At 39.9% G+C, this 57,671-nt stretch carries 36 protein-coding genes (1 of these 36 running past the window's edge); 10 read left to right on the forward strand and 26 right to left on the reverse strand.

Features of this window, described 5'->3' with window-relative positions:
* Nucleotides 1-849: 849 nt before the first annotated feature.
* From BLS33_RS07945 to BLS33_RS07965, 5 genes are all read right to left on the reverse strand, one after another.
* Nucleotides 850-2,247, reverse strand: a complete 1,398-nt coding sequence (locus tag BLS33_RS07945; RefSeq protein ID WP_089887193.1) for a short-chain fatty acid transporter — start codon at nt 2,245-2,247, stop codon at nt 850-852.
* A gap of 149 nt (nt 2,248-2,396) precedes the next feature.
* Nucleotides 2,397-2,987: a hypothetical protein gene (locus tag BLS33_RS07950; protein WP_143017586.1), complete on the reverse strand. Its 591-nt coding sequence runs from the start codon at nt 2,985-2,987 to the stop codon at nt 2,397-2,399.
* Between the two features lie 864 nt (nt 2,988-3,851).
* On the reverse strand, nt 3,852-4,502 hold the full coding sequence (locus tag BLS33_RS07955) for an HAD family hydrolase (RefSeq protein WP_089887197.1): 651 nt from the start codon (nt 4,500-4,502) through the stop codon (nt 3,852-3,854).
* Nucleotides 4,503-4,538: 36 nt separating this feature from the next.
* Nucleotides 4,539-5,462: a dihydrodipicolinate synthase family protein gene (locus BLS33_RS07960; protein WP_089887199.1), complete on the reverse strand. Its 924-nt coding sequence runs from the start codon at nt 5,460-5,462 to the stop codon at nt 4,539-4,541.
* A 45-nt stretch (nt 5,463-5,507) separates the two neighbouring features.
* A complete protein-coding gene (locus tag BLS33_RS07965) occupies nt 5,508-6,641 on the reverse strand; it encodes a metallophosphoesterase family protein (RefSeq protein ID WP_176801354.1) in 1,134 nt (377 codons plus the stop codon).
* A gap of 339 nt (nt 6,642-6,980) precedes the next feature.
* Here BLS33_RS07965 and BLS33_RS07970 point away from each other — a divergent pair, with 339 nt between their 5' ends.
* The 3 genes from BLS33_RS07970 (at nt 6,981) to BLS33_RS07980 (ending at nt 12,067) form a co-directional block, all read left to right on the forward strand.
* Nucleotides 6,981-8,768, forward strand: coding sequence for an L-fucose isomerase (locus BLS33_RS07970; protein WP_089887204.1), 1,788 nt, complete (start codon nt 6,981-6,983; stop codon nt 8,766-8,768).
* 451 nt (nt 8,769-9,219) lie between these two features.
* On the forward strand, nt 9,220-10,335 hold the full coding sequence (locus tag BLS33_RS07975) for an acyltransferase family protein (RefSeq protein WP_176801355.1): 1,116 nt from the start codon (nt 9,220-9,222) through the stop codon (nt 10,333-10,335).
* Between the two features lie 154 nt (nt 10,336-10,489).
* The gene (locus tag BLS33_RS07980) at nt 10,490-12,067 is read left to right on the forward strand and encodes an FG-GAP repeat domain-containing protein (protein ID WP_089887209.1); all 1,578 of its coding nucleotides are present in this window, start codon (nt 10,490-10,492) and stop codon (nt 12,065-12,067) included.
* Between the two features lie 110 nt (nt 12,068-12,177).
* Here the strand turns inward: BLS33_RS07980 and BLS33_RS07985 are convergent, their stop codons facing one another.
* Nucleotides 12,178-13,251 (reverse strand): DUF6807 domain-containing protein, encoded by a 1,074-nt coding sequence (locus tag BLS33_RS07985; protein WP_089888127.1) that lies wholly within the window; start codon nt 13,249-13,251, stop codon nt 12,178-12,180.
* 147 nt (nt 13,252-13,398) lie between these two features.
* The gene (locus tag BLS33_RS07990) at nt 13,399-14,883 is read right to left on the reverse strand and encodes a Gfo/Idh/MocA family protein (RefSeq protein WP_089887212.1); all 1,485 of its coding nucleotides are present in this window, start codon (nt 14,881-14,883) and stop codon (nt 13,399-13,401) included.
* Nucleotides 14,884-15,524: 641 nt separating this feature from the next.
* Between BLS33_RS07990 and BLS33_RS07995 the strand changes: the two genes are divergently transcribed.
* Genes BLS33_RS07995 through BLS33_RS08005 form a run of 3 tightly spaced genes read left to right on the forward strand, consistent with a single transcriptional unit; the run spans nt 15,525 to nt 19,057 of the window.
* Nucleotides 15,525-16,679, forward strand: a complete 1,155-nt coding sequence (locus tag BLS33_RS07995; protein WP_089887214.1) for an alpha/beta hydrolase — start codon at nt 15,525-15,527, stop codon at nt 16,677-16,679.
* Nucleotides 16,680-16,722: 43 nt separating this feature from the next.
* On the forward strand, nt 16,723-17,994 hold the full coding sequence (locus tag BLS33_RS08000) for an AGE family epimerase/isomerase (protein WP_089887216.1): 1,272 nt from the start codon (nt 16,723-16,725) through the stop codon (nt 17,992-17,994).
* Nucleotides 17,995-18,010: 16 nt separating this feature from the next.
* Nucleotides 18,011-19,057 carry a sialidase family protein gene (locus BLS33_RS08005; RefSeq protein ID WP_089887218.1) on the forward strand — a complete coding sequence of 349 codons (1,047 nt, stop codon included), beginning with the start codon at nt 18,011-18,013 and terminating at the stop codon, nt 19,055-19,057.
* Between the two features lie 70 nt (nt 19,058-19,127).
* On the opposite strand, the gene BLS33_RS08010 is transcribed toward BLS33_RS08005, so the two are convergent.
* From BLS33_RS08010 to BLS33_RS08045, 8 genes are all read right to left on the reverse strand, one after another.
* Complete coding sequence (locus tag BLS33_RS08010) at nt 19,128-20,069, reverse strand: alpha/beta fold hydrolase (RefSeq protein ID WP_089887220.1); 942 nt, start codon at nt 20,067-20,069, stop codon at nt 19,128-19,130.
* A 63-nt stretch (nt 20,070-20,132) separates the two neighbouring features.
* The gene (locus tag BLS33_RS08015) at nt 20,133-20,966 is read right to left on the reverse strand and encodes an alpha/beta fold hydrolase (protein WP_089887223.1); all 834 of its coding nucleotides are present in this window, start codon (nt 20,964-20,966) and stop codon (nt 20,133-20,135) included.
* Nucleotides 20,967-21,161: 195 nt separating this feature from the next.
* On the reverse strand, nt 21,162-22,238 hold the full coding sequence (locus tag BLS33_RS08020) for a nickel-binding protein (protein WP_089887226.1): 1,077 nt from the start codon (nt 22,236-22,238) through the stop codon (nt 21,162-21,164).
* A gap of 500 nt (nt 22,239-22,738) precedes the next feature.
* Nucleotides 22,739-23,815: a metallophosphoesterase family protein gene (locus BLS33_RS08025; protein ID WP_089887228.1), complete on the reverse strand. Its 1,077-nt coding sequence runs from the start codon at nt 23,813-23,815 to the stop codon at nt 22,739-22,741.
* A gap of 30 nt (nt 23,816-23,845) precedes the next feature.
* Entirely contained in the window at nt 23,846-24,811 is a 966-nt protein-coding gene (locus tag BLS33_RS08030; RefSeq protein WP_089887230.1) for a metallophosphoesterase family protein, read from the reverse strand.
* Between the two features lie 3 nt (nt 24,812-24,814).
* A complete protein-coding gene (locus tag BLS33_RS08035; protein WP_089887232.1) occupies nt 24,815-27,271 on the reverse strand; it encodes an alpha-glucuronidase family glycosyl hydrolase in 2,457 nt (818 codons plus the stop codon).
* Nucleotides 27,272-27,314: 43 nt separating this feature from the next.
* The gene (locus BLS33_RS08040) at nt 27,315-28,127 is read right to left on the reverse strand and encodes an HpcH/HpaI aldolase family protein (RefSeq protein ID WP_089887234.1); all 813 of its coding nucleotides are present in this window, start codon (nt 28,125-28,127) and stop codon (nt 27,315-27,317) included.
* 42 nt (nt 28,128-28,169) lie between these two features.
* Nucleotides 28,170-29,135 (reverse strand): D-2-hydroxyacid dehydrogenase, encoded by a 966-nt coding sequence (locus BLS33_RS08045; RefSeq protein WP_089887236.1) that lies wholly within the window; start codon nt 29,133-29,135, stop codon nt 28,170-28,172.
* 249 nt (nt 29,136-29,384) lie between these two features.
* Here BLS33_RS08045 and BLS33_RS08050 point away from each other — a divergent pair, with 249 nt between their 5' ends.
* The 3 genes from BLS33_RS08050 to BLS33_RS08060 all read left to right on the forward strand — a co-directional run bounded on the left by BLS33_RS08050 (nt 29,385) and on the right by BLS33_RS08060 (nt 36,368).
* On the forward strand, nt 29,385-31,757 hold the full coding sequence (locus tag BLS33_RS08050) for a GH92 family glycosyl hydrolase (protein ID WP_089887239.1): 2,373 nt from the start codon (nt 29,385-29,387) through the stop codon (nt 31,755-31,757).
* Between the two features lie 199 nt (nt 31,758-31,956).
* Nucleotides 31,957-34,191, forward strand: a complete 2,235-nt coding sequence (locus BLS33_RS08055) for a hypothetical protein (RefSeq protein WP_089887241.1) — start codon at nt 31,957-31,959, stop codon at nt 34,189-34,191.
* 47 nt (nt 34,192-34,238) lie between these two features.
* Nucleotides 34,239-36,368, forward strand: a complete 2,130-nt coding sequence (locus tag BLS33_RS08060; protein WP_089887243.1) for a two-component regulator propeller domain-containing protein — start codon at nt 34,239-34,241, stop codon at nt 36,366-36,368.
* A gap of 90 nt (nt 36,369-36,458) precedes the next feature.
* On the opposite strand, the gene BLS33_RS08065 is transcribed toward BLS33_RS08060, so the two are convergent.
* The 11 genes from BLS33_RS08065 to BLS33_RS08115 form a co-directional block, all read right to left on the reverse strand.
* Nucleotides 36,459-37,691 (reverse strand): sugar MFS transporter, encoded by a 1,233-nt coding sequence (locus BLS33_RS08065; protein ID WP_218129545.1) that lies wholly within the window; start codon nt 37,689-37,691, stop codon nt 36,459-36,461.
* 47 nt (nt 37,692-37,738) lie between these two features.
* Entirely contained in the window at nt 37,739-39,025 is a 1,287-nt protein-coding gene (locus BLS33_RS08070) for a DUF3748 domain-containing protein (protein WP_176801356.1), read from the reverse strand.
* A gap of 147 nt (nt 39,026-39,172) precedes the next feature.
* Nucleotides 39,173-39,808 (reverse strand): D-sedoheptulose-7-phosphate isomerase, encoded by a 636-nt coding sequence (locus BLS33_RS08075; RefSeq protein ID WP_089888131.1) that lies wholly within the window; start codon nt 39,806-39,808, stop codon nt 39,173-39,175.
* Between the two features lie 66 nt (nt 39,809-39,874).
* A complete protein-coding gene (locus tag BLS33_RS08080; protein ID WP_089888134.1) occupies nt 39,875-40,858 on the reverse strand; it encodes an ROK family protein in 984 nt (327 codons plus the stop codon).
* Nucleotides 40,859-40,928: 70 nt separating this feature from the next.
* The gene (locus tag BLS33_RS08085; RefSeq protein WP_089888136.1) at nt 40,929-43,259 is read right to left on the reverse strand and encodes a hypothetical protein; all 2,331 of its coding nucleotides are present in this window, start codon (nt 43,257-43,259) and stop codon (nt 40,929-40,931) included.
* A 31-nt stretch (nt 43,260-43,290) separates the two neighbouring features.
* Nucleotides 43,291-43,992 carry a formylglycine-generating enzyme family protein gene (locus BLS33_RS08090; protein ID WP_089887247.1) on the reverse strand — a complete coding sequence of 234 codons (702 nt, stop codon included), beginning with the start codon at nt 43,990-43,992 and terminating at the stop codon, nt 43,291-43,293.
* Between the two features lie 15 nt (nt 43,993-44,007).
* A complete protein-coding gene (locus BLS33_RS08095; RefSeq protein WP_143017587.1) occupies nt 44,008-45,156 on the reverse strand; it encodes a hypothetical protein in 1,149 nt (382 codons plus the stop codon).
* Between the two features lie 260 nt (nt 45,157-45,416).
* On the reverse strand, nt 45,417-47,105 hold the full coding sequence (locus BLS33_RS08100; RefSeq protein WP_089887252.1) for a SusD/RagB family nutrient-binding outer membrane lipoprotein: 1,689 nt from the start codon (nt 47,103-47,105) through the stop codon (nt 45,417-45,419).
* Between the two features lie 21 nt (nt 47,106-47,126).
* Nucleotides 47,127-50,486, reverse strand: coding sequence for a SusC/RagA family TonB-linked outer membrane protein (locus BLS33_RS08105; RefSeq protein ID WP_218129546.1), 3,360 nt, complete (start codon nt 50,484-50,486; stop codon nt 47,127-47,129).
* A 489-nt stretch (nt 50,487-50,975) separates the two neighbouring features.
* On the reverse strand, nt 50,976-52,709 hold the full coding sequence (locus tag BLS33_RS08110; RefSeq protein ID WP_089887254.1) for a SusD/RagB family nutrient-binding outer membrane lipoprotein: 1,734 nt from the start codon (nt 52,707-52,709) through the stop codon (nt 50,976-50,978).
* A 10-nt stretch (nt 52,710-52,719) separates the two neighbouring features.
* Complete coding sequence (locus tag BLS33_RS08115) at nt 52,720-55,962, reverse strand: SusC/RagA family TonB-linked outer membrane protein (RefSeq protein ID WP_089887257.1); 3,243 nt, start codon at nt 55,960-55,962, stop codon at nt 52,720-52,722.
* Nucleotides 55,963-56,515: 553 nt separating this feature from the next.
* On the opposite strand from BLS33_RS08115, the gene BLS33_RS08120 reads away from it, so the two are divergent.
* A protein-coding gene (locus tag BLS33_RS08120; RefSeq protein ID WP_089887260.1) for a sodium:solute symporter family protein crosses the window boundary here: on the forward strand, nt 56,516-57,671 show its 5' portion. Its footprint extends 350 nt past the window's final position; the window shows 1,156 of its 1,506 coding nt (coding positions 1-1,156); it begins with the start codon at nt 56,516-56,518; its stop codon lies beyond the right edge, outside the window.

Raw genomic sequence — 57,671 nt, forward strand, 5'->3', positions numbered from 1 at the left:
GATCTTGATTTTGAGCAATAGAATCATGATGATAGCTAAAGAAAACTAGCAGCGTGAAATAGTAGATAACATTCTTTTTCATCATAAATTATATTACTTACAACAAGCGTATATGATTATTGATTATATACTCACTGTACAACTAAGATAGCAAATGCTCGTAAATAAGTCGCTTCTATTTAAGAGCGCAGATTTATACCGCTGTTATTTAGTCTTTTAGTTTCATTTTTGTGAAAGTGTTGAAAACAACCATTTGATTAATTTTAAAATAAGCAGAAGAATAGGATGAAATAGTATAATCAAGAAAACCATGGCAGACTCATTAGAACCTGGAATCTGCTTGACCTGAATTGTTATTTGAATTAAAATGCCGGTAAAAATGAGATATAATATAGAATACCCTAAAATTGAAAAAAAGTAACCCCACCCCGAATCCTTAAATAAAATAAGTATAGAACTGAAGATTATATAGCAACCAAAAACAATACCTCCAATGTTCCACAAACTTTCAGCTTGGTCTTTACCAAAAATCAAAAGCGACAAAACTGTCAAAAGAAAAAATGCAAATGTCAGGTATAGTGGTTTAGAAAGGTATGAGAACATCTATATCTTGAATTATGTTTTAATCAAATAAGTGTAATCGTGTGAAACACATTTTTCATTGTACCTAAGTGTTTGTATATGGTTAGTTACGTGGTTCAGCATCTAATTTAGCAAATACAAACCAAATAGAACTCCGAAGCTCCGAGGTTCTTAAGTAGGCTTACATTAGCAATAAATTTATACAGTGTTGGGCAATCGTTTTTTGTTTTTGTAAAAATACTATCGTCCTTTTTTAATAAGATTATATTAAAGCGGACAGAAAGAAACTAAAACAGATTGAATGATGAAAAGGATGATGAAAGGTAAAACCAAATAGCCCATAATATCACGTGCTTGTATTTTAATACCTTTTGCCATTATTGGCAATACAAGTAACAAGAAAAAAGGTTGTAACATATTACTTGAGCTTTCTCCATACGCCACAGATAGAGAGGCTCTTGCAATCATTGCAGTAATTTCTTCTGCAGGTAATCCTACACCTATTTCTTTTACGGCATTAATTATACTTGGACCAACCACGGCAAATTCACCTCCGGCAGATGGAATTGCAAAATTGGCAATGGCCCCGGTTAAATAAGCGAAAAAAGGATAAGAACTCACACTCGCTTGCGATGCTAATACTTGTCCAAGTTTTTCACCTAACCCTGTATATAACATAATACCCATAATACCTGCATAAAAAGGGTACTGAAATAATATTCCAGAAATATTACTACTTGCTCGTTTCATTGAAATAACATAACGCATTGGTGTTTTATGCAGCAATAAACCGAGAATAAGGAAAATGAAAATCATGATATTAAGATTCAAATCAAATCCTTTAGTCATAAAATGATAAAATATATAAACGAAGCCCATTACAACCACGATCATCTGAAGGATCACACTATTATTCAAGTTGTCAGAATACGATTTAAATGGCAATCTTAAACTTAAAGCCTCTTCTTTTATAGTTTGAGTATTTGAGGTTTCTTTACCGATCATTAAATTTGTTATTTCTTTATTATCTGCATTCCTAGGTCGAAGAAAAAGTAAAATTAATGGCGTTACAATAAGCAGGGTAACAAGCATTGTAATATTTAAGATTGACCCCAAAGTATAAGAGGTTGGGATAACTTCGGCCAATACACCAGATTTGATCAAAAAATTATTTTCTGTATTTAAAAGTAAAGGAATCGAACTTGATAACCCTGAAACCCAGCCACCACCTGAAATATAAACACACGCAGTCAAAAAAGGATAGTTAACCTTTTTAACTCGTAATGCCAACTCCCTTGCTAAAACACAGGTAATCACTATCCATCCAAAACTTACAAGGGTTAATAATAAACCGATTAAAACAACTAAAAAATATACCTGTTTTGGAGAATTAATATGTCGAGCAACGGAATCGATTCCTCTTTTAATTATAGGCGACAATGCGATGCTGAATCCAGTAATAATAATTAAAACCATTTGCATCGCAAACCCTAATAAATCAAAAAATCCATCATACCATGAGATAATGATTTTTATTGGTGAGGTGCCTAACCAAAGAAAAGCTCCAAGAGCGGTTATAAAAGTTAAGAGTATTGCAAAAACAAATGCATTTGGCATATATTTTAAAAATAGATGCGTTAGGTTTTTACCTAGTTTTTCAATCATGTTTAACTTTTAAATGTTGCCCTACGGCTAAGCAATGATTTCGGCTTGGAAAACCGGCAAGATTTTTCAAGTTTGAAATCAAGCTAGCTTAAAGTTAGTATTTTGTAAAATAGCAAAGAGGTAAAGCTGAATCATGAGCGTTTTTACCCTTAGTTTTTATTAATCATATTTTTAAAGCCTTCCATCAAATCCACTAGCCTTTGCATTTCCTCAAAACCTTGAGACTTTAGGGAAATATATATTTTAGGAGCGAAACTGCTATAAATTGTATATTTTTTATTTTGATGTAGTCTGAAGTGGTAAGTTTGACCCGCAGAAATAGCTAGCGGCAAGGTTGTATTTTCTTTATTCTCCAAATTTAGTTTGGCCTTATCGATTTTAAATTTTTCTTTGCTTATACAAGTATTTAAAAATTTCCAATACCGAGAATATTCATTTTTTTTTAATCTCCCTCTTTTTATTTTAGGCTTTAATTCGGATCCAACAGATTCAGAAACTTTATATAATTTTACCTGTCCATTATTCAGATAAACAATAAGATCAGAATCCAGTCCTTTTATCGGATAACTAGAATAACCAATTTGAATAATTAATGCATTTCGGTCTTTCAATTTCAGTATTTCAATATACTTGTTTTCCTCGGTGCTTTTTCCTTCAAATTTAATTTCCTTTATTTGAGAATTTTGAGAACAAATAATCATGGGACTGAAAATAAAGAAATATAATAAAAGTTTTTTCATATAATTGGAAACTCCCGAGCTATGTGTAGTGCGGAGCAGAGAACCGCTAACAGTTCTGTCATTTCCAGTAGCAAAGGCTTTTTGTTTTTTCTTTTTCTGTCCAAATCGAACCCAAACGCTTCGGGACCTAAAATTTTATGTCTCTATAAATATACATAGACCTTGCCGGATAAGGCGCAAGTCTGGATTAATTATAGCCATCTTTGTTGCCATTTCGTTGTTTTTTTACTCAATTTAGATTCAATTTATTCTTTTACAGATATCGATTGAGTTAGGCTGGTTCATTCTTCCATAAGGTTTTCAATTCCAATAGAGTAAGAGCTTGTATTTTATAATAAATCAATAAATTGCCTTTTAATTTGACAAAATCTTCAGTATATTCATTGTATGGATTTACAAGAATTTATAAAAAATACAAATGGTTTAAATATTGCTATGGCTTCAGTTATTGCAGTTGCTTTACTTTGGACTATTGTAGCTCACTTTAACAATAGAGGTAGGAACTTTCGAAGTAGTAGGAATAGAAGAGCAAGAAAACAGTTCTAGAAGGTTATACCTTGTCCTCTTGCGTACCGTTTTTTTCTATTCTGTGTGATAGAAAAGTCCCTATGGATGTTTTTGCACATATCAAAAAAAAAATCGACTGTTGTGTTGTCAGTATTTAATTCCGTCCAAGTGGGAAGTTATGCGTTTTGCTCTTCAAAATCCCTTTCCCCATTCTCATAGCCTCCATTTGTCCATCGGCTGATTCTGAAGGAAAGGTTTCCTTACAATGAATGGCAATAATTGTATATAATCATTGATCATATACACACTATACAACTAAGGTAATATATCTTAATAAATAAGAACCCTAACCATAGTTTACCCCAAGTTTTGTAGAAAAGTATCGGTAATTTCCGAATAGTCGTTAATGATGCAATGGGCATCCGTTAATTTATTGCGGTTTTCGGTATTGGGTATGGCAATACATAGCATTCCGGCAGCGACTGCCGACCGTACCCCGTTTTCCGAATCTTCAATCACCACGCAGGCCTCGCATTTTACGCCCAGCTTTTCAGCGGTCAGTACATAAGGTTCCGGGTCTGGTTTGCCCCGCTTGACATCTTCAGAGCTCACTACCACCTGAAAACGATTTTCTAGTTGCAATTGGTCCACCACCGTTTGTACTTCTTTAATTGTAGAACTGGTCGTCAACGCCAAGGTATATTTTTGATACAGCCGTTCGATCAATGCAACCACCCCGGGATACACCTTTAAATTATCGGCGATAAGGGCTTGGTACAATACAGATTTATCGGCAATGAGCGAAGTTACGCTCTGATTTTTGAGCTGAAAGTCACGAATCAAATCAACAAAGGCGGCCGCATCTGTTCGGCCAAGACAATACTGGCGATAGATTTCGGGAGTAATTTTCAACCCGACTTTTTTAAACGCTTTTTGGGTAGCCAGCTCATGCAGGTCTTCATCATCGGTGATGACGCCATTCATATCAAAAATTACGGTAGTTATCATGCTGGTAATTTAAAAAATCAATTCCACAAAGGCTTTTTAAGCTTTTGAATTATCATGTGCCAGTCTTTTTTCCAGTTGCAGCACATGCGCAATGTGCTTATCCGCTATTGCTTGGTGCAGTGTATCAAAGGGCAACGCGGGACTCCGCACATTCGGTGTCGGGTAAATACCTTGCCGGTACAACAACCGTTTAAAAAAATGCACTGAAATGTCTAAATGTTGATTCGAAAATGCCAAAACGGGTAGTATTTGCAAAAACAAGTGTTCGGCCTCCTTCTGTTTCCCGGTCTCGAAAAGACGGTAAATGGAAGTGTATATCAAATGCATTCCGGTCGGCATAAAGGCATGCACTCCCCTTTGAAGCCCTTCCATCATTTGTGAAACCGCCCACCCCCCACTGATATGTAAGTTACCTTGGGTCAATTCCAAAATCCGGGAATATTTCACCCCCGCAGGAACGGTTTCAATTTTTAAGCAACGAAAAGCTTCAATGTTTTCAAAGAGGTCACAGATCAATTCGTCTTTGAGTCCATAACCCGAAGCATCCCAATCTTGCAGCATAATCATTTTGGGGTCGAGATCGGCCAATTCCATAAAGTGCTTCCGAAACTGAGCTTCGTTTTCAAAGGGAATTTGAAACAGCACATTGGTGCACCCCATATTCAGATACGCCTTTAACAACTTTTTACTCTTGTGCAGGTCCGTTTCCCCGGCACCTGCGATAACGGGTACGCGGCCACCCACCGTTTCCAAAACGGCTTCGACCATTTTTAAGCGCTCCTGCTCCGATAATTTATAGACTTCCGCGGCCATTGCAGGCACCAAGAAACCGGCAACGCCAGCTTTTAAGGCTTCGGCTACATTGCCGTTCAAGGCCTTTAAATCAATAGTATCCCCTTCTGTGAAAGGCGTATTCAATACCGTCACGATACCTTTAAGGGGATATAATTGTTTCTTCATGTTATATTCTAAAATTGGCGGTTAAATCGGCAATTCTGTAGGAACTTATTTGGTCTTTCTTCGTTTGACTTTTATAGTATCGAATTCGTTTCCATCAATATCGATGACATGCAACACCGCATCTTTTTCGTTGACCTCAATATTCATAAAATGCTCGATTTTCTTATAGCTTACCGTTTCGGGTTGTACGGCGTCGATATCGTACAACGGCGCCCCGGCTCCGGCAGAAGTAATAAAGTGAACGCCATTGTCCTTCGCATGGTGGTAATGATGGTCATGCCCATTTATAAAGGCTTGCACCCCGTGCCTTTTAAAAATATCGCCCCAAAATTCACGTACCATTTTTGATTCCGCTACGCGGCTTTTCTTTACACTATACAGTGGCAAATGCTGAAAAATAAAAATAAACCCTGCCTGTCTGTTCAATTTCAACACCTCTTCAAGCCATTTTTTTTGGGTCTTCATATAATCAATTCCCGATTCGTGCCAATAGGCATCTTTCATTTCATCGGAGGTAAAAGCGGGAATGGTGGTGCGCAACCCTTCACTATCCAACACTACAAATAAAGCGTCCCCTACGGTAAAATAGTAATAGCGCTCGTTATTCGGCAAATCAAAAAAGTCATAATAATAGGGAGAATCCTTCTCATGGTTTCCCAACACGGGATAGTACGGTGTATTCCGCATAAAATCTTCATTGATTTCAAAAAAGGACTCCCAGTCCTTCATAGAAAGTCCATTGGCAACCAAATCACCGGAATTCACAATAAACCTCGGATTGACCTTCTGTACTTGTTCTATAATTTTTTTATGGACATTATTTCTGCTACGGGTATCCCCAATCGCCACAAAATTAAAAGGAACACTCTTTTCCGGGTAGGTCGTTAGGGTGCCTTTGCCTTCATCCGTGCCATCATTGAGCACATCATAAGAATAGGTCGTATTGGGTTCCAAATTTGCCATATAAACCTTATGCTGCTTATAATCGCGAATGGTATCATTTTTTCCATTGCCATCGGTAACGATGACCTCGCCCTCAAGCGTAGACCAAGTGACCGCTGCATCTTCCATGCTCATCTGCTGGATATATGGGCCAAAGGCGATTTTTTGCTGTTCTTGTGCGCTCAATTTGAAAATGGATACCTGCACAAGAAAAATAATTACAATTAGTTGCTTCATTGGCTTACATTGTGACATATAAAAAAATTTAAGGGATGATTGAAAAAAGAAATAGAATGAAAAAAACAGTGTATTTCGATGGTTAAAAAGCGGTACTTGTCTGCGTAGATTACTTGGCTACGCCTGTATAAACAAATATATCTCTTTTTAAAAAAAACCGATTATAATATTTTGTTCAAAACCCATGGTATTTTGTCACACGATTTATTTATTTAGCTATATTTTCGTTATTTAAGTTAAAATTCCAATATATATTTCCTTTTAAAATGGGGAATTTATTAATGGAACAAAACGGAATCAACGCATAAAAACAATTCATAAAATTTAAACAGGAACAAAATGGCAAACCGATTAATAGGTAGACTACCAAAAGTGGGAATTAGACCCGTAATTGACGGGCGTGAAAGAGGGGTTCGCGAATCGCTGGAATCACAATGCATGGAAATGGCTAAAAATGCCGCCAAGCTGATTGAAGAAAATTTAAGGTTTCCCAGTGGCGAAAAAGTGGAATGTGTTATCGCCGATACCAATATCGGAGGTGTTGCCGAAGCAGCATTATGTGCCGATAAGTTTGAGCGCGAAGGCGTTACCGTCTCTTTGACCGTTACCCCCGCCTGGTGCTATGGCACTGAAGTGATGGATGCCGACCCTAATACGGTAAAGGCAATTTGGGGATTTAACGGTACCGAACGCCCTGGGGCCGTTTATCTTGCAGCAGCCTTGGCAGGATACGCCCAAAAAGGATTACCCGCATTCAGTATTTACGGTCGTGAAGTACAAGATACTGGAGATACCGAAATTCATGACGATGTCAAAGAAAAAATTCTACGCTTTGTAAAGGCCGGTTTGGCGGTTGCCCAAATGAAAGGCAAATCATACCTGTCACTTGGTTATTCTTCCATGGGCATCGTAGGATCGATGGTCGATCAAAATTTCTTTCACGATTATTTGGGCATGCGTACCGAATTTGTAGATCAAACCGAGGTTACACGGAGAATCGAAGAGGAAATCTATGACAAAGAGGAGTACGAAAAAGCGTTGCAGTGGACGTATGAAAATTGTAAAGAAGGAAAAGATTACAATATTGAAGCGCTAAAAGGAGACAAGAAACGGAAGGAATGGGAATGGGAAATTGTCGTTAAAATGACCTTGATCATCCGTGACCTTATGATCGGAAATCCAAAATTAAAGGAAATGGGGCATGGTGAAGAAGCTTTTGGAAGAAATGCCATAGCGGCAGGTTTTCAAGGCCAACGGCAATGGACCGATCATATGCCGAACGGAGATTTTCCCGAAGCCATATTAAATTCCTCTTTCGATTGGAACGGAATACGTCAGGCCTTTATGGTCGCCACCGAAAATGATAGTCTGAACGGCGTCTCCATGCTTTTCGGACATTTGTTGACCAATACGGCCCAAATTTTCTCCGATGTGAGAACATACTGGAGTCCTGAATCAGTAAAACGAGTCACCGGAAAAGAGTTGACAGGAAAAGCAAAAGACGGTATTATCCATTTGATCAATTCAGGATCCACGACCTTGGATGCCACGGCCCAACAGCGAAATGAAGCGGGAGCGCCAGCAATGAAACCTTTTTGGGAAATTACCGAACAAGAAGCCAAAAAATGTTTGGATGCTACCCTATGGCCACAAGCGGTTAAAGAATATTTTAGAGGTGGCGGTTATTCTTCCCAATTCAAGACGGATGGGGAAATGCCCGTGACCATGTGCCGTATCAATTTGGTCAAAGGTGTCGGACCGGTTTTACAAATAGCCGAAGGCTGGACCGTAGTTTTAGATGATGATGTGCACAAAACATTGGACGATAGAACCAACCCTACCTGGCCAACGACCTGGTTCGCACCCATTACTACCGGTAAAGGTGCTTTTAAAGATGTCTATACGGTAATGGCCAATTGGGGTGCCAATCACGGCGCCATAAGTTATGGTCATATTGGTGCCGATTTGATTTCCTTGGCTTCGATGCTACGAATACCGGTAAATATGCATAATGTAGCTGAAAGCGATGTTTTTAGACCCGCTTTATGGTCATCATTCGGTACAGACAAAGAAGGACAAGACTATAGAGCTTGCCAAGCTTATGGACCGCTATATGGGATAAAATAGTATACTTCCCATTCAGATTTTGAGGAGACCGTCTTATGCTTCAAAATGTGGTCACATAGCCTTTATTTAACATTAAAAACCACCGTCTAAAGACGGTGGTCATGTTTTAGGGCTTTGCCGTTTTTTATTGCACGTCGCAAATTTTGAAACCGCTAAAATGACCGAGAAAGGCCTTTTTAGATATCACAATGAAAAGTAACTTCAAAAGTGGCATTTCATACCTATTTTTTATAATAGCTTGAAATTATGGCAGTCTGCGTCAATTTATAACGTACAAAAGTCAAAAAGCTTGAATCAATTCAAGTTTTGAAAGTCTAAATTTAAATCGTTCAAACCCCTATTTCGTAAGGCAGCACCCAAACTTCAAAAAAATAGTGGGTTACCTACCGATATGATGCCGTTTAGAAACAGGGTATTGGTTATATTTTTCGGTAAATCGTAATACATGAATATGGAAAAAAAACTGAATTCCGACACCAAAGAGCGGTTGTTCTCTTTAGATACGCTACGTGGCTTTGATATGTTATGGATTATAGGTGGGGGGTCGTTGCTGAGCGCACTTGCCAAGGCCACAGGATGGGGATGGGTCGAAGTGCTTGCGGAACAAATGCATCACGTGCCATGGGAAGGGTTTCGCTTCGAAGACCTAATATTTCCGCTGTTCATGTTTATATCTGGGGTAGCGATACCGTTTGCTCTGATCAGTAAATTGGAAAAAGGCGTAGGAAAACCGGAATTACTCAAGAAGGTTTTTAAAAGAATGGTCTTATTGGTCATTTTCGGACTCATTTATAACGGCGCTTTAAAGAATGGATTCTCAGATTTGCGCTATTTAAGTGTATTGTCGCAAATCGGAATAGGGTATTTTTTTGCCTCGGTCATTGTTTTATATACCAAAAGCATCAAGGCGCGAATATTTTGGTTGATCGGCATTATGGCCGGCATTACCATCTTACAACTTTTCACCCCTGTGCCAGGGTTTGGGGCAGGTGTAATCACTCCCGAAGGGAGCATCAATGCATGGATAGACCAGACATTTTTGCCCGGTAGATTGATTTATGATACCTATGATCCGGAAGGAATACTTTCTATTGTATCGGCCACGGTAATCACATTATTTGGGTCCTTCGCAGGCTTTATTCTTCGCGATAAAGCAACTTCACAGCAAAGAAAAGCCGGCGTACTGATTGGTATCGGCATTCCGCTCATAATTCTGGCCCTGTTACTTTCACCCGTATATCCGATCATAAAGAATATTTGGACTGTTACATTTAATATGCTGACGGCGGGTATTAGTTTTATTCTGATGGCTTTGTTCTACTACGTTATCGATGTACTCAAATGGCGCAATTGGACCTTCTTCTTCCGGGTGATTGGATTGAATTCCATAACCATATACATGGGAGTGAAAATCATCGATTTCTGGCATGCATCCGAATTTTTGCTCGGCTTTGTGGCAAATCCCGCAGGAGACTATGGCGATGTTATATTTACTTTGGGGAAAATCACATTGGAATGGCTTTTCCTCTATTATTTATACAAGAACAAAATCTTTTTAAGAGTATAATCGTTTCATCGGAATGGCGTATGAATCGGTCTTCTGCATGCACCGATAAAAGAAGACGACATTATCGAGCTTACAGTGCTTATGCCCCGCTTTATGGGAATAATATAAAGGATTATACTTACGTTTGTAATCGGTAAGCGCGAAGTCCGGATTTATGAAGAAACTTATTCCTTTATCGTTAGTGGTATGTCTACTTTTTTCATGTGTCGGAAAAAATGAATCAAAAAAGAATCCCACAGAAGACCTCCTAGTTTCAGGTCTTTCTGGCAAGCAATTAGCGGAAATACACTGCGCCCGATGTCATGCTTTTGTCCCTCCCTCCTACCTATCGAAAACTATGTGGGAAGCCGATGTGCTTCCGGCAATGGGAAACCGATTGGGCATATATAATGGAAACAAGCAGCCCGATAGCATTTTTGGTCCACCGCCAAACAAGGCCGTTGTTCAAAATGCCAACATTTTTCCCGAAGAACCGCTTTTGGCGAAAGCTGATTGGATAAAGTTGATAGATTATTACGTAGCAAATGCTCCAGACTCGATCGGGACTCCGGTACATGATAAAAAAATCAAAATCGGACTAAAATCCTTTGAGTATAAGGAGGCATTATATAACAATCGACCGCCACTTACTTCCTTGGTAAAAATTCTACCTGAAAATCGAGGTGTAATATTTGGTGATGGTAAAACCAGAAATAATATATTAACCTACCTCACCCCAGATCTCAAGCTTGATCACAGCGTGATGTTAGATGGCTCCCCTATCGATTACCACGAAAAATCGGATACCCTATTTTTAACAACGATGGGGAGGAATTTATTTCCCAACGATTTGTCACACGGTATGGTTCGAAAACTAACTCCTAACAAAGAAGAAAAAAAAGCGACGAATCAGCGCGTCATTATTCCTAATCTACAACGCCCAGTAGCCATGGCCTATGGCGATTTGGACAACGACGGTTTGGAAGATATCGTTGCCTGTGAATATGGGGATTTAACGGGGAAATTGGTATGGTATAAAAATGAGGGGAATGATAGCTACACCGCGAACACGCTCAACAACAATCCCGGTGCGATTACCGCTATTATCAAAGACAACAACGATGATGGCCTGAATGACATTTTTGTGCTGATGGCACAGGGTAACGAAGGTATTTTCTACTATGAAAATCAAGGGAATGGTACCTTCAGAGAAAAACGGCTACTCTCGTTCCTACCACTTTACGGATCCCTGTATATGGAAATGGCCGATTTTAATGACGACGGATTCGATGACATAGTTTATGTCTGTGGTGATAATGCGGATAAAACTCCAATTTTAAAAGATTACCATGGAGTCTATATTTTTCTTAATGACGGTAAGCTTAATTTTGATCAGGCCTATTTTTATCAACAGAACGGTGCCTACAAAGCGATGCCCCGCGATTATGACCTCGATGGCGATTTAGATATAGCTGCGATTTCTTATTTCCCCGATTATCTGAATTACCCCGAAGAAAGTTTTGTGTATTTGGAAAACAAGGGGGATCTAACTTTTGACGCCTTTTCATTTCCCGAAGCCACAAATGGAAGGTGGATCGTTATGGATGCCGAAGATATGGATGACGATGGCGATATTGATCTTGCACTCGGTTCCTTTGTTTCTTTTTTGGCAAAGGGGGATACCACAGGATTAAGCAAGAGATGGTTGACAGAAAGTCCATCGGTGATTATTCTTGAAAACACTACGAAATAAGGATAAATCACAACCTACTTAATACAAAAGCCATTGCAGGAATTTAACTTCCCGGATTCCTCAATAATCCCAAAAATTTTTGAAAAGGTAATGCTTCTGTTTTGATTCTTTTATTGACGTACAAATTTGTCATATTCACCCTCTAACTGTGCTTTGCTCTTTTTACCATCCAAGACTTCAATCCTGTATGTAAAAGTAATTTCAGTATTCGGTTTGAGGGAAAAATTAAGTGGCTCTTCCTTACCATCGGTGAAGGCTTTAGGCCCCAACGGATTTGCAGCGAATAACCCGTACCCTCTGGCGTGCCAGTAAGTTGGATAGCCTACATTTTGAGGCTGATCCATAATCATCAACGTAACATCTTTTTTATCGATGGTGCCCGAAAGCGCCATCCATTTGGCCCTAGTTCCCCAAACATCGGTGCCCGTAACGCCCTCACTACTCAAGTACTGGCCACTAACCCCCGTGTTGTCGGTAACAGGGACATCTGTTTTATTACCATTTGCATCACTCAAGGTGACAGGGCCGTCGCTGGGGTGTTCCAATTCCCTAGCCGTTCGTATAGCGAACATTCCCTCTTTGGTATCATTGAACCAAACTGTTTCCTCAAGAGCCTTAAATGTTGTAATTCTATCAATTATTCTTTTACCGTCCTCTGCATAGAAAATAAACTTGGTTTCCTCTTTCATCAAGATATTGTCGTCAGGTTTTAGCCAATTTGCGCTCACCACCAAGGTCGCACTTTCATTTCCATTTCGAAGGCTTACTATTTTATCGTGTCGAATAGTGCCCAGCTTTTCCTTAGGTGTTTTGATTTCATCGGAGTTGCCCCAATAGTCCAGTCCGTTTACATCTCCATAGTTAAACCACGCCCCAATATGGTGCGGGTGGTCGGTTCTTTCATTGGGCCGGGTTGCAAGAGGATATCCGCGAGTGACCGCTTCCCCGTTTGCCGCAATAATCGGATATAGGGTTGTTTTTTTAAGAACGGAAATATCATCGGCATATAAATACGAGGTAAACAACTTTCCATCTACAAGAACATCAACCTTTTTATCGGTTTCGTTATTCTCTAAAGTAATCTGGTTTTTTGTTATTTCCTCATTTTGGGCGATGTCTCTATTCTTTTCTTTACAGGCACTGCTCAGTAGTATGAGTGCCAAAATTGTAGGTATAGTTCTCATTTTATTACTAATTTTTGGGGAAAGGGGCATAGTAATCTATGCCCCTATTATTTTAAAATGAATTTCCGCATCAATCGAATACCCAAACAGGGTTGTAGGATAACCGATTTCAAACGGGAAAATCAACTTCAAAAATTTTACTCAACACTAAACGTTATCAGGAACAACATATCCTTTTCTATACTCCCTGGTCAACATTTTATTGGCTTCTTTATCTTTAATAAAAGATTCTTCTTTACCATCAATACGCAGTTCCCTACCCAATCGATACGAAACGTTGGCAATTAAAGGAAGCACACTCGACTTATGACCGGTTTCAATATCACAGGTCAATTCCGATTGGTCATTATTACGAACCGCAGAGATAAAGTTAGAGAAAATGGCTTCTCCACCACCACCACCGGTCAAGTCCAATGGGTCGTACGAATCATCTTTTTCTCCTGAAGTCGGTCCTGCTTCATTGTTTCTTCCGAAAAAGGTCTGCCAGTTTCCACCAGCATCAATTTGCATCCAACCATCGGTACCCAATACAATTACCCCAATTTTCACAGGAGCAGCCTTACTTGATGCCGATATTTTACCGCCACCTGTAATATTGATATCCGGTAAAAGCACTCCTTCAGGATTGGTGAATACACCTCTTGTTCCAAATTCTAAAATTTTTCCATCGGCATATTCAAAAAGTGAAGTTTGAGTATTCGGTGTATTCTGTGCAGATTTTTCACCAAAATATCCACCCATTGAATTAACACGCATTGGTAATTCTTCTTTACCTAAAGCCCAACGTGCGACATCAAATTGGTGTGGTCCTTGATTACCTGTGTCACCATTGCCGTAATCCCAATTCCAATGCCAGTTGTAATGAAACCTATTTCTGTTGAAAGGTCTTTCGGGGGCTGGCCCGATCCACATATCATAATGTACATTTTTAAGATAAGCCTCGGTATATGCCGGTTCAAAACCACCAGATTCAACATTCATTTTAAATTGTTCGCCAGGTTTCATAGGCCCGTCAGGATACATTCCGATACTCGGTCTTGGTTTAAAACAAAGGCCTCGAGTCATATAGACCTCACCTAATTTTCCGTCACGAATAAATTTGATAGCTCGCTGTGTATTTGCAATGGAACGGTTTTGAAAACCAACCTGAACCAAGACATTATATTTTCTTGCGGCTTCTATCATTTTTCTTCCCTCGAAGACATTGTGTGTAGATGGTTTTTCTACATAAACGTGTTTACCGGCTTGTGCACCCCAAATGGTAGAAAGTGCGTGCCAATGATTTGGTGCAGCTACAGAGACCGCATCTACTTCCTTATCGTCGAAAACACGTCTCATATCCCATTCGGTCTGCGGGCGATATCCAGCATATTTCTCAACCTGGTCCAATCGGTCTTTAAACTGGTTCTCATCGATGTCTACAAGGTATTTCAACCTGACATTCTTCATTTTACCGAAGTTCTCGATATGGCTGCCCCCTCTTCCACGAATACCAATGATTCCCATCTGTATGGAATCGTTTGACCCAAGAATTCTTCCGTAAGAAAGTGCACTTGTCGATAGCATCGAAACTCCCGCTATTCCGGCAGAACCTTTTTTAATAAATTTTCTCCTTGTTATTCCTTTCTTCATTTCTGAATAAATTTAGATTTAATATAATTCGGTTTTATAATTCTATATTCTGACTTAAATTCAATAATGGATGCATATGCTGGAGTACCAGGTCCTTTGTAGTTTTAACATCGTTGAAATATCTTGTAAACAACCCATAAGTTATACTAAACTGTCGTTTTCAAGTATGCTTTTTTTGATATCTTGTAAACTATATATCAACAATTTAACTCTGTATTGGTTATGGAAAGATTCTTTATAGGCTTTAGCCCTTAACGCAACCTAACGTCGATGCCAAACAAAGAAATAGAAAATATGAACGGTATACTTCAATTATCTTGCTGAATTTGCATAAACATTTAACCTAAGATTGGTCGACCCAGGTTTCTTACAACTTCTTTTGCTATGGAGACTTTTTAGCCAACCAAGTGCTTTTCGAAACGGTATCGTCCCAAATTTCAAACTCCTATAAAAATAGGTTTTTTTCGTGAATTAAGAGAGTTAATATATAATGTAAAATGGACAAAATAGGGGAAGCAAACCACCAACCCGATGCTATACATTTGTTATAACATGCAATGCAACCATTTCAGATTAGATTTTATTTGAATTGATAGACTGACTTACCACAGCGAACAGGAACACCATAAAATTTGAATCAAATGAAAAAAGTAGTACTGTTATTTTTCATCGCAATTACCGTAGCCGTGCAAGCTCAAAATGAAATGTTGTGCACAGGTAAATACTGGACCGAAGATGAGGCCAATCTGGTCATGAAGGATTTTGCTAAGGAATGGAGCGATCTGACATCTTGGGAAAGTCGTTCGGAAGTTATCCGTTCGGGTATTATCTCCGGCATGAAACTGGATCAAATGCCAAAAATTGAGGGCAATTTCAATCCGATAGTAGGTCGGAAACATTCTTTTGATGGTTATGTCGTTGAAAACATAGCGATTGAAAGTTTCCCTGGATTTTATATTACCGGAAATTTGTACAGCCCTGCTAACCCCGATATTAAAAATGCCGCTATTCTTTCGCCCCACGGTCATATGGCCGACAAAAGATTAAAAGAAGATGTTCAGGCGAGGTGCGCCACCTTGGCACGAATGGGCGCCATAGTATTTGCATATGATATGGTGGGCTACGCCGAAGCAACCCAGACAACCCACAAAATGCCCATTGCCCTATTGCTGCAAACATGGAACAGTAAAAGAGTCTTGGAATACCTGCTTTCCCGACCAGATGTCGACTCGGAAAGAATCGGTATGACCGGAGGGTCTGGCGGAGGTACCCAAACATTTGTACTTACCGCCATTGACGACCGCATTAAGGTAGCCGTACCTACCGTTCAGGTTTCCGCCCATTTTTTTGGAGGATGTGTTTGCGAAAGCGGAATGCCCATACATAAAAGTGCCAGTCATCAAACCAATAATGTTGAGATTGCTGCCTTATGCGCCCCACGACCAATGCTACTAATTTCGAACGGGTCCGATTGGACGCGAAATACGCCGCGTGTTGAATATCCATATATTCAGAAAGTGTACGAACTCTATAATGCGGAACACAAAGTTGAAAATGTACACCTTCCTGCTGAAAAACATGATTATGGATACTCGAAACGTGCTGCCGCTTACATGTTTTTGGCCTATCACCTAAAATTGAAACTGGGCAATGTAACTATTACCGATGGGGTGCACGAAGATTTTGTTACCATTTTACCCGAAGATGATTTAAAAGTTTTCACGACTGCCAATCCCCGTCCTTCAAATGCTATTATCGGAGATGAAGCCATTATCGCTCATTTAAATTTAAAATAAGAATAAGTTGGCTCCCAAATTTACTAACAAAGTAGCTTAATATATGACCGATTACAAAGACAAAATTTTAAAGTTGAAAAATGAAGTACAGCAACATCTAACCGAAGAATTACTTCCCTTTTGGTTTGATCGCTGCAAAGATGATGTCAACGGCGGATTTATCACTCACTTTGATAAAGATGGAAACGATACGGGCGTCGATGAAAAATCGATGCTTGGTCAGGCACGTTGTATTTATAGTTTTGCTTCTGCTCACCGAGCAGGTTATGGAGATGGAAAATGTTTAGCATATGCCAAACACGGGGTCGATTTTGTAATCGAAAAAATGTGGGATGAAGAGCATGAAGGCTTTTTTTGGATGACCGATAGAAAAGGCAATGTGCTTATTGATGAAAAAATTATTTACGGTCACAGCTTTATCATCTATGGTTTCTGCGAATACACCTTGGCATCGGGCGATCCGCGCGGACTTTATTACGCGGAAAAGTGTTTTGACCTGCTTCAAAAATACGGGGCCGATACCATGTATGGTGGGTATTTTGAAATGTTTCAAAGGGATTGGACACTCAAAGGTCCGGGAGCTGCCGGGGGTGACAGAAAAACACTCGATGTACACATGCACTTAATGGAAGCTTTCACTACCCTCTATGAATGTAGCGGCAAAGAAGTGCACAAGAGGAAGCTGTTGGAGATTATTGAAGTTTTGACAAAAAAAATAATCCACCCGAAATACTTGACAGGGGTCCCACAGTTTACTGCAGATTGGAAGGTAGCGCCACAAATCAAATTCGACATCATTTGGGGTTGGGACCGTTTTTCGGAAGATGGCATCAAATCTTCACCGGAAGATAATACGAGCTATGGCCACAATGTGGAGTTTGCCTGGCTGCTTATGCATGCAATTGAAATCGCCGACATTCCCTTTGAAAAATATAAGAAAATCATTCAAACCCAGTTCGATCATGCTTTGGCAGATGGTATCGATTGGGAATTCGGAGGTGTCTATGTCGAAGGTTCACATGCAGGTGGTGTCACCGATCGTGAAAAGGAATTTTGGCAACAGGCCGAAATGCTCATCGCCTTGTTACAGGCGTGTATCGAGTACGGACCAGCCAAATATCTTCCCGTTTATGAAAATGTGCACCGGTTCGTATTCGACAAGATGATAGACCATAAAGTAGGGGAATGGATTCCGCTATTGACACGAAAAGGCGTACCTATCTGGGGTCATATGAGCCACAACTGGAAGATAAATTACCATACGCTTCGCGCCTTGGTACAATCGATCGAGCGTATGAACAAACTGTTAGCTTAAACTAAAAATTACCAATATGGCCTTAACGTATTTAAAAAAACATTTCCAAATTTTTGTCTTTCTTCTGCTACCGCTAATCGTTAGTGCGCAAAATACACCGGAGCATGATGCCATTTTATCTGTAGAACGTATTTGGGACAGGGCGGCACATAACGCGTTTACCTCTTTGATCGATTTCAACGGCACCTTATACTCCGCTTTCAGGGAAAGTGATGGGCATGTATCCGACATTAATGGAAGTATTCGAGTAATCGCCTCTGAAGATGGTCAAAATTGGCATTCAGTGGCTCACCTTTTTGAACAAGGAATTGATTATAGGGATCCCCAATTATCGGTAACCCCAGACAATAGAATCATGCTTAATATTGGGGGATCTGTTTATACCGGTGGTAAATTAACATCAATGTCACCAAAGGTCAGTTTTAGCAATAACGAAGGAAAATCATTCTCCAAGGCCCAAAACATTATTTTGGACCCCGTTATAAAAACGGGAACGGACTGGCTCTGGAAAGCCACCTGGCACAAGGGCAAAGTATATGCGGGAGTTTACCAACCCAAAAAAGAAAAATCGGTACAATTGATGGTCAGTAATGATGGCATCAACTATAAATTCATCACCACTTTCGATGTCATTGAAGGAAATGAAACTACACTTAGGTTCAATAAAAATGGTGAAATGATAGCTGTTGTTCGACGCGGTGGCCGTAATAACGGAGCCATCGGAGTAAGTGCCCCTCCTTATAAAAAATGGGAATGGAATGCCTTGGAAACACGCCTCGGGGGTCCTGACTTGATTATACTCGACAATGATACCATGCTTTGTGCGACGCGGGAATATTTACCTTCAAAAGAGCAAACCATAATCTCAAGAGTAGAATTAAACGGCAAAACAACAAAACTGCTTACGCTACCCAGCGCTGGAGATTGTAGCTATCCAGGATTCGTGATGCAAGATGGCACCTTATTAATGTCTTATTATTCATCACACGAAGAAAAGACAGCTATTTATCTCGCAAAAATGGCCTATTTACCGGCTATTTTCGAAAGCACAAAAAAACCTTGATAATAATAAGCACAGTTGAATTCGACCATGTCTCGGCTTGTAACCAGTCGTTTATTATTTATGCATAGCTTCAATGGCTTTTTATAAATTCAAGAACTATTTTATTAAACCCTTCTGGATTTTGATGTTGTAAACCATGAGAGGCATTTGGAAGCTCTTTAAGTTCGCTATTTTGAATGCATTTATGAAGTTCATCACTGGTAAGTCTCAAACTTTTGGGCGAGTGCTCCCCTTTTATCAGTAGGGTTGAAATCTTCAATCCCTCAAAATCTTGGCACATTAGAGACTCAAAGAGATCGGCGCCTGACGCAATCGCCTTGATTTCGGTCGTATTTGCTAGCCACATTGCTCTTTCATTTTGAGGTGATTTGTCAAAATATAGGCTGTCTCCCATCACCCCGCCAATAAATAATGCTACTGCCGCTTCCTCATTGTTTTCTCCAAATGCCTTTGCTGCGGGAATGACAACCTTATTCGCAAATTCTTCGTCCAATCCGGCCGCTTCCGGTAAGTTTTCTAACATGGAACTTACTGGGGGTTCGAGAAGAATCAGGCTTTTTACCAAATCAGGATTTTCTAGCGTTGCAACCAAAGAAGTAGACCCCCCGTACGAATGCCCTACAAGATGGACCGGCCCCAAATTCAATTTTTGTAAAATGTTTTGGAGGTCCTTCGCATGTGCTTTTACTGAATAATCATTTGAATCGCTTGTAGTTTGGTCATTCGGATAAGCATATCTACGGCTCAAGGCAATTACCCGATACTTTTCCGAGAACGCATCCATTTGGTTCTCCCACACTCTATAGTCGCTTATCGCGCCATGAACGAAGACTACAGGTTCTCCTTTACCGATATCGATGTAGCTGATTTTGTATCCATCAAGCTCCAAAGTTTTTAATTCTCTTTCAGATTTTTTGAGCGTGTTTACAGCTTCGGTATTTTGCTTGTTCTTACAACTAAAATTAGTGACAAGCAGGAAAATTAAGGAGGTAAAAAATATACTATTTTTCATTTCGCTGGTTTTTATTTACTACTATTAATTGGTTTTAAGATTGCTTAGATAGCTCCAGTGCAATTAATCTCTCTTATCCCACTTTCCTGTTAAAAATTCAAGTGACACCCTTAAAAACTCAGGCTGAAAATCGGGCTCTAAATGCGGCAAATGTCCGCCGTTAGGAACGATCCAAAGCCGACTGTTGGGAATGCCTCGGTGCATTTCCAAAGCATGTTGTATCGGAATGACAAAATCATTATCTCCCAAGACAACCAACCACTTGGCCGTTATGGTATTTAACTTATCCGGAGTAAAAGAAGGTTCTCCTTCGGAAAGTTTTCGCATTTCCCAGAACGTCTTTACCAAATATTCCTGTTTTTCAGGATTTTGACCCCAGTTTATCGCCCACTCCCTAAACTGGTCCTTTCCTAATTTCGCAATCGCTTCCCTATTTTGTTTACTATAGTAGAGGTGACCCCCGACAGTAATCAACGATGTAAACCTATCGGGTTGCATTACGTTAAGATAAAGTACTGTGGAGCCCCCACTACTCGCTCCAATTGCGTTTACTTTATCTAATTTTAATGAGTCCAACAATGCAAAAATCATCTTTGCATACTCCCCGTGTCTAAAAGCTGAATCATCTTTATTATAAATATCAGAACGTCCATGTCCCATCATATCTACGGCAATGGTCCTAAACTGTTTGGAAAACGTTTCGATATAGGGTTCCCAGCAGTCTGCCGTATTGAAAAAATTGTGCAGCAACAGCAGGGGTTCCCCGGTACCGGTATCCTCATAATAAATTTTGGTGTCGTTATAGTCAAAGAACTTGCCGTTAGGATTCACTTTTACTTGCCCATATGTGGTAAAGCAGGCGATGAAAACCAAGATTGAAATTGCAAATTGTCTCATATTTTTATTTTTGATGTTGTGACTGCATTGGCACTAACTCCTGAAAACCTTCAAATGACAATAACGAAATTGAAGGGAATGTTCCAAATTTTCCATATTATAAAAATAAAAGGATATAGAAACTCAAGATGTAAGTTTTGTTCCAAAAGCTGAAACAAATTAGACAACTAGCGATTTTAAAAGTAAATTTTGGAGTTAGTCAAATTTAGACTTGGCAATCAAAGTGGGAAGTATATCAAATCTGTTTCGAAATACCCTTGTAAAATAGGTGGGACTATTAAAACCCGAATCATACGCAACTTCTGAAACCGTCTTATCACCAGTTTTTAGGACTCTAGTCGCATGTACCAAACGTAATTCAGATAGTAATTTAGTAGGCGGCACTCCAAATAAAGAGGAAATTTTTCTATAGGCTTGGGACTTGCTAAGACCTAGTTGTCTGTTAAGTGCATCACTGTTAAAAGCGGAATTATTAAGGTTTCTTAGGAGTATTTTATCTAATTTTTGGATTTCGATGTATGAGCTTTGGTCAATAACAGTAATTCCAGTTGTATCTAATTTGGAAATATCTTTACTTCTGAAAGCAGCGAGTTTTGTTTCCAAATCCATACACATTCCCAGTGGGAAACCAAGTCTGGCCATGACCGCTACTTTCGTGTTGGTTTCTTCGAACAAATCTGTGCTATGCTCGTCAACTGGTCGCCCAGTGGCCAAAGCAATACTATATATCATTTTACCCTCTAAAGTCTCGAAGTATTTGGCTATCTCCGTGGAACAAACTACTGCATCAGAAGCATCAACAAAAGAAGCCATGAACTTTTCGCTAGGAACCTTGACAACATTTCCCCGATACTTCTTAATGGAATCTGAAATCTTCGTGGCCATCAATGCTTTGATTTCCGTTAATTCCATGAAATCTACCAACATAATTGTCCGAAAGCCGCTATCTATTTCTCCTGATAAGGTCAAAGCCAAATCCTGTTCGTTTTGATCACCCTCCCCCATATATGGAATAAATTCATTCTGATGCGATACCTCGATGACGTTGCATGCCCCAATGCCATGAGCCTCTTTATGACTCTCGACACATGCCTCTTTATTAGGACTTTCCATTAAACAAAAGGCGGTCTTATGATGAAGATTCAGATAGTACCTCTTGTATATCAAGCCATGTTTATTTTGAACTGCGACATCCTTCAAATGTGCTCGATACATATCTTCTTCTGTAAAAGCTTCCGAATCGATTTTGTGAAAGTCCATAAACAATGGCATACGCTATTAATTTAAGAAAGATTCATTTTAGATTTAAATAATAGTAAACCGGTAACCACTAATATACGACTTTTGTCAAAGTATTTTTATTGAAAAAAAATGAGATTTTGATACGCTGGGTAAAAACGTAGAGTACTAGAAATCTCCTAAATAATCTTACCGAAAAGACATCTTTGATTTGATATAAATTGAACCAAAGAAGAGTACTTTAAAACGGCCCGTTTTATTGATTGGTCAAATTGCAAAGAAAACATATTGCTTTCCAGTTCCAATTGTCGCCCCTGCTGAATTCATTTAAGTATTCCTTTTGGTAGTTTCATTAATACATCTTTTACGAAACTAGTAGTATGGATATCAGACGCTAAAAAACGCTTTACAAAAGTCAACTTTTGTAAAGCGTTTGAATTTATTGAAGTCTTTTCAGGGGGATTAACAGTATTCCTAAAACCATTTCCGAAAGGCATATGCATTAAACCCTGATGTTGCCATTTTCAGCTTACTTATCTAGAGGCATCAAAGGTAAAAGTATCCCAACTTTTTCCTTCGGTATCGATCATTTCGAAAGTAACTTTTTCTCCCTTAACCTTTACGGAAACAACAAAGTACATCGCTTCATTAAATCGTACTTCTTCCCCTTTTGAAGAATGAAATAAGAATTCTTCATCATTTTCTACCGTTCGACCATAATACGCATCTCCGGGGATAGCATCGCCCGCTCTTTTCAGCTGATAAATATTCGCTCCTGCCCCAGCAGATACAATATAATTAACGCCATCACGAATGGTTCTATAATATAAGTGATCATGGCCAGAAAACACAGCAGTAACATTATATTTACTAAACAATTCGGTAACCGGGGTGCTCTTTCCCTCTACATCGGAATAGCTCTTGTTTCCGACGGTATAGTAAGGTCGGTGTTTGAAAACAAATATCAATTTTCCCTTAGCATCTTTTAACTCATTTTCCAACCAATCCATTCGCTCCTTGCTTTCGGTAGCCTTGATCCAATCCATTGCAATAAACTTGGCATTCCCATAAGTAAAGCTGTACAAAGGATCTTTTAGACCAAAGAAATCACCGAAATTATGTACTCCCGAAACGTAATTGTCTTCAGAGGGTTGATCTTTCGGCCCTGAAACCTCATGATTGCCCAAAGTCGGCCAGGTGGGATATTTTCTGAAAAACCAACCCGATTCTTCATCCAATTTTTTATAAAGTTCTTGTCCAATTCCACCAGCTCCCTTATTAACAAAATCAGCCGTAGTAATAGAGAATTGTGGATTCAGCATATCGGCCCTCTTTAGCACGTCATGCATATGTATACTACCTTTTGAATCGCCAAATACCAAGAAATGCATTGGCTTTTTTAATTTTACCGTGCCGTCACTTTTCTTTACTTCATATTGCTCTTTAAGTTTTTCCATACCAGGCCTCGGGTCATAGGGCGCTTTATTGGTAATACTACTTATCGTTGTACTTTCAACAGCACTGACTGATTGGTCTTGGGTGATTTTTGTTGATTCGCACGAATTCAAGGCCGTTAAAACGACAAATGCAACAACTAATTTAAATTTCATTTGGATATAATTAATTGATTAAATACTGATTTATACTGTTTCTTTATTGCCCAATTTTAGGCGTTCATTTTCCCATCCATGGTCGATATATTCCCACGAAAAGTCATCACCTGCTACCCTGATTTTCATAAAGCCTTCTTTGGTATTGTGTCTTCGGCCTTTCCAGCCATTTCCTGCAATAGAACCTCCGGTAAGAAATTGGAACCTGTCATTTACAAATCCATATTCTTTCCAATGGATATGCCCCTGCAATACCAATTTTAAATTGTAACCTTCCAACATCTTAAAAACTTCAAAGCCGTTGCTTACCGTGCGGCTTCCTTCACTCCCATTTAACTGGGCATAGGTGCACATCATGGGAATATGGGTAGTTATTACTATGGGTGTTGACTTATCGACCGTGTTAAGATCTTCCGCCAACCACTGTAATTGCTCTTTATGAAAAGCACCTTTGTAACGCTTGTTCTCCGTTACATCCAACGAATTCAAAGTGATAAAATGCCATCCCTTATGGTCAAACGAATAGTAGGTATCCCCGAAATGTCTTTCCCACATGCCATATTTGTAATCGGGGTGGTTTTCATCTTCTGGACTTTCTTCGTAAATACCGAACAGATCATGGTTTCCGATACAATTATAAACCGGCATTTCAAACCCCTTGCACATATCTTTGTACAAGTTAAACAACGATTCACTCTTTTCATAATTACCCCGCATAACATCATAAACAAGGTCGCCTCCAGTGATTACAAAATCGGGGTTCAGCTCATTCACTTTATTTATGGCCATTTGAAAACCTTTTGGGGCATTCATCTCTGGTTTGATATGAATGTCGGTTAAAAAAGCAAACTCAAAAGCATTTTCGTTTGATTCTTCTTCGGATTTTTTTGCGGTTTGCTGACAAGAAATCGGCAAAAAGGGAACCGAGGCTACAGCTAACCCCGAGCGAAGCAAGAACTTTCTCCGATCCAAACTTTTGTCTTTAGTTTTTTTCATAATCTATTGTTCTTTTTGTGTGATATCGTCCCTTATAATCCAAATCTCCGATACCTGAGACCCTCGTTCCCCTTCCCCACAAGTCCATTCTAATTTAAGATCACCATCTTTAATGGCATCTTCTGGAATTTTGAATTCATAAATAGGCTGAACTCCTGTCTTTATAAAATCATGTACTAGAATATCATCGGCGGTCATTTTAATTCGCGAACGGAAACGCCCGGTATATGCCACACGAATCTTGTAAGAACTTTTTGGATCTAAATTATTATAAACGATTTCGAGTGGTTGGTCATAAAGTGTTGTCACTTGATTCATCCACGCAAGTGGGGTAGATTGCCCCTCAAAACCCTTCGCCGTTACTTCATGAACCCACTCCTCCCCTTTCAGACCGACACCAAAACCAGTACGGGGCGATACTAAGTCTCCCGGGTCTAGTTCCCGCGAAACATGGGAAACTACCCGTTCCCAACTCCTAAGGGAACCAAAATTGTCATAAAATCCACCAGGTCCTGGGTTGTTCCGCTCCAGCATTTTATCAATTTCTTCAAGGCGAACCTCTTCATTTTCTCTTTTTTCAATGCTGCCCAGTTGATCCAGGAGCCACATGGCATCATTTAACGGCACGTCAATATTATCTATAAAATTACCGCGCCCTGCCGCCGCAAAATGCTTCTCAATTGTTAATTGAGCCCCAATACTATTGAACAAGGCATCGGCCAGTTCGAGACAGCGTTCTTTCCATTGCACCATGACCGGTACTTCCCAGGCATTGGATAATGTTTCCCTTGCTTTTTTAATGGCAATTTTCGAACCTTCTTTTGATGCCAATATCAGCTGCTGACGGGCCATCTGCTCCAATTCGGTTTCATAGATCAATCTACGATATTGATACGCATCGAAATAAGCCCTAATCAATCCCATCTGAAAACGAAAATTCAACAAAACTTCGGGGGTAGCTTTCTTTTCCAACTCTTGCCACTGTTGTAATGTACGAACCACACTTTCATTAGTGAGCAAGGGCCCTTCCAAATTTTTCTCTAAAGCAATTAACCCTTGGGCTACCCCTTCGGTATATTCGTTGCCTACAAAAAAGCGGGCATAATCTCGAAGCGCATCAATTACTGGCGAATTGGGGTCCCAATCTTGGGCGGTCCATATCATTTTGTTGACATCGTCGTTGGTACCTTCCGAATAGCTTATACTTCCTTGGGCATAATCGTCAATGGCATTATGTATCATCTTTTCATCGGTCGGGCGCGGATTTATACACTCGCGTCCCAAAGTTATAGCATAGGCCAGATCCCATTTCGGAATTGGATATTGGCTGCTTAAACTATGTGTTATATCAGGATATCTTCTAATTGGGATTCCGGTATTAATTCGCTTTCTAATTTCTTGAATAGGAGTTTTGATCCAGGGGCCGAAAACAATACCCCCAAACCAAGAATATTCTTTATTGACATGGCCATAAAAAGCATCGAACCATGCCTTGGTCGGCCTAAAAGCCTGTGGGGAAACCCAGATTTTCGCATTTGGATGGTATTTATTGAGAACTTCAGCCTCCTGCGCAAGCCAATTAAATAAGACATCCGGTTCTAAATCCCCAGGATCACCACCTGGAACGAAAAGGGCATCTAAACGGGGTAATGCCTTAAAAATCTTGTGACGCTCTTCAATTTCAAGCTTTACGGAATCAGAATTCTCATAATCTTTCCCCAAATTGGGATACCACATCCAAACATCCATACCATAGCTGTCACAAATTTTGGACTGCTCTTCAATCATTTCAATCACTGGAACCTGCATATGAACACTAGTGAAATCATCATCGGTTCGGGGAGGCATAATCTCTATACTATTGGCCCCAAAAATGGCAAGGTCTCGAATATAGCTGTCGAATTGACTAGCGGACCATGCATCGTAAGAATTGGTCTTGGGCCGATACCCCAATTGGTGCCCTCTAATCGGGTATTTGGGTGACGAGGAAATCTGAATATCCACTGGTACTAAAATCTCACCAGCACCCATTTCCATTTTACGCAACAAGTTTCCGATGCCATAAAGTACTCCCCTTGGATCATTTCCAACAACCAAAACCGTTTTTGACTTCGGTAATACAGCAATTTTATATCCCTCCACCTGTGTTGCGGGCAATGTTTCTAAAACTTCCTGATATTCTTGGGGGAATTTATCCAATTGTCCTTTTAAACCAATGACTATCGTGGGTTGAGACTCCGTTGGCCACTTCCTTTGTACCCGAAGTTGAATATGCGTTCTTTTAACAACTTCCTCATGAAGCACCGATATCGATTTCAAAACAAGGGGGTTCTTTTTCTCAAAACAGACAATCTTTGATGTGCTCATATCCATTGTCTGAGAATTCATGGTATTTGGCATCATACCTCCCACCAAAATGCAGAACAGTATCAGACTAAAAAGGTTGGTTCTCTCACTCATAAATGAAAAAAAATATTTTCGTCAAACATCTTGTAATGGTTGTTTAAATGGTCAAATCAGAGTGATCGGCCGGTTTTCTATAATCTCCGACGCTGCTCTTTATCGTATTCATATCCTCTTTCAATTTCTGGGCAAAAAGGAACATATCGGAACTGTGCAATACAATATTCGCGCCTTCCTGCATCCATTTCACCTGTCGGTCAGGATTGGATGGAAAATGTATTCCAGCAGCTAAGCCTTTACTTCTTGCCTTGCGAATAATTTCTTTTACCGCTCTCTCAAAGTCGGGATGCTCGTATTGCTCTGGTAGTCCCATATTGATTGAAAGGTCATGCGGCCCAATAATGACACCATCTAAACCAGGGACATTCATTAAGACATCAAGATTAGCAATGGCAACGGTGCTTTCTATGTTTATCAAACACAAGCTACCTTCATTATATGTATTGAGGTAAGCACTAAGTTCAGGTTCCAATTCTTCAGTACCACTCAGTATATTCTGTAATCGTGCTCCCTTTAATGGTCGGTATTTAGTAGCTCCAACCAAGTCCTTTACTTGTTCTTCTTCCTCGATGTAAGGCCCGAGTACCCCAACGGCGCCAGCATCTTTGGCCATACAGGCCAAATAAGGATTTGGACTAGGTATTCGAACTATCGGCGAAATGCCCATCGCCGCATAAACTTGACAAAGAAAGGTCAGTTCCGTTCTATCCATAGGAATGTGTTCCGTATCGATAAAGACAAAATCTAGCCCTGCCCCCTTTACCGCTTTTGACCAAATGGGTGAAGTAGACAATATACAGGTACCATATATATTTTCATTTTTCCTTAATTTCTGAAGTATCGTATCTGCCATTTATCTGATTTTCGAAAAGGTTAGGGACGCACATTGCCACAGCTAAGCATTCACTACATTTATTGGGGCATTGTTCAAAAAAGCTTCAAGATTCTCAATGGCGGTGCCCATCAATCTGGCCCTTGATTCTTTAGGTGCCCACGCGATATGGGGCGTAATTATGCAATTATCAGCATTTAATAACACATTATTCTTATCAATAGGTTCTCTTGATGCGACATCGATGGCCGCGTAAGCTACTTTTCCCGTATCCAATGCAGCTTTCAAATCTTTCTCGACTACAAGTTGTCCCCTAGAAGTATTTATGACCATCACCCCATCTTTCATTTTAGAGATGTTTTGGGTATTGATAATACCTTTGGTCTCCTCTGTCAATGGGCAGTGAAGACTTATCACATCGGATACTGCGAGCAGCTCGTCTAATTCTGTGTATCGCATTGTGGAAGTTTCTAGTTCTGGTTTGCTGCGACTACCCGAAGCTAAAATGGTCATCCCGAAAGCTTCGGCCAGTTTAGCCGTAGCTTGACCGATGCTTCCAAAGCCTATAATTCCCAAAGTTTTGCCCGCTAACTCGATTAACGGAAAGTTCCAAAAACAAAAATCCTTGCTTGTCGCCCATTCACCTCGTTTTACGGCACGATTGTGTTCGCCGACATGATGGCACATTTCAAGCAGTAGCGCCATGGTCATTTGGGCAACGGCGGTCGTACCGTAAGTTGGAACGTTGGTGACGACGATACCCAAATCTTGGGCCGCCTGTACATCGACGACGTTAAAACCAGTGGCCAATACTCCTATATATTTTACCGATGGAGTCTCTCTAAGCACTTCTTTGGGTAAAGGTGTCTTGTTCGTAAATATAATTTCGGCATCGGCTATGGCCTCAATAATTTTTTCATTGGTATATTCAGTTCTATCATAAACTGTAAAATCTCCTAAACTTTCCAATTTTCCCCAACTCAAATCTCCCGGGTTGAGGGTAAATCCGTCAAGAACTACTATTTTCATTTTTATTTAATTTTTTCACTAGCGTTTCGAATATGCTATCAAAACTGTTTCATTAAAAGGGCTCTTTACAAATATAGGGTTTAAGACATTCCTTTTGTTTCCGCTATTTTATCTCATTTACATGATATATTAACTTTTGAATTTAGAAGACTAGTATATATTTGTAATCCAAGGCAATATTCTTTAACATTTAGAAAATGTCAAAAGTTAACAAAGCTTACCATATTTGAAAACAATAAATAAAAATCCATGAAATATTCCCTTAAACCAATTTACACATTGACCTTGATTTTGGTTGTTGTTTTTTATCAAATCGGTTATTCCCAGACCAAAGAACCGGTTGACTATGTCGACCCTTTTATTGGTACTGATTTTTTCGGACATACCTTTCCAGGGGCTTCACTTCCCAATGCATTGGTGCATTTGAGTCCTGATATTAATACCGAAGGTTGGACTTATTGTGCGGGTTACATTTATTCTGAAAGCTCCCTTATGGGCTTCAGCCATACGCATTGGAGCGGGGTCGGCATGGTCAATGGAGGTGAGATTTTGTTGATGCCCACCACTAGTACCAAATTACATATAGCACCAGGTTCTTTGGAAAATCCTGATGCGGGATACCGTTCTCGGTTCGACCATGAAGATGAGAAAGCTTCTCCTGGTTACTATTCCGTAAAACTTAAGGATTATGATGTTACAGCAGAGTTAACGGCAACACAAAGAGCCGGATTTCATCGCTATACTTTTCCAAAATCGATGAATTCGCGTATTATTTTGGATGTAGGGCATCAAATTGGCGATATGACCAAAGGTGAATTTTCTGAACTAAAAATAATTGACAATAATCGGATTGAAGGTGCAAAAGCCGCAGGACTTGGAAAAGTCTATTTCGTAGCCGAATTCAGTAAGCCTTTTCTATATTACGGCACCTTTGATGCCAGTTATAAAACTCCTGAATCCGATGGTAGCATTTTTCCCTACAAGAATGCCGAAGTTGGTGATAAAATCGGAGCCTTTGTACAATACCACACAGAGGAAAACGAACAAGTGTTGGTCAAGGTCGGTATTTCGTATACCAGTATCGAGGGAGCTCGAAAAAATCTACACCAAGAAATACCGGATTGGGATTTTGACAACGTAAAGGAAAATGCAAAGAAAATCTGGAACAAGGAACTTTCTAAAATAACGGTCAACGATGCCACCGAAGATCAAAAACAAATATTTACTACGGCCCTTTACCGGTCGCTTCTCTCGCAGTATATCTCGCAAGACGTCGATGGCAAATATTTCGGTTCTGACGGAAAAGTACATGAAGCGAATGGTTTTGATTTCTATGGTTCATTTTCTTGTTGGGATACCTATAGAACGCAACACCCGTTGATGACGCTGATTTCACCCGAACATGTCAACGATTATATTAAATCGATTGCTGCCAAGGTGGAAAACTACGGCTGGTTACCTGCACAGCATTTTCTAAATGTCTACGGTGAATCAATGGTCGGTGACCACTTGATACCGGTTATAGTAGATGCATATATGAAGGGCTATCGTGATTTCGACATTAACCTTTTATACAAAGCCATGCGAAAAAAGGCATTGGAACTTCCCAAAGACCCCATTCCGCACGAAGCGGGCAGATCGGGCTTAACATCCTATCTTGAAAAGGGATATGCCCCTATCGACAAAGTTACCGAGGCCGTACCGAATACCCTTGAGTTGGCATACGATGATTGGTGTATCGCCCAATTGGCTAAAGAACTGGGGAAGACCAAAGACTACGAACTATTTACCAAACGGGCGTACAATTACAAAAACGTATGGGATTCTAAAACCCAGTTCATGAGACCAAAAAAATATGACGGTCAATTTTTACCTGAACTCGGTGATAACGAACAAGAAATCGTCAAAGTGGGAGACCACAGCTATTACAAGTATTTTGATCCCCTATTGGTAGGGCGCCGCCCCAATCGTCACTATACCGAATCAAACGCTTGGCAGTATGTTTGGTCGGTACAACACGACCCCCAGGGGCTCATCGATCTCTTCGGTAGCAAAAAACAATTTATTGACAAACTCGATACTTTTTTCGAAATGAGTCCAGTAATATCTCCCCCAAAATATGTGGGTGTAGTCGGTACCATAGGCCAATATGTGCAAGGTAACCAACCGTCCCATCACGTAGCCTACCTATATAACTATGCGGGCCAACCCTGGAAAACACAGTTTAGGGCTAGGCAGGTCGCTGAGGAAATGTACAGAATAGGCCCGGGAGGACTCCCTGGCAATGATGATATGGGCTCCCTCTCTTCATGGTATATATTGAGTTCAATGGGAATTTATCCCATGGCACCAGGAAGTACGACTTATACCATTGGCAGTCCACTTTTCGGAGAAATAACGCTAAAACTTGAAAAAAATAAAACGTTTACTATTCGTGCGGTTAATAATTCAAAGGAAAACAAATACATTCAATCGGCAACACTGAACGGAAAAACTTTCAACAGGACTTGGATAACCCATGAGGAAATCACCAAAGGAGGTACTTTGCAATTTAAAATGGGTCCTCGACCAAATACGAAATGGGGAGTTTCCAATGTGCCACCTTCCCTAACAGAAAAATAACATATTTCAATTATTCTAACACTTTATTGTACAATTATGCCATCGGAGCATTTTTTGGGTAAAATACCGTGCAAACCATATAATATATAGGAAGTGAAAAAAGTCAAAAAAAGGTTAATTTGTAAAAGGGGTTTTTAGGCTATGTTCTTGAAATGGTTTATTCAACTCATCATCAAACCATCTAAATTTTGACGATTCTATGAGAAAAGTAAATCAGTATTACATTTGGGTAATTTCATTGCTAGTTTTATCGTGTGGCAGTCCTAAAAATGAAAAAGAAGTCGTTTCTGCAATGCCCGTTTATAAAGATGTACCCTATATACAAAATTATAGTATAAAGTATAATGCTCAAGATATGGAACTTTCTGAAGTCCATATGGATAGAAATGGCGTTATTCAGGTACTCTCCTCCAAAGGTGTGCTACGCACCCATGACGGCCAATTTTTATACCCAGGTATATTGATGAAAGACAAAACTTATCGGCCGATTACGGATAAAAACATAAGTGGCTTTACCTTGTACCAAAATCAATTTGTTTATTTAGATGACAAAGCCGTTTTAAGCAATGCTTGGGCAGGTAGTCTTTATCTTTCCCATGACCTCCCCGAAGCTAAAATTTTAGCAGCAGGTGATGATTTCGATTTCTTGATCAGTGATGGTAAGGCCTTACAATTCCTCTCAAAGGATAAAGCACCTTGGAAAGAAGAAATCGATGATCAGGTATTGGAAATAAAGTACAATTCCGCAAAAAAGACATTTTGGATTTTGGGAACACAAAGCATTTCGAGCTTTGACGCTACTACCAACACCTTAAAGACAACACAACAAGAGCAGAATTTAACCTCTTTTGCCCTAATTGACGACAAATTGATTGTTGGCACATCAGATGGCTATTTTGAAATAGATTCTAGAACTAGCAAGAAAATTGGGGAAACTCAAAAGAAACTACCTGCCAACGAAATAACATCGATTGCGGCCATAGATGGTCAACTTTGGTTCGGTTCTTCCGAGGGCGCCTTCAAAATGCGCGATGATGGTAAATTCGATTACTACTACGGAAAACGTTGGTTACCCGGCAACGTCGTAAAGCATATTTCACAAGGAACAAATGGGTCCGTTTTGGTATTAACAGATGCCGGTCTCGGCCAAATCGTATTCGAAGAAATGACTCTTTTTGATAAGGCTCAATACTATGAATCACAAGTAAGAAACCGACATATTCGTCTAGGGTTCAATGCTAATTTAGTCGATTTAGACCATGGAAATATTGATTCGGGTCGACTTTCAGATTCCGATAATGATGGCTTATGGACAACCATGTACCTTGCAGCAGAAGTTTTTCGTTATTCGGTTACCAAATCGGCAGTTGCCCTCCAAAACTGTCGTGAAGCAATGGATGCCATGGAAAGGTTGTTCAGTATAAATCCCGTACCGGGGTTTCCCTCCCGTTCCTTCGAGCGTAGTGGTTATATTGAGAAATTGCACGACCCAGACAGGTGGCAACACTCCAACGATCCCGAGTGGGATTGGAAATCGACTACCAGTAGCGATGAGGCCATCGGTCATATTTTTGCTTATGGCGTTATGGCTGAATTGATGGATAATGATCTAAAAGATCGCGCAATAACCCTAATCGATACCTTGATGAGCCATGTGGTCCGCAATGATTTATATATGGTCGATTTTGATGGAAAACCCACTACTTGGGGCAAATGGAACCCTGAATATGTAAATGCGAGACCAAAAATGGTGGGCGATCGAAAAATTAACTCTTCCAATATTATTGGCATGTTACAAACAGCCTATCATTTCACAGGAAAGGAAAAGTATAAAGAAAAGGCCTTCGACCTGATGGATAACCATGGCTATCTCGAAAACCTCATGTGGCCGATGAAAGATGTAGCTCCCGCCCCAGACGATGCAGACGATTGGAGCAAGATGCTATCTGAATCGTGGAACCATTCCGATGATGAAATGTATTTTGTAGGATATTGGGGATTATACAGATATGCTTTTAACGACACCCTTAAAACAAAATTTAAAGAATCCATTCTCGATCATTGGGAAATTGAACGACCTGAAAAAGAAGGTGCTTGGAACATTATGACGGCATTGACCGGTACTTCGGAATTTGATCTTGGGGAGGCCGTATGGTACCTCAAAGAACATCCTTTAGATATGGTTTCATGGGATATTAAGAACAGCCACCGAAAAGACCTAGAATTCATTGCTCCCAACTTTAGGGAACAAACCACTAAAGAAGTACTTCCTCCCGACGAAAGAAGGGTACAGCGTCATAATGGCAATATGTTTCAGTTGGATAAAATTGGAAATGATGGCGGTGAAGAATTTTCGGCCGGCGATATTTGGCTTCTCCCCTATTGGATGGGCCGCTACTTAGGTGTCATCAGTGAACCCCAACCATTGAAGTAACCGTCACAGATTTCCTTAAAGAAAGTAACCATTCAATTCGATACCCTATGCGAGCCCTTTTACTGATTTTAATAGCGTTTTTACAATACTCTTTTATATCTACCGGGGAAAAAGACAAGTTCCGACAAGATGTTTCGGTAATTCATAGTAGTGACCAGGGGCTCCCTCAAGGCGCCATTGATAGAATACAACTTTCTAACAATGTACCGTTGGCAACTGCCTCTGGAAAGGCCTACCAATGGAACGGAAAGCAATGGGCACAGTCAAAAAATTCCTCAAATCTACCGTCAGTATCTCAATTCAAAAAGTTGCCTGAAGGTGCTGGAAAAGTGCTCTCCGAAGTAACCTTTAAAGACAAAATCTATATTGGTTGTGAAAACGGTCTGTACGTCAAAGACAAAAAAAGCAAATGGAAGCAGGTATTACCTTTTGATGAAAATTATAGTTGGGCGTTAAAAAAAGTCGCCGCCCTAGTGGTAGATTCAAGCGGTAATCTATGGTTTGGGTCTAAAGAAGGTATCGGAAAAAACAGTAATGGAACCTGGCAGCTATACACCGGTAAAGAAGGCGTACCCTACACCAAGTTTACCTGTGCTTCAGCAGGACCTGGAGGTGAGGTGTGGTTCGGCACCGAAAATGGGGCAATAAGGGCTGAGAATGATTATTTCTACTATCGTTCTACACGGCGTTGGCTACCTGACAACCGCGTAAACGATATCGCTATAGACAAAGATGGTTCCGCTTGGATAGCAACGGATAAAGGCATTGGTCAAATTCTCTCAAAAGAAATGACCTATGAGGAAAAGGCAGCCTATTTTACCCAACAGACCGAAGAAAGACATAATAGAATGGGGTTCATTTGTCAGAATCAGCTTAGTGAGCAATTTAATATAGATAGCTATGAACTAGCGATTTCTGACAACGACGGGCAATACACCTCAATGTACGGGGCCGCCCAAGCTTTTCGATATGCTATCACAGGAGATAGGGAAGCCAAAGAAATTGCCGATAGAAGTTTTAAGGCCGTGAAATGGTTGGTCGATATTACTCCAGAACCAGGTTTTCCTGCCCGTGTTATCATTCCTGTTGATTGGCATGAACCGGTAAATGAACAATACAGCAAGGAGTACAATAAAAGAAACCAAAAAAATGACCCGTTCTGGAAAGACATCTATCCCCGATTTCCGTTGAGCGAAGACGGTAAATACCGATGGAAATGTGATACCAGCTCCGACGAATTGGCGGGGCATTACTTCTATTATGGCGTCTATTACGACCTTGTCGCTGAAACCGAAGAAGAGAAAAAAGCGGTTAAGCAGGTAGTAGCAGATGTTACCGACCATCTCATTCGCCATAGTTTCAAATTGGTCGACTACGATGGTAAACCCACACGTTGGGGCAGTTTTGACCCCGACTACTTTAACTCCATTTGGGGTTGGGATCAGCGCGGTCTGAATTCGATGATGATGCTCTCCTTTCTTAATGTAGCCAGCCATGTTACCGAAGATCCAAAATATGACGAAGTAGCCAAAATGCTTCGCGACGAGGAAAATTACCATATCAATGCCATGCATCCCAAAGAATTTTTCCCTCCTGAGAATGTTGTGCCGTGGGACAACAATCTAGGATTAATGAGTTTTTACGGGCTTATCAACTATGAAAAAGATCCCGAGCTCCTCATGATGTATCGTCTTTCCTTGGAATATGCCTGGTTAAATATCAGTAAACAAAAGAATGCTTTCTGGGATGGCCTTTACGGAGCACTAGCGAATACCTTTACCAAGAAAGTAAACGAAGGCTATTTTAATACCAGTGAACTGTTCAAAGAGAATCCGTTGTTTGCCCAATCGGTTATTGATCGCTACGGAAAAAGCAGTCTTGATACGAAATATATTAAGGAAACCTTACAGCGTATCCCCCTGGACCTTATCGGATACGAAGTGGACAATACCCATCGTCTTGACGTGATTTTCGACCCAACGCCAGCGCAAGAGGCTGATATGGGGTGGCGTGTAGATACCTATGCCCTTCCTATCGATGAACGCGGGCATGTTCGCTTGGATAGAGATGCCTTTGACCTGCACGATTCAGAAGGAAACGGCTATTCGGAACACGAAGGTACTTTCTATCTTTTACCCTATTACTTCGCTAAATATCATAATTTAATTCCTCATTAGAACATAGCGGAAATATAAATAATAGCGCCCGTCCATTTCTACTTTCAATATAGAAATGGACAGGCGCTTACTTATTGTTGAACATAAGGTTTAAATGTTGGCTTCAACTTGAGCCAATTCATTAGCTCCGGGCTTATACCCATTTACCGCATAGTAAATGATAAATGCGTAGCATAAAAGCGGTAAAATATAAGACAAATGAAGCCCGATTGCCGGCATATCGGCCAAAACTCCTTGCAGCAACGGCAATATAGCTCCACCAACGGGCGCCATAACCAAAATACCGGCCGCTTTGTTCGTATATTTTCCTAGACCGTTAACAGCTAAGGTAAATATGTTGGACCACATTATTGAGTTAAACAGACCAACGGCCAACATCGCCCACATGGCCACATAACCATTTGTGAGGATGGTTACAGCTAGCAATAATACAGAAGCCAAAGCCGAAGTGAACAATACTTTTTGGGAACTGGCCTTTTGTAAAATGGCAGATCCCAGAAAACGACCTATCATCAATCCGGCCCAGTAAATTGGAATATACGTAGCGGCTTTTTTCTCGGCGAAACCAGCAATATTAGCCTCTCCTAAAAAGTTTACTATAAAACTACCAATGGCCACTTCGGCGCCAACATAAAGCATCAAGGCAATGGCCCCCAATCGCAATTGTCGAAATTTCAACACATTTCCCTTCACCTTTACCCCATCGGTTTCCAACACCTTCGGTAGTTTTAAGAAATAGAAAATAACGGCGATTGAAAAGGCGAAAATCGCCAAACCTATATAGGGTATTTCCACAGCGGCCGCAGCCTCTTGCGGCGTATTGTAATGCCCCAATATCAAAAAGCCACCGGCCAAGGGGGCCAGCGTCGTTGCCAAAGAATTGATACCCTGTGCCAAATTCAAACGACTAGAAGCGGTTTCTGGTTTACCTAATATAATTACATAGGGATTGGCCACTACTTGCAGAATTACGCTACCCGTAGCCATTGTAAACAATCCGAATAAAAACAACGGATACGAGACGGACCAAGATGCAGGCAAAAATATGAGTGCCCCCAAACCGATTGTAATCAATCCGGCAGAGATACCCTTTTTATATCCGATACGTTCAACCAGTAAACTCGCCGGAACCGCCATTAAGAAATACGCTCCAAAGAAACAGAACTGTATCAGCATTGTCTCTGTGTAGTTCATCTCGAACAAACCTTTGAAGTGCGGAATCAAAATATCGTTCAGTGAGACGATTGCCCCCCAAATAAAGAATAGTGAGGTCATTAGGGCAAAAGCACCCCTGAAATTCTTGGTTTGTGTTGCGTTTTTCAATAGTATAGATTTAAATTATTAGTATTTACTCGCTTTATTAATTCACTTTACAAGCTAAGAACATCATGGAGCTCTAAGATGAATATTTGCTTATATTCATTATTCTCTTCCCCGTTAATTATTCGCGATGCTGTTGCATTGGGTAGGTCCACATTGTAAGCTAAGCTTTTTCCATCGGGAGATACAACCAAAGCTTCGCGGTTCAAATCATCGGGAGTCAACAAAATCGACTTTCCGAAATCGGCAGAACTACCAATATAACTGGCGTAAACTTTTCCACCGCTAATTGAAAATAACCATTCGTCGGAAGGATGCCAACGAACGTTGCTGGCATCGGTGGCATAGTCAGTTACCTGCATCGGTCTTTTCTTCATATCATCTGACCTATCCGATCCGTCAACATGAATTATAAAAACTTGTGATATGCCCTTTTCATCTTTTGATAAATAAGCAATCTGTTTGCCCGAATAGGATCCTCGTACAATACCTTCATCGCTTGTACTATGGGTCAATCTTCTTATTTCGACACCCTTTGGAGGATTTGGATAAGTATTGGCATCACCGGAATAAGCCGACGTAATTTCTACGGAGCCAGGTATTTCAGCAATGAAAAGTGAAGTTTTATAATCAACCCCGTTTTCGGCGCGTACTTTTCCAATAAAGGCACGTTTTGAACCCATAGAATCAACCCAAGAATCACCGTAGGCCTTTTCAATTTCCCCTGGTTTTGATTCCCCTTTTTTGACAGGTTTCACCAATACCGCAAAATAATGGCTGAATCCTTCCGGAGCACTATTACTAGCTTCCATATAACCTATGGTACGATCATAATCTTGCTGTAAAAAGTCGTCATAGGTAAAACCGATGCGTTCCCCATTTCTAGAATATTCATGTCGATGCGTACCACCTCGCTGTGCTCCCGGAGTTGTTGGCCTATCGGTAGCCACATCCCTTAAATCGGCAATTGAAAACTCTCCATTTCCGTCGGCGCTGACGATTGCCCCATTTCTGTTTCTTATATCATAATATCCCCTTTCATCAACTTCTTCCAATAAAGGACCATGAATAAAAACCACTTTGTTTTCCGTAGGATGGTAAGAAACCGCGGCAACACCAGGCGCCGCATTTTCTCCCGAAATGGATTCTGGTTGCCATAGCACCGTTTCCTCCCCCGTTGCAATGGCTACTTTTTCTACAGACTTGCTGTTGGCTAAATTAGTATTGAACACCATGTAACGCGTATCGTAACACAAAAAGCGTCCATCTGGGGAAAAATTATCATTGTTATCCAAAGCATGGGTCTTTGCATTGAAGGTAATTTGTTTTTCGGTCATTATATCGTTTTTAGACGCTACTTGTTCTTTACAACTTATCATGCAAGAAAATACCATGATTAATATGAAACCCGGAATTTTTAAAGTGCGCATTTGTTAAGTTTTTTCTTTAATAGGTATCAGATAAAGTACATATTTTTCAGTATTTCAGAAAAAAGTCTCTTCGACCATAATGCAAAGAGCATGGTATATCGGCAAATGGTATTCTTGAACAGCTGCGGTACTGGTCGCGGGGACACATATTGCCACATCGCATAACGATTTGATCTTGCCTCCCGATTCCCCAAGCAACCCAATTACCTTTATACCCAAAGCTTTTGCCGTAATACAGGCATCTAAGACATTGACAGAATTCCCAGAAGTACTAATGGCCAATAAAACGTCATTCTTTCGACCATAGCCCAACACTTGTTGCGCAAAAATAAAATCACCGCCGATATCATTTGAAATCGCGGAAATCAAACCGCCATGGGCATTCAATGAGATTGCCGCCAATCCTCTTTCTAATTTCGAAGCAAGTATCGCCCCCCTTTCTCCTGAACTTTCAAGAAGATTTTTTTCAAATTCAGCGGTAACTGGGCGTTTTTTAGAAAAGCTTTTCATCAACTCGCCCACAATATGATCCGAATCGGAAGCACTGCCACCATTACCACAGACCAACAACTTACCTTCGTTTTGATAGCATTCAACCAATACTTCACCTGCATTTCTTACAGATTCTTTACAAGTTTCAAGTGGTGGATACCTTTGTATTAAATTTTGGACTATATCTTCTAAGTTCATATTTACTTTCTCATCTTTCACCATAAGGCTGTTCTTGTTGTTTTTTAATTGTACGCTATTTTTTATTTATTGCATGGCTACACCCAACGCTGCATAATCACCAATTTTATCACCTAATTTGGCCGGCAAAATACGACACACTTCAAGCGCTTCGGGAATGGCTTCTTTTTTAAGCACCTCATAGACCAATGGTTTTAATAAGGCTTCGTTTCTGGCGTAAATGCTGCCGATGACAATGCATTCGGGATTCAAAGTATCGATAAGTATGGCCAATGCCTTTCCGAGATATTCAGCAGAAATTTTTACAATTTCCAGAGCCACCTGATCGCCTTGAAGGGCAGCTGTAAATACAGCTTTGGCCGTGATGGCATCGACATCTTCCACTGTTGGACAAAACCCAACAACTATCTTGTTTTTAAGTTTATGTTCGACAGTACTTTTGGCTAGTTTGGCAATGCCTCCCCCACTGCAAAATCCTTCAAACGATCCTGCTTTTCCAAAACCTATGGGTCCATCATCGGCCAAACGAAGATGCCCTACTTCTCCCCCAAGGTCATTGGTTCCTGAGTATATTTTTCCATTCAGGATGAGTCCAGCTCCCATTCCTGTTCCAAAAGTCAAAAAAATCATATTCTCAGTGCCTACTCCGGCACCCATCATCCACTCGGCCAAGGCACAGGCATTGGCATCATTTTGTATAGCTACCGCTATTCCGAATTCTTTCTCTAGGATTTCTACTATTGGAATATCATCCCAACCTGGTAAATTTGGTGGTGATTTTATCAATCCTAGTTTTGAATCAAGCGGACCACCACAGCTTATTCCAATTTTTACCAATTTTTCACGATCATATTTTTCAAAAAGTTGATGAATATGCTGCTTAAATTCATTTAAGATAATTGTCGGGCCCCGCTCCACTTTAGTTTCAAAAAAAACCTTCTCATAGATGTTGAAATCGTCATCACCCAAAACTACGGCGCATTTGGTACCCCCAATATCTAAACCTACATAAAAGGCTGAAGGTTGTTTAGAATGGTTCTGTTTTTTCATTATTTGTTCCGTATTCTTTTCTTTAAACAAATGGGATGTCATGCTTGATCAAAAATAGAAAACCCCCTCCCTATTGTTTTAATATCCACACATCGGTAACCCGTGATTGTTTTCTCCAATTCAAATGTTCTTCATCTGGTTTATCAAAAGTGATCTCTAATTTTCCATCTTGAATAAGGTTTTTTGGAAGTGGAAATTCCTTAAATTGTTCAAATCCTTTTTCATATTTAGTAGGCTTCAATCGTTGACCATTAGCCCGCAAAAGCGCCTCTCCATATCCTGAAACACGAATAAGATAATTTGCATCGGCATCAAGTTCATCATATGACAACGTAGGGGTGAATTGAAACAACTGCGTAGATAGCCGTTTTCTGCTTACTCCGTCATTTTCCCATAAATAATCAATGGCATCATCTGTTTCCGAGGTCACATGTTTGGCATCTGCACTCGAAATATTATCATAAAAACTTCCTTCACCAGGAAACTCATACGTTCTAATAAATTCGAGTCTCTCCAATTTTTCATTTTCGGTAGAGAGCTTTTTGACCTTTTCAAATTCATCTTCTAGCCACCACCTATTATTCAAGGGATAATCTATAAAATCTAGAATGGCACCACGTTCCGCACTTTTGGCCTGGTATTTTGACACACTTGTCTGCGCCCCAATAGAGTGAAAGAGAGCCTCGGCATATTCGAAAACTTTCTGTTTTAAATTTTGGGCGACCAATTCGGTATCGGCTTTTTCTAAATAAACGCGTGCCTCATTTACAGCTTCCTCCGCCCCTAATGTATCGGCATTCGCAAGTATATCGTAGGCTTTCGATTCGAGACCCTTTTCATAGGTAAGCCTTTCTTTGATATAAGCGTCGTAATACGCTCGCATAACCAATTGTTGCCACCTCCAATTATCGGTCAACTCCGGGTGTTGGGCTTCCATCTCTTGCCAAAGGGCCAAAGTTTCTGTTATAACTTTATTACCTAAAGCGGGGCCCACCCAATTTTGTTCCAAAGCAAAAATTCCTTCCACGGATTTTTTAGCAACTTTTGGTCCGAAGAAAAACTGGCAGTATTCAAAAATAATATCGTGTACATCTTGTTTGGAATCCCAGCCCAATTGGCTCCAAACCACTTTATTTACATCATCATGAGAACCGTCGGAATAGGTAATAAAACCATCCGTATAACCAATATCTTTATTAAACAGCTTGGTATATTGAAGCGGTTGCGGATTACATGGTTCACGCCCCAAGGTCAATGCAAATGCCTGATCCCATCGCTCTACAGGATAGTGACACCGTACGGTATGGGTGATATCGGGATAAAAGCGGTGTAAATACTTTTCAGGCAAAAGTTCCCGTTCTAAATCGATGGGTGGACTGCTTGGCCCGTAAACAAGCCCTTTAAGCCAATCTGGATTATTAGCTTTCAGATAGTCGAAAAAATAAGTCACTTTCTCTTCATTGAACCCCTGCAAGGATACCCATATTCCTGCATCGGGATGATATTTTTTTAGTACTACCGACAAATCTTTGAGGTAAGGTATCAATTTGGAGGGATGATTTTCGCCCGGATCACCCCCAGGAACAAACACACCATCCAATCTTGGGCATCGGGCATAGAAAGCCTCTTGTTCTTTCAAACCTTCTTGATGTGCGTTGGGGACGTTTAAATCATGCGGAGCGGGGGTCCACACCCAATAATCGGCATCATACTTTTCACATATTTCACTCAAACGCACTTCCATTTCTTGTGGGTTCACTTTAAAATGAACGCTGGAAGAAGACTCTTGAAAAGGGATGTTTTCAAAACTATTGGCACCAAAAAGTACTTGTTCACGAAAATGTTGATCGAATTGTTCGACTGTCCAAGCATCCCACGAATTCGCCGTATTGCGATACCCAAATTGATGTCCACGCAACGGATATTCGGGAGCTGAAGTTATATCTAAGTTATTGGCAATCTTAATGTGTCCCAATTCCATTTGAGCAATTCGTAACAGTTTACCAATGCCGTAGAGCACCCCTCGGGCGTCCGCGCCAATAATCCATAAAATATCCTTTTTTCCATCTTTTTGATGAACTATGCGATAGCCTTCCTTTTTTATGTGTTTTTTATCGGCATCTTTTGCATAAGGTACCTTTTCTCCAAAGACATCGGCCTCACCTTGTAAGACCAGGGCTATTGTCGTGTTGGAGCCCCAGCCATTTGATTTCTCCAGTTCAATGGTCGTACGTCTTTCTATTTCCTCTGCCAACACATTCCCTGCAGTTTCATGCATGGGACTTTTAATTTCCTTGGAAACCAAAATTGTTGCCTTAGACAGATCTAAACTATCGTTCACTTGATGCGTACACGAGAAGTTCAAGCCCAATAGCAGTAAAAATAATATTACTTTTGACATTGCTTTTTTATTTATTTCGAATTCTCGGTTGCTACTTCTGTTCAATATCCAATACACATCTAAACCCTACAGGGTAATTACTAATCTTTTCAGGTAACAAATAGTACCGCTGCGAGGTACGAATAAACGAATGGTTATTGAAATTAGAGCCCCCGCGCATTACTTTATACTTTTCCCCATATTGCTCCATAGGAGTTTTATTGCCAGGATAGGGTTTGTACCAATCGGCTGTCCACTCCCAAACTCCCCCAGCCATATCAAAACAACCGTACGGACTTGCGGGTTTGGCAATTGAAGTACCCCTCGTACTTTTTTGGTCCCAAACAACATAGGTATTATCATAGGTATTTCCCCAAGGAAATACGCGGCCATCAATACCCCTTGCTGCTTTTTCCCACTCTTTTTCAGTAGGCAAACGCTTTCCGGCCCATTTGGCATAGGCATCGGCCTGAGACCACGTAACGATGGCCGCATTATCTTTTTTTGAGGCAGGAAATTTAAAACTGGAATCAAATTTGGCAAACTCCGTATTGCTTATCTCATACTTATCTATAAAAAAAGCTTTTGTATATGCTATTTGTTTGGGCTTCTCATCATGGTCGCCATACTTACTGCCCATAATGAACCCACCTTCCGCAACCAAAACCATACCTTCGGGCGGCTCATTCAAGTCTTGTGAAAAATTTGGCGAAGTACCAATTAAAATAATAAGCGCTGTATAAAATATTTTCATTCTTACGATTTCAATTTACCATTTTTCATCTATAATGCCGTAATATCTACCGAACCAATAGTTACGGATCATGGCCGCCGCCGTACCTTCTTCTTCTGATGTTATTTTTTTAAAACTTCCGTCTTTCTGAGGAATATTGAACTCCTTTTTACGACGTTCGAAGCCCCACATGTCTTTAATAGCCTGCTTTTTATCCTCCGTCATAATATCTTCATCCGTGAGTACTTGATAAACCATAACAAACCAGATTGTACTTTCCCAGGTGAACTCGATGTCTTTCCAATCGTACCAATGTCTGTTCAAATTCATGCGGTACTTGTTCAGTAAATTGGGGTCATCTTCATACCGCATCAACATATATAGCGAGCGTGCGGCATGATAGTCGTCACCGACATTTCTCCACTCTTCAGGAAATAGAATTTTAGAATTGATTTGATGATCATCATACTGATAACGGTCAATAAGCATATGGTAAGCAGCGTTAAAACGTTCTTTACCCGTTATACGATGGGTCACTTTGAGTGCCGCCAACATTTCTAAAGAATTGAGCTGTTGGTGTGGAAGGTCGGGACAAAAATTACCCCATAGTGTCATTTTGCCATCTAAATCGGTAAGTTTGAAATTATTGTCTATAACCCGCCCAATAAAACGATCCAATAAACCAGCGGCCTTTTTTTTGTATTCGGCGTCGGCACAGATTTCCCAAAAGGTTCCTACGCCGTAAAAAATTGAAGTGAATTTATCCGCACTTAAATCACCCAGCCATCGGTACCCGGGCATTGATGTAGATCCGTGCCACTCATGGTACCACATTACCTCTTCATGCCATAAAGGTTCATCTGTTTTATTAAAACTACGTGCAACGAGACCACTGACCCCGGTAACTTTTTCCAATTTTAATATCGCCTCGAAAATCTGGTTGGCTATTTCTCTATCTTTATTGTCTTTTGTAAGCGCGTATTTATGGGAATAGGCAGCCAACATTTCGGATGTAGGATCTAAACAGTCAGCTTGAGAACCGACAATGGGCCTATCAAGACCTGCTGGAGGAAAGATAACATGTTGCATAATGGCACCTTCGTTCCAATGATTACCCAACATCAATCTATCGAATAGGGCTACTTTTTTATGTAGTGGATCGGTTTTGCTTGGAAATTCATTCACTTTTTGGGCCCATATCTGTAAAGTGACAAATACGAAACAAAGGAATATTAAACTAAGCCGTAATTTATTATGCATATTTAAAACTTTATTCCTTGACCACTTCTTGCAATGCCTAATATACATGAACTCCCAAAGGAGTAACTAAAACTTGTGTTTGCTACAAAGAAAATTACCTGGGTTTCCCCAGGTAATTCACAACTAATTAACTCAAATAACGATATGTAAAACAATAAAACTCACTCTCTTAAAAAGGTATAACACTACCATGGGGTAGCCACGCCTTGCACAATCCATGGTCTAGCATAAGGGCTGTCATTCGGATCAGTCGTACTGTATGCGGTTCCTTCCAATGAAGATGCCGCAGTAGTATAATTGGCGGTATTTGTATTGATTTCATCATCTGGATAGATAAATCTTAATGGCATAACATCTTCTCTTGCAAAAGGACCTGCGCTTAAATTAGGTAGCCCGGTTCTTCTCCAATCCATATAAGCTTCATCTCCGTTGAACATATTAGCAATCCACTTTTGCTCCATTACCTGTTCTAATGTACCGCCAAAAGCAACTCCCGCATTCATAATATAATCAGAATAGGTATCGCCAAGACCCCAAACCTCTAGGGAGGCCTTTACACCTTCCAAGTAATTCCCTTCAGCATCAGAACCCCAGCCTCTTATTGCCGCTTCCGCTTTTAAGAAAGATAATTCTGCATAAGAAAACAATCTAGCTTTTAAAAGGTTTCCACCGTCATCTTTCTGGTTGAAAACTTCATTCATTCTAGACACGTAAGCATTTGTACCACCTCTTGAACCTTCTGAATTTAAGTTGTACTCATAGGGGTCGACAGCACTTACGGCTACAGGCAATCCAACATAAACACTACTGGTGTCTATTAGTTTTTTACCTGCCTCTAAATCGGCGGCATATGTTGCTTGGGAGTATATCGCATAATCATTAGCGTCTAAAGTTTCTTCGTTGATATAACGAATACCATCTTCTTCAGCCATATCACCACCTCCGGGTACTTCTGCCGCAGGTACTACTTTAGTTGGTGTGACTACAGGCGCAAACCAAATCGAAATTCTTGGGTCGTCTAGCTCTTTCAACTTATCTGTTAAGGTTGTACAAGGCTTAACTCTATAAAAATCAGAAGCCGATCCAAACTGACCACTACTTGGCCAAGATTGACTATCAATACCGCCAATATAACTTAGCACTAGTTCATCATCGATTTCACTAATTAATGGCTTATTAAGTGTACTTGTTACGCCAGCTTGAGCGAAAGCAGGTAATTTTTCAGATAAGCGCATATAGTAACGCAAGGCCAAAGAATTGGCTAATTTTTGCCACTTTGAAGCGTCGCCACCGTAAAATACATCTTGATCCTCTACTATACCTTCATAATTTGCTGCACCTAAAAGACTTGAAGCCGCCTCTAAGTCTGCAATAATGCCTTTATAAACAGTTTCTTGAGAATCATATACCGGTCGTTCATCTTCAAAATTGGCACCTAGTAATGCATTGGAATAGGGTATGTCACCATAATAATCGGTCAAATTACCGAACAACATTGATTTTAATATTAAAGTAACACCTTCATGAAAAGGTAACCCAAGTTCTACTGCTCTCTCGTAGGCTACTTTATTGGTGCGCAACAATCCGTAATTTGAATTCCAAATAGAACCCGTTTCCCAATCGTAACGATTGTTTGACCAAGAATCTTTCTGTATAAACTGCGATGCAGCTCCGGTATCGCCAGAATAACCTCTACTTGTTGTACTTGTTGCTAAGCCGGTCATTACCGAACTGATCAATAAATTGGGATCAACCACACTGGACTCTACCCCATTTGGGTTCTCATTTATTTCTACAAGCCCATCATCGCAAGAAACTATAGTCAACAATGGAACAAATAGAAATAGTATTGCTATGTTTTTAACTAATTTCATATCCTTATTTTTTTATTTTAATTAGAAACTTGCGTTTAATTTAATACCTACTGGTATCGACCAAGGCTGAATATTATACCGTTCAACACCTTGTGATAGATTACCTTGAGAATATTGGAAAGCAGATTCTGGATCAATGTTGATACCCGCTTTGGTCCATAATATGATATTACGACTGAACAACGAAAGAGATAAATTCCGCATTGCTAATTTCTCAGCTATCTTATTAGAGAACGTATACCCAATTGAAATCTGTCTTAATTTCACATAATCAGCATCAAAGGTTGCTGCTCTCGTAAAATCCCATGCATAGTTATCACCATAGGTATGATATTGCGTGCCGGGACCGCCAATATTTTCTTGTTCAGCTACAAAGTTGCCATCATCGTCATAAGAACCAATAACCCCAGGCAAGAACACACCATCATTCAAACCATCCACCGGAAATCCACCATATTCAGCAGTTGGTCCACCAACTAAAGGGTAGAAATCACCATCTGGAGACAAGAATACATCTGCATTTTCTTTAATATACGTTGGAATGTCACCAACATCGCTAAGATCATAAACTTTATCCAGCCATCTTGTGGTTTGTAAATCTGATTCGCCATATCGGTGTGTTTGGGAAACGAACTGTCCACCTTTTCTCCAGTCGAAGTTCATTGACAAATTCCAGTTTTTATACTGAATAGAAGTTTGAAGTCCTACTTTAAAATCGGGGTTATAGTTTCCAATTACCGCAGCAGCCCTATTGCCATCTTCGTCAGATAATGTTCTATCGCTATTCTCCCAACCTTCATCATCTAATAAAGGCCATCCGAAATAAGGTGAGTTTTCATCTTCTACGCGTACAAAGTCTGCATCGACAATCTGCCCAATTTCTTCACCTACCCAAGTATACGCACCACCTCTTGCTTGACTCCAAAAGTTTACGTAATCGGTGCCTTCGGCTAATTCGGTAATAATCGTTTTATTCGTAGTGTACGTCAAATTCACATTCCAACGTAAATCTTCACTATCTATCAATACACCCCCCAAACTAGCTTCAAAACCTTTACTGTTCAAGTTACCTGCGTTAAACAGTTTACTTGTCGCACCAGAAGATATCGGAAGTGATTTTTGGAATATTTGATTTTCGTTATCAGACTCGTAATAGGTAAAATCCATAGTCAAGCGATTCTTGAAAAGCGATAAATCAACACCATATTCTGTTGAAGTGTTAAGTTCTGCTTTAATTTCATCGTTTTTTAATGCAGAGCTTACAGCCAATTGAGATGCTGTACCCCAATCACCCAAATTGCTTAAAATAGCATACAAATTGTGTGGACCGGTATCATTACCTGCCGCTGCCCAACCAACACGTAACTTAAATAAAGACACATTGCTACCCATGTCAAATATATTGTTCACCAAAATACTTGAAGAAATAGAAGGATATAAGAAACTGTTTTCGGTTTCCGGTAATGTACTCGACCAATCGTTTCTAAGGGTGGCATCTACATACACCATGTCTTTATAGCTAATATTACCTAAGGCATACAAGCTATTTACACGCTTTTTTGATTGTGTTTCATTATAATCAATGTTGTCAGCTGCAATATTCGATAATAGGAATAAGTTCGGTATAATCAAACCTGAACCCCCATTTTTTGTCTGGGTGGATACGAAACTATTATTTACATTTCTTACGTTACCACCAGCAGATAAATTAAAATCAAAATTTTCACTCAATTTATCGGTATATGATAGTAAAAAATCAGCATTGCTTTCAACACCATTAAGGTTTTGTAAGCCATAGGCACCATTTATTTCTCTACTAAAACCGCTCGATATTTTTGTTTCCCTTTCTTCATGAGAATCATTATATGCATAACGTACCATTAAAGAAAGTTTATCGGTAAATTTATAATCTGCTTGAATATTACCCATCAGTCTTTTTCTCTCAAAACCATTATTTATTTCATAGGCCATGAAATAAGGGTTGTTATATTCAAAGTCAGATGGACTATCACCGAAATTATAGGGTGCATTCTGAGTTTGACCTTCTACTAACCAATAATCTCGCATATCGCGAATATCAATATGTGGGTTAATATCATATACTGCCTGTAACGGATTTGCGTTTCTTTCTGTTGTCGATGGTCTGTTATCTGCTCCTGAAATAGAGTATTTTAAACTTGCCGTTAATTTCAATTTATTATTGACATCAAAGCTGCTATTGATACCAAAGTTATTTCGGTGTAAATCAGAATTTGGTATAAAACCTTCGTGTCTCATATTGGTATACGACATACGATAGTTCATTCGATCGGTATTATTCTCTACTGCGATTGTGTTGGTCAACGTATAGGCAGATTCAAAGAAATTTTTAGCATTGTTCGCACCTCTAGAAGTTAAGGGTGTGGCAACCCCAACACCGCTTGCTATTTCTGCATCTGTATACGGCCATTGAATAGCACTTAAACCTTTATCCAATTCTGGTCCTACCCACCCAGATGAAGTCTCATCGATTTGAGAAGTAGTAGGATCTGGGCGACTACCGTTTGCAAAAAGATTACTCTTTTCAAAAAATTTATTAGGTGTTTCATATACATTACTAGAACTAAATGAAATACCTAAGCCTTTGCTTTTTTTACCTGATTTTGTAGTTATCATGATTACACCATTGGCACCTCTAGAACCATATAATGCCGCTGCACTAGGTCCTTTTAAAACAGAGACATTCGCAATATCATCTGGGTTTATATCGCCTATACCGCCACCATAATCGACAGCAATACCGCTACCCATGCTACCGATATTGGTAAGACCACTTGAAAGTGGCACCCCATCAATAACATATAACGGTTGGTTGTCGGTAGTCAACGACGAAGCACCACGAAGTATTACACTTACTGTAGAACCTGCACCACCTGTTGAATTGATCTGAACCCCTGAAACTCTACCGTTTAAGGCATTTAGAGCATTCTCTTGGGTTACGGTGGTTATGTCATCACCATCAACTTCAGCAACCGAATACCCAAGTGACTTCTTTTCCCTAGAAATACCAAGGGCGGTAACAACTACTTCATCTAATGTCTCTGCCGACGCCGCCAAGGCAACATCGATAGTAGACCGGTTGCCCACAACCACTTCTTGCGTAGTCATCCCTATATAAGAGAACACAAGTACGGCATCATTGCCAGGTACTTCAATGCTGTAATTTCCATCAAAATCTGTAGATACCCCAGTGATAGTTCCTTTCAGCACTACCGAAACCCCGGGTAACAATTCTCCATCAACGCTGCTGACGACTCCTGTAACCTCTTGTTGTGCATGTGCAATACCGCAAAACATGCCTAACAAAAGAAACGCCAACCATTGTAAGTTTCTTTTTTTCATAGTCAATCAATTAAAATAAATATTCAGTTTAGTTTTAATAATGAAACAAATTTATTCTAAAAATTGTGTTAAAACATATAGTATCATATTATATTCATGTGATATTTTGACCATTTTGACTTTTATTTGGATATATATTTAATGTAAGGTCAATATTGCATTAGTATAGATCATGAATCCGATAAAGAAAAAACTTACTATAAAAGTAATTATCACACTGTAAAAAGCACTTCTTAGTAAGAAAAGCCATGCCACATAATGAAATATTTAAAATCCACAACACTTATCCCCTTTAATTAATATTCGCATTCGAAACACCAACCTTTTCCAAGTCTAAGAAAATCATACCTCAAAACCGGACTATCTTTCTACCGGTAAATTTCTCAACTGAACTATAAAAGAAGTGTGTATCAATAGGATATAAAAAATCCAGGTCTATATGAGAACATACGGACCTGGAAAAACTAAACTAAATGAAAACTTTCTAAACTACTGCAATAACCACATTAAAGACCATTGATCATTGACTGCGGGTTGCAATCGACTAGTCGCCTCCGTTAGGTTATCTTCATTAAAGGGATCCGACAAGATTTGTCTTTTAGGTATATCTTGACCGTTTGCGCCTTCGATAACATTCTTTTCCAATTCTGGCAAGCCTGTTCTTCGCCAGTCAAACCAGGCCTCAGAGGTTAACCACCCTGCAATCCACTTTTGATGTATTATAGGTTCCATTTTATTTGTTGCATTGGTGTAAATTGATTGGGCATTTGCAATATAAGCGGCCTTATCAAAAGTCTCTAAAGAATTGCTGCCCTCATCGTATACTGCCGAGCTGGCACCGTCAACAATTTGCCAACGTTCAAAAGATCTTTCAATTCCATTTGTATAGTAGTCCAAAGCGTTACCACCAATCCAACCTCGTTCGCTGGCTTCAGCTAAAATAAATTGGGTTTCCTCACTACTCATAAACAAAGCAGCAGCCAGTTCATTTGCGTTCTCGGAATATATATTACTCAGATAAGAGATATGTGGATTAGATGAATCTCCCAAATATATATCTGGATCCAATGCTGTAATATCGGAACGGACATCGGTTACAGTATTCCCCATGTTATAATCATTGGGTGCGCTAAGCGCAACTCCAAGTCCAACGAACAACGAAGTATTCACATCATTAGTCAAATCTGCATCCGAATTTCTACCAGCAATATCTACCGTAGTATATCGCCTTACCCTGCCATCGACCAACTCTGTACCGTCAGTGGCGCCAGGAAAAATTTGAACATCTACCGGTTTTATCCAAGTAGTTAATCTTGGGTCTTTTAACGCAATAAGATCTTTAACAATAGTAGCGGAAGGTTTTCTTCGATAGAATTCTGATCGAAAAGTATACGAAAGTGGCCCACCTGGAAAGCTGTTGTCCGAAGCGGAACCTATCCATTTAACCGCAGCATTATCTGCAACGTCCGTCATAATAGGGTTTTCAGTTGGATTGCCAGCAATAGCAGCTATCTCCGCCGAAGGATCCAATCCTGAAAGTGTCTTTTCCGATAAACGCATGGAAAACCTCAAACGCAGTGAATTGGCAAACTTTCGCCACTTGGTGGCATCACCTTGATAAAGCACGTCTGCACTTGACACGGCACCAATAGTACCAACACCTTTTAGCATATCATTCGCTGTTCTAAGGTCTGACAGTATGCCCACAAAAATATCTTCTTGCGCATCGTATTTCGGTACAAAGGCATCACCTCTCTCTTCGCCATTTATAGCTTCCGAGTATGGGATATCACCAAATGTTGAAGTCAAAAAACCATAAGTGTACGACTTCATAATAAGGGATACCGCCTGATAGAACTGTTTTTCATCACCTTCTTTCTCCGTTTCCGCACGGTCATAAATATATTTGCTATTGGTTAAGATGGGATAGAAAGAATTAAAATTTTTAGTGTCCCATACAAAATAGAAACTATAGAAGTCAACATTATCGCGTTGAAGGTATTGACTACCAGCACTTACCTCTCTCGCTTTGTAATTGGTTTCAGCTTCATTTTTAGCTGTAGAAGTTAGTATATCAGTAAGAACAAAACTAATGTCTATCTTATCTTCTGGAAGCGTATTGGAGCTAACATTGGTCTCGTCCAGAGATTTACTACAAGAGAACACGGTAAGCATACTCATTGATAGTACGGACCATCTTAAAGTTTTATATATCTTTTTCATTTTTATCTATTTAAAATGTCAAATTAATTGTAAATCCTACGGGAGCAACCCATGGGAGCGCGTTCCATTTTTCTTTTCCTATATCGTAAGAACCGTTATTTTGATAATAGGCAAGTTCAGGATCTATGCCAATATCAGCGGCATTCCATAACATAATATTCTTTGTAAATACAGAGAATGAAACCCTTTGTGCCGAAATTCTTGAGGCAAACTTCTCGGGCATGTCATAGGTGAGCGTAATATTCCTTAACTTAACAAAAGAGAGGTCATACATAAAGGAAGATCCTACATCCCATAATCCACCGCCCGGTTCCACTACTTTATAAGCATCGAACAAAACGGTTCCAGGACCACCAAAGTTCTCGGTATAAGTACCATCGCCATTATCTACTACCCCAGGCCAGAATGAGCCATTGTTAAATCCATTGTACTCGAAACCACCAGTTTGGGCATCTCTACCTCCCACCCAAACATTATCGGCTTGATATACGGCAGGGTTCGACTTAATTTCGTTCGCAAGCGCGGTTCTATCGCCGTTAAAAGAATTAGAACCCAAAACCCCACTAAAAGTTCCGGCATCACCTTGCCATTTGTCAACCCAACCCGAACGTGCTGTTCTTTTCATGGTTTCGGAGTAGAAATTACCACCTTGTCGCCAATCAATATTAGCTGCCAATGTGAAATTCTTGTACTTTACAGAAGTGTTGAATCCCATGGTAAAGTCATTCGTGCTCTTGCCCACCTTTGGTTTAAGTGCGTTGTCTTTTTGAAATGTCAACCCTCCATTATTATTAAGTATGGGCCAGCCCTCGTATTCGCCTGATTCGACTCTTAACACGCTGGTTGAATAAAGGTCGCCAATAACACCGCCAACAAAGGTCTGTTGTGTCAAGCTTCCCGCATTACCTACACCAATTCTATCAATACCTTCTACTAATTCTACTAATCTACTTTCCTCTTTGGTAAAATTAACACCCAAATTCCATTCTAAATTTGCTGTTCGCACAGGCACCGTGTTCAAAGCCAATTCTATTCCAGTGTTTTGAACATTTCCCGCATTGATTGTTGCACTACTGAAACCAGACATTGGCGATGTTGTTACCCCAATAATTTGGTTCCTATTTTGTGTTCTGTACCAAGTTCCTTCGAATCCAAATCGATTATTAAAGAAACCTAAGTCGGCACCAACTTCATAAGAAGTCGCTATTTCTGGCTTTAGCGCAGTGTTCGGTAAACTTCCTGGTACGGAGTATTGAATGGAGTTACCCCAAAAAGTTTGATCTAATACTGGATTTATTGTATACGGATCGGTATCCTTTCCAACTTCTGCCCAACCCGTTCTCAGTTTGACCAAGGATACCCAACTCGGCATCTGAGTCATTTCTGAAACTAAAATACTTAGCGAGGCCGATGGATAGAAATAAGATCTATTTTCTTTTGGCAGTGTACTCGACCAATCGTTACGTGCGGTCAAATCTAAGTAAATCATTTCCCGGAAACTTAGGGACGCCAAGCCGTACAGACTGTAAATTTCCTTTTCGAATACGCCTGAGTTATAACCAAGACCTGGCCGGGCTACATTGGACAGGGTATATAAGCCCGGTAATGTAAGAACATCACCACCTCCATAAAGGCTTGTATTTCTGCTATTCAAATAGTTTCCACCAACAGAAGGGGTAATTCTAAAGTCCCCCACTTTTTTATCATAAGAGAATAGGAAATCTACATTGGCCTCTCTTTCATCGAGCTTCGTTTGTTCGTATGCCCCAAATGGTTTTACGGCAGAACTACCAAATCCGTCATAGGACCAAGGATAAATTGATTCAATCTTCTCATTATTAGCACTATAAGATACGCGTCCCATGGCAGTTAGCCCAGGCAAAAGATCAATATCTAATCGAATATTACCAAAGCCACGGATTTGATCTAAGGTTCTGTCTCTTTCATAGGCAGAGAACCAAGGATTATTAGGAAGAGCTCCAGCTCTTCTTTGTTGCGAACCCTCTACTTCCCAATAATCTTTAAGGTCATTAATATTCACATGCGGTGGGTTAGCGAAAATATCCATATATATATCATCACTTCCGTTGTTCGTTAATGGTAAATTATCTGATGTAGGTTTAGAAATAGTAATATTGGTAGTAAGTTTTACCTTGTCAGTTATCTTATAGCTTGTCGCCAACGAAAATCCAAGTCTTTTCAACTCCATTCCAGGCGTAATTCCTTCACTTTTCATGTGGTTAATGGACAGATTAAAACTGCCACGGTCATAATTTCCACTTACACTGGCATCAGTCTGTGTCGTTAGCCCTGTTTTAAAGAAATCTTGTAAACTATTACCATACATTACCAAAGGTCGGGCTTGCCCATCGGTATTCCATTGCACTGCTTCAACACCTGCTCTTGCGCCATACCAATACTGCCAAGATGATTCGTTAAACTGACCCTTTTGGCCAGTGGTGAACTCATTTTGCAGTTCAAAATAATTATAGGGTACACTAAGCGTAGTACTCTGTGTGAATGAAACGCCGATACCCTTTTTTGCACCCTCACCAGACTTAGTCGTGATAAGAATTACCCCGTTACCAGCTCTTGAACCATACAGGGCAGCAGCGCTCGCGCCTTTTAGCACCGAAATACTGGCTACATCCAAAGAGCTTATATCAGCCATCGCGTCGGTATTGCCCACAGGAGAACCATCAATAACGAGCAGAGGCTCGTTGTTGCTGGTCAGAGAGGTCTGACCTCTAATAATCACATTCATTTTAGCATTAATGTCACCCCCCATTTCGTTTATTTGTACACCAGACATTTTACCGGAAAGCCCGCTCAATACATTCGTATTGGGCTGCTGATTTAATGCTTCAGCTTCTACTACCGCTACGGAATAGCCCAAAGCCTTTTTTTCTCTTTTCATACCAAGAGCGGTCACAACAACTTCGTCCATTTGCTGAGCGGAAAGATCCATAGCCACGGTCAGAGAAGTGCTATTGCCGACAACGATTTCTTTTGTCTCCATTCCTATATAGGAAAAAACAAGAATAGATTCTTTACTCGGTACCTCTATGGCAAAATTTCCATCAAAATCAGATACAACGCCCTTAGAGGTACCCTTAATAATGATGTTCGCTCCCGGGAGCGGTTCCTGTAAATCGTCAAGCACAACGCCTGTGACATTTACTTGCGCCAAAGCGCTGCTGGTGCACATTACTATTAACATTAGCGTTAATAATTGTAAATATTTCTTTTTCATATTACTGAAATAAATAATTAAGTGTTAGAATTCCGTACAATTTTACCCTACAAACATATTCCAAATATTTTCTTAAAATACACGATATTATATTAGATATTTATGATATTTTATCTTTTTTAAGGCTTTAATTAACAATAACATAACCAAAGGTTAATATTTCGTTGGTATTGATAATATTCCATAAACAGCAAAATTTGTCAGTATGAAGGTGGTGTAATCTCTTTCATCCCACTCCATTAAATTTAGGAGAAGCAGCAATTCTTACAAGCGAGGAACAATTGAAAGAAGCGTAAAGAAAAAGGATGGAGAGAATTAAAAATAATCAGACTTATCAGCAGTACCACCAAAATATCCCCCTTAGGTCAAGTGTTAGGCCTTATCCGAATTAATAGTTGAATTCACTCAAAACTATAAACATTTTAACTCAATTAGTGGTGTATCGACAAAAAAAGCTGCACATAGGTTGATATACCGTGCAAATAAAATAAGATATAACAAATCACTTCATTCTAATTCAAGTTAATTTGTATATCATTTATAATCAAAAAAGATGTTAGCAGGAATCGATTATTTTATTGTCATAGCCTATATCGTCGGAATGCTCCTATTGGGCCTCTACTTCAAAAAATTTGTTAATAGTTCTGAAGATTATTTTCTGGGAGGCAGAAGTTTGCCGTTTTGGGCAATAGGTATGTCTATTGTAGTTTCTGATATTGGCGCATTGGACTTTGTTGGTGTATCTGGCCAGGCCTATAGATATGGTATTTCAGTAGGTAATTTTGATTGGGTGGGTTCGGTACCGGCAATGCTTTTAGCGGCGTTTATATTTATACCTTACTTCTGGCGTGGTGGCATGTATACCATACCTGAATATTTGGGCAGACGTTATAACAAGTCGGTACGTACTATAGCATCAGCTACTTGGATCTTATTCTTTGCACTAGATTTAGGCGTTTTGTTTTGGGCAAGCGCTGTTCTTCTTAATGTATTAATGGGTTGGCCAATTTGGATTTCTATTATGTCTACTGCAGGTGTGGTAGGCTTATATACTTATTTCGGCGGAATTACAGCAGTAATCATGACAGACGTAGTACAAATGGTTATCATGTTTATTGGTGGTTTTGCGCTGGTCTATCTTAGCCTTGACGCCGTTGGCGGATGGGAAAATATGGTGGCTAAAATTGGTACAATGGGACCTGAATATCAAAGTCATTTTGATATTATTCAACCTGTTGGCACCAAGTCGCCTTTTCCCTGGACCGGTATTTTATTTGGACTTACATTTGTTATGTCAAATGCATATATGATTGGAAACCAATCAATTGTACAGCGTTGTTTAACTGCTAAAAATGAATGGCACGCTAAAGCAAGTATGGTTTTCGGATCTGCGTTGAAAATGTTTATTCCTATTCTTGTGTTGTTTCCTGGTTTAATGGCAGTTGTAGTACACCCAGACTTAGCAGATGGGGATCAAGCATTGCCTATGATGATTAAAACTATATTGCCACCAGGTTTGGTTGGTCTAATGTTCGCCGCATTTTTTGCTGGCTTGATGTCAAGCGTAGATTCGCTTTTAAATTCTACTGCTACCCTATTTACAAAAGATATTTATGAACCCTTCATCAAAAATGATGCAGATGACAAGCATTATTTAAAAGTAGGTCAAATAACAACTTTAGTTTTGTTGGTTATAGGAGTAGCAACAG

The sequence above is a fragment of the Kriegella aquimaris genome (assembly GCF_900103215.1).
Taxonomy (GTDB): domain Bacteria; phylum Bacteroidota; class Bacteroidia; order Flavobacteriales; family Flavobacteriaceae; genus Kriegella; species Kriegella aquimaris.

Bases quoted from the DNA above. Each gene is read 5' to 3' on its own strand.
- BLS33_RS08055 (WP_089887241.1), top strand. From the start codon at position 31,957: ATGAGAAAAGTAAATCAGTATTACATTTGGGTAATTTCATTGCTAGTT.
- BLS33_RS07965 (WP_176801354.1), bottom strand. From the start codon at position 6,641: ATGAAGCAACTAATTGTAATTATTTTTCTTGTGCAGGTATCCATTTTC.
- BLS33_RS08045 (WP_089887236.1), bottom strand. From the start codon at position 29,135: ATGAAAATAGTAGTTCTTGACGGATTTACCCTCAACCCGGGAGATTTG.
- BLS33_RS08010 (WP_089887220.1), bottom strand. From the start codon at position 20,069: ATGAAAAATAGTATATTTTTTACCTCCTTAATTTTCCTGCTTGTCACT.
- BLS33_RS08085 (WP_089888136.1), bottom strand. From the start codon at position 43,259: ATGTCAAAAGTAATATTATTTTTACTGCTATTGGGCTTGAACTTCTCG.
- BLS33_RS08090 (WP_089887247.1), bottom strand. From the start codon at position 43,992: ATGAAAATATTTTATACAGCGCTTATTATTTTAATTGGTACTTCGCCA.
- BLS33_RS08050 (WP_089887239.1), top strand. From the start codon at position 29,385: ATGAAATATTCCCTTAAACCAATTTACACATTGACCTTGATTTTGGTT.
- BLS33_RS08070 (WP_176801356.1), bottom strand. From the start codon at position 39,025: ATGACCGAAAAACAAATTACCTTCAATGCAAAGACCCATGCTTTGGAT.
- BLS33_RS07995 (WP_089887214.1), top strand. From the start codon at position 15,525: ATGAAAAAAGTAGTACTGTTATTTTTCATCGCAATTACCGTAGCCGTG.
- BLS33_RS07945 (WP_089887193.1), bottom strand. From the start codon at position 2,247: ATGATTGAAAAACTAGGTAAAAACCTAACGCATCTATTTTTAAAATAT.
- BLS33_RS08040 (WP_089887234.1), bottom strand. From the start codon at position 28,127: ATGGCAGATACGATACTTCAGAAATTAAGGAAAAATGAAAATATATAT.
- BLS33_RS08035 (WP_089887232.1), bottom strand. From the start codon at position 27,271: ATGAGTGAGAGAACCAACCTTTTTAGTCTGATACTGTTCTGCATTTTG.
- BLS33_RS08115 (WP_089887257.1), bottom strand. From the start codon at position 55,962: ATGAAAAAGAAATATTTACAATTATTAACGCTAATGTTAATAGTAATG.
- BLS33_RS07980 (WP_089887209.1), top strand. From the start codon at position 10,490: ATGAAGAAACTTATTCCTTTATCGTTAGTGGTATGTCTACTTTTTTCA.
- BLS33_RS07990 (WP_089887212.1), bottom strand. From the start codon at position 14,883: ATGAAGAAAGGAATAACAAGGAGAAAATTTATTAAAAAAGGTTCTGCC.
- BLS33_RS07970 (WP_089887204.1), top strand. From the start codon at position 6,981: ATGGCAAACCGATTAATAGGTAGACTACCAAAAGTGGGAATTAGACCC.
- BLS33_RS08075 (WP_089888131.1), bottom strand. From the start codon at position 39,808: ATGAACTTAGAAGATATAGTCCAAAATTTAATACAAAGGTATCCACCA.
- BLS33_RS08015 (WP_089887223.1), bottom strand. From the start codon at position 20,966: ATGAGACAATTTGCAATTTCAATCTTGGTTTTCATCGCCTGCTTTACC.
- BLS33_RS08005 (WP_089887218.1), top strand. From the start codon at position 18,011: ATGGCCTTAACGTATTTAAAAAAACATTTCCAAATTTTTGTCTTTCTT.
- BLS33_RS08100 (WP_089887252.1), bottom strand. From the start codon at position 47,105: ATGAAATTAGTTAAAAACATAGCAATACTATTTCTATTTGTTCCATTG.
- BLS33_RS08105 (WP_218129546.1), bottom strand. From the start codon at position 50,486: ATGAAAAAAAGAAACTTACAATGGTTGGCGTTTCTTTTGTTAGGCATG.
- BLS33_RS08110 (WP_089887254.1), bottom strand. From the start codon at position 52,709: ATGAAAAAGATATATAAAACTTTAAGATGGTCCGTACTATCAATGAGT.
- BLS33_RS07955 (WP_089887197.1), bottom strand. From the start codon at position 4,502: ATGATAACTACCGTAATTTTTGATATGAATGGCGTCATCACCGATGAT.
- BLS33_RS08020 (WP_089887226.1), bottom strand. From the start codon at position 22,238: ATGCCATTGTTTATGGACTTTCACAAAATCGATTCGGAAGCTTTTACA.
- BLS33_RS07985 (WP_089888127.1), bottom strand. From the start codon at position 13,251: ATGAGAACTATACCTACAATTTTGGCACTCATACTACTGAGCAGTGCC.
- BLS33_RS07960 (WP_089887199.1), bottom strand. From the start codon at position 5,462: ATGAAGAAACAATTATATCCCCTTAAAGGTATCGTGACGGTATTGAAT.
- BLS33_RS08025 (WP_089887228.1), bottom strand. From the start codon at position 23,815: ATGAAATTTAAATTAGTTGTTGCATTTGTCGTTTTAACGGCCTTGAAT.
- BLS33_RS08030 (WP_089887230.1), bottom strand. From the start codon at position 24,811: ATGAAAAAAACTAAAGACAAAAGTTTGGATCGGAGAAAGTTCTTGCTT.
- BLS33_RS07975 (WP_176801355.1), top strand. From the start codon at position 9,220: ATGGAAAAAAAACTGAATTCCGACACCAAAGAGCGGTTGTTCTCTTTA.
- BLS33_RS08080 (WP_089888134.1), bottom strand. From the start codon at position 40,858: ATGAAAAAACAGAACCATTCTAAACAACCTTCAGCCTTTTATGTAGGT.
- BLS33_RS07950 (WP_143017586.1), bottom strand. From the start codon at position 2,987: ATGAAAAAACTTTTATTATATTTCTTTATTTTCAGTCCCATGATTATT.
- BLS33_RS08000 (WP_089887216.1), top strand. From the start codon at position 16,723: ATGACCGATTACAAAGACAAAATTTTAAAGTTGAAAAATGAAGTACAG.
- BLS33_RS08060 (WP_089887243.1), top strand. From the start codon at position 34,239: ATGCGAGCCCTTTTACTGATTTTAATAGCGTTTTTACAATACTCTTTT.